Source organism: Advenella sp., assembly GCF_052108595.1.
In the GTDB taxonomy this organism is placed as follows: domain Bacteria; phylum Pseudomonadota; class Gammaproteobacteria; order Burkholderiales; family Burkholderiaceae_B; genus Advenella.
In genome coordinates this window covers 21,274-67,340 of sequence record NZ_JBQEAU010000005.1, presented here as the reverse complement: position 1 = coordinate 67,340, position 46,067 = coordinate 21,274, and the positions used below count along the sequence as shown (strand labels likewise).

The following is a 46,067-nucleotide window of genomic DNA, read 5'->3' as shown; positions in this document are numbered from 1 at the left end:
AAAATACATAACGTATATTTATACATATCCAAAGCCCAATTCAGCGATCTGAATACCCGCACGAACCAGTTCACACGTCTCGACCGATATGGCACCAGGATAACGCAAAACGATTAACATGCTTTAGGCTCACCCGTACGGCCATCCAGCTTACCGTTTCTTCCCTGCTCCCCGCCACCCCAAATATCACGGCCTCCTTTTCCTGTCGGGTGATATAGAGCATGATTACTTCGATGGTCGTTACGATCTACCAGCACGAGTCGACCAGTGTCTTCATGATGATGCCAGGTAAAACCGGGAGTTCGTTTCCCATTTTGATTATCTAGCCAACCGGCCATCTCGGGCTGTCTGCGCAGGATATCCCTTCTGAACGTCGGGTCCGAATTCATTCTTTCCATAAGTCTGTTGTCTGCCAGCCTGAACTGCACCGCATCACTGGCAAAACGGTCGCCATCCCCGAGTATGTAATTGAAAAAAATATGATATTTCCCATTATTCGGCCGGTTCGCAAGACCCAAAGGATCGCTCCAACCTACGGGATTGGGTGCATACAAGTACAAATTTTCGCCACCGACCAAACCGATGGGATCCTGCTGAATAAATCGACCCACTTGCGGATCGTAATACCGGAAAGTATTGTAATGCAGCTCCGACTCTTCATCCCAGTACTGTCCCTGAAATCGAAGGTTGTTGACAAAGGCTTGGTCCTCACTGTCCGTTACAATGGTCGCTGGCCCAAGCGCTTTGTATTGGGCTCGCCACACAACTTCCCCTGTATCATTCAACACGGACTGCGGCGTGCCAATTTGGTCACAGATGTAATAATACAGGCGATGATTTCGTGCTGTACCAGCAGCAGACTGAGTATGCTTAGTTGTCACATATTGCATCAACGGCTCAAACCCGTCGTCTTCATATAGATAATGTGTGACAGATCCCACATCGTCTCCGGATTCTTCGAATGCCATTGTCATGCCATCCCAACCGTAAAGAATGGGACCGGCCAAGGATGTTGAGTCCGATGCATATATGCATTTGCCGATCCGACGCCCGATGGGATCATAAAAATAGCGGACAGTCGTGAATTCAGGCCTATCGTTATTGCGACGGTCTACTTGTACCAGTCGATCAAATCCGTCCCAATGAAATTGCTGCGTTCCCTCAGGTGAAACCTTTCTGGTCACATTACCCCTTGAGTCGTATTCAAAGTGTATGCCAGCAATATTTTTCAGCAGGTTTCCCAGCACAGGAGATACTTGCTCTGGCAGAGTATTGTCCGACAAATGGCGGTTGTCATGCTGTCCATTCATTCGATCAACGGCAACATGCTCTTCATGTCGCGAAAGATTTCCCGCCGGGTCGAAAGTAAACAATTCGTCCAACTGGGGTGTTCGCACCGACATGAGTCTGTCCAGAGGATCATAGCGATAGTGAATCATGCCGACGGCGGATTCGTCGACTATTTTCAATCGTCCTGCTCCGTCATAGTGATATTCTCGGTTGAAAACAGATTGCGGCACGTATTGACCTATCGTTACCGCGTGTCGGCTTAATCGTCCTGTTTTATCATAACTTTTATTCTGAAAAACTTCGTTGCCCCCAGTGCGCTTGACCTCTCGATGCAGGTTATCGCGCTCAAAATCGACGACACTATTTTGGTTTACAAGAATCCCATGTAAATATCCAGATCCATAGCGCAGAAAATCGATCTCTGTTCCATCTGGTCGTTTACTCGAAACACGATTTGATAGCTCATCATAACTATGCTTCCAGCAATAACGGCGTTCAATATCGTCCAATATATATCTATGATCTTCGGTCAGCAGGTTACCCATGTGATCGTATGAATATGTCAGTTGACAATTCTGATTATTCGCTTGAATTAACCGTCCTGCAGCATCGTATTCAAAGCGCTCCGTTCCGGATGGGCTGGAACGCGAAATCATCTGGCGTAAAATATTGTATTGAAATGATATGATCTTATTTTCCACACGCATGTTGGTCAGCACACCCGTGTACTTATCGTAATGGTACTCTGTGGACCTACCATCGAACCCAATTTGCATAACCAGTCTACCAAGCGGGTCATAACTAAATTTTGTCATATCTCCATTTTCGTTCACCAACTCAGAGAGTCTGCCCTTCCTGTCGTAGTTATATTTAAAAATTTGCTGCAAAGGATCCACACGTAATATCAGATCTCCTGAAGCATCATATTCATAGGTTCGAGTTCGGCCCAATGCATCCTTATATTCAAGCAGTCGGTTCTCCGCATCGTATTGCAATTGAACAATCAATTTCCTGTCATGCTCTATTCCCGCTACCGTGCCATTTTCTGCATATGTATAGGAGAGGACCTCACCTTCTGCGTTAACGACCATGCAAACACGGTCGCGATCATCATAACTCCACGTGGTCGTCTTATTTGAGCAGTCAGAATAGGTTTTTATCTGGCCGCTCGCAGTATATGTAATACGCTTTGTATTCTGCTTTCCATCTACGACAAGAATAGGTAGTCTCTGATTGTTGTATACGTATTCTGTACGATGTCCAAGTGGGTCCACCTGCGCGGACAGATTACGCTGTTTATCATACTCCCGCTGCCAGAGCGCGCCCGACGGCTCGTGGATGCGAACAGGACGGTTGAACTCGTCATACTCCCATCGGACAGCTAAGCCGTCCTGACGAACCATTTCAACCATATTGTCACGAGAGTCATAGATAAAGCGTCTGCTCGTACTGTCGGGGAACGTAACCGACGTGATATTGTTGAATTCATCCCGCGTACGGACCAGCCTTGTTCCGTCGCTGTAATGTATTTCATTAATATAGTTTTCCGAATTGTAAACATAGCGGGTTGTCTGCCCCAACGCGTCCGTCACATAACTGCTATTGTTTTTCCGATCCCATGAAAACCTCGTTTCACGGGATCCGTCATCTGCATATTCCAACAGACAGCGAGCCGTAGGTTCATTACCGTCCCATTCAAGATTTATTCCCCTATCGGTTTTGTCCGTATAACGTGTAATCAAATGGTTCGAATAGGTATAGTGATACTTATTGCCATACTCATCAGTCGCCTGGACAAGATCCCCCTGTTCGTCATAGAGATAGCTGGCAAGCGTTTCATCCAGAGAACCTCCGCTTTCTGAGTCATTGCGCTGTTGCCCGATGCGGATAATACGCCCACTATCATCATGCTCGAAATTTACTGTGTGTATATCTGTTTCAAGTCGTAAAAGCAGCCCTGTCTGCGTATAGAATAAGTGCGTCGCGAGATCGTTTATATCGTATATTACTTGCAGTTTAAATCCATTTTCTGATTGCTTATAGAGTTCTCTGCGGCGGTCCTTGTGATTGACCATAATCGTGTCGACAGAGGGCCGGCTCCACGTAAACTGTTCCTTTCGGTCGTAAAATGACTCACCGACATCCAGATATGGACGGTCGATTTGACGTCCTTCTCCACACAAATAAATCAAATTTTTTCCATTGTCATCGATTCTGATCGTGTAATCATTAAGCCACCGGTGCCCCAAAGCCCCCCTTTCATCAAAGGCAGTACAGTTGGATCGATAGGTACGTTTCCAAATGATAGGAATGGCACCAGGCAGTTCAAAATCCAAATGCGAAAATGTCTCGTCACCCATCGCAAAGCAGACGGACTGAGCGGTAGCATCGGCACCACTTCCCATGGGCGCCATACTGGCAGCAGTGCTCAATACATTAATTGAAGTGTCAAGGTTTATACAGCGCTTGCAGTTTGCTGGCGGCTTTTCAGCATCCCCCCTGTTCCCGTTCCCATCCTTGTCGCCTTTTCCGCCCTTGCCGCCATCACCCCCGCTGCCGTCCTTGCCCTTGCCTTTTGTACCGACGCCGCCGCCACCGCCGGGACGTTTGATCTTAAAGCCCTTGTCCAGCTCAATGCCTGTGATGTTGACGTTGAGCAGACCCATTTTCTGATCCTGCCCGCCCAGCTGAATGTTGGCGCCATACAGGCCGATGTTGGCTGCCTGCATGGAGTCACCCATGCCGTATAGCTTGATATCGGCAATATTCTGGTTGTGATTATGTCCCGCGACCATCACATCCTTGATACCATCCACACTCAAATCCAGCGTGTAGCTCTTTTTTCTGGTGACGGTATTGTTGTCCAGCATCAGCGCCGTTTCCACATTGACCGGACTCTCCTTGATGATCTTGCCCGGTGTCTGCACAATTCCAGGGCCGGCAGAGCTGATGTCCAGCGAGCCACCCGCCTTGATATCAATTTCTTCCTGGGTGGATTCGGAATAGATCGTGGGCGACGCCATGGTGATGTCGCCAGCCCGCAACTGCGAACCCGACTTGATATTGCTGGTCTCCCCGGTTCCGACGGTTTCCGACACGGTGCCATTGACCGTCTCTTCATCATGGGTGGTGGTCGTGATATGCAATCCCTGCAACGTATGGCTGGCCTGCCCACCAATGGTGCTGGTCAGCGCTCCCGTAATGGTTTCGTCCACACCATCATTGAACGACTGCTGCAGATTGGCGCCTATCTGTTCGTCCAGTGAGCCCTGTACGGTCCGATTGTGATCCGCCTGGTAGTTTTTGACCGCGCCGGCGGCCATGGTGATATCTGAGGTGCTGTGCGCGGTGTGAGAGCGTAGCCCGCCGATAGCGGACACGACATTGCCTGCCACGTCGTGCGTCTGGTTGTTCTTGACATGCGTATCCATATCTTTTTCAGCCACCATGGCCAATAGTTCGCTGCCCTGCCGGTCTTCAAACATCAGCTTGTTCGCGTTGGCGGGCGTGCCGTTTTTGCTGCGGGTAAGAAAGCCGCTTTGCGTGGCATCGTCCGGCAAATTCACAGGTGGCATATTGCTGGCGTTGTAGACTCGCCCCACCGCGATTGGACGATCGACATTGCCGTTGATGAAGTCCACCACCACTTCTTCGCGCACCCGCGGGATTTGCACCCCACCGAAACCACCGCCGGCCCAGGGGTTGGACACTCGTATCCAGCACGAGCTGTTCTCGTCCATTGCGCCTTCACGGTCCCAGTGAAACTGTACCTTGATACGACCGTACTTGTCGGTCCAGATCTCTTCGCCTTGCGGACCCACTACGGTTGCCGTTTGCGGGCCATTCATTTTCGGGATGGGCGTACTACGCGCAGCGCGATACTGCACATTGGCAGGAATATGCCGGGAGGCCACAACATACCGTGCTTCGTCATCGGGCTGATCATGGCTGGCATAGGCCGGATTCTGTATGTCATAGTCAGTATGAACAACCAGATATGCCTTATTTTCCGCCTGATGAGGGTAGTTTTTCAGCGTGAAGGTATAACCAGGCGCCATCGTCCGCACATTTGAACGAGCCACAGCCTGCTCCTGCAAACATTGCAGGGACTGCAGATGCACTTTGACATAATGTTCAGAATCGGATGAGTCTACGTACCCACCCATGGGTTCATACATTTCCAGATCCAGGCTCTGGGTTGCCCGCAGACTCGTCCTGCGCTTGGCGCTCATGTCTGCCAGCGGCTTCTGAAAGTCGTAATCCATGGTGGCATAGCCCGTGGACGTCAACTCGCCCGACACCTGCCAGTCGGCAATACATTCCTGCATGGCGACGGAAAGCCGATCGTCCGGATAAAAGGGAATCACAGGCAAAACCGGCAACGGATCGTGCGACTGGGCCTCGTCTGTCAACACCAGGACATGACGTGATGCTTCATGGCGGAACCAGTAATAGATGCCCTCGTGCTCCATGAGCCTGCTGACAAAACTGAAATCGGTTTCCTGGAACTGGACGCAATAGCCCCACTTGCGATAACTGTTCATCAGCCGGACTTCAACATCGAAGTCGTATTTTCCAAGCACCTTTGTGATAATGTCGACTGCTGTTTCATTCTGGAAGATGCGGTTGTCGCTGTTCTGCGTCGCGTACCACAACCATGATCTGACCGTCGCCTGATAAATGTAATAACGCGGTGTCCCGGTCTCGCGATGCAGTAATTCGAAGCCAGTCACAACGCCGTTCAGAAAACGGGGTGATGCGCCCGTCTCTATTTCGAATGTCACAGATTGCCCCAGCATGGATTGCAGATCCAGCTTCGCGTGTTCTGAAACAAACCGCACCGTCCATTCGGACAGGCAGGATAGCCCTTCATGGCCCTGCAGGGACTTGAATTTAAGCGCGTCGCCCAGCGGCGTGATGGCATTGACTATACGGTTCATGACTCTGCTCTGTCTATCGTGGTTGGGTCAATAGTGCTACGGGAAAGCCCTGGCGCGCTGCGTTTCGCTCCATAACTCGGCCTCATACAGTTCCGGGTCTATTTCCAGGGCGCCTGCACGCCGCTTCAGGTTCAGGTCATCACTGAGCGCGCGGTGAAAGCGGGTGCGATTCAGCCTGGCATCATCAAAACTCGCCCGATACAGGTCTGCATACGAAAAATCGGTGTGATCCAGCTGAGCCAGATCAAAGCGGCATTGACGCGCACTGGCGTGATGCCATACAGACATGGACAGGTTGGCATTCACAAAGCTGGCATCGTCCGTGATGGCATCTACGAATACACTTTGCGCAAATTGCGCAGCATCGCAGCGTGCACCACTCAGATCCGCATCGGCAAAAACAATGAACTGGCCTTTGCTGCTGCGCAGATCCGCGCCTTTGACGCTCGCACTCTTGAAAGCGGCCTGCACCAGATTGGCCGAGGCCAGGCACACGCCGTCAAGGATTGCCTCGGTAAACACGCCACGCTCCAGGTCCTGTCCCTGCAGATTCTGACCGCTCAGATCCGACTGCAGCCAGATCACGTTGACCAGGCTTGCTTTGTGAAAAATAGCGGATTTCAAATCCAGCCCAAACAGTGTGGATTTGAACAATTGAGCCTGTGAGAAATCGACCCGCTCCATATCCGACTTCATGAACGTCATCTCTCTACCCTGAACGCCGGTGTAGCGCACGCCTGCCAGACGACAGCCGATGAATACTGTTTCGTCCATCATCGCATGATCAAAATCGGCGTCGCGTACATCACAATCATGCCATTTGGCCTGAAACAGCAGGGACTGGCGCCAATGTGTTCCGGCCATCACACAGGTGTTGAAAAATACGGTATTACCGTAGCATTCGTTCAGGCTGGCACGGTCAAAGCAGCAGTTGGAAAATACGCTTTCGTCCAGCCTGGCGCCATCGAGTTGGGCACCCGTGAAGTCAACACCTTCGAAAAGCGCACCCGACAGGTTCCAGTCGCGCAAATTCCGCTCTTTGAGCGATATTTTCAGAATCGGTACGCCGTTATCCACCAATTCCCGCAGCTGCGCATCAGTCAGGCTCATGCTGATTCCTTTTTCTGCGTGGGTTCCAGCTGAATCTGCTGCGTATAGTTGTCATGCTGCAGGCTGCCCGCGTCAATATTGCTCTGGGCAAAATCGGCCCGGAAAAAATTGACCTTGCTAAAATTAGTACGAACAAACGTCGATTTCCTGAACAGGCCTGTCATCAGGTTGGCTGCCGTAAAATCGCTGTGCCGAAACTCAGTCCGCATGAAAACGCCATCGGGGGTTTCCAAGCCACGACAGTCTGCCTGTTCAAAAACCGATTTGGAACAATCGGTATTGCGAATAACCGCCTGCACAAAGCGCGGCCGCTGAAAATGAACACCACGCATACTGCCATCGCTGATCCGGGCATGGCTGAAATCGCAATCGACCACCGGCTTTTCTGCAATCAGGGTGAAGGCGCTCATGACGGATCCGGCAAACGACATGCCAGACAGCTCACATAAGGCAAAGGCGCAGCGGATCAGCCAGGAGTCGGCAAAGGCGCTGGCGGTAAAAATGCACTCATAAAATGCACACTTGTTCAGCCTTGCCTCCTTTGCCGCCACATGATCCAGTGAGCATGAGAGCATCACGGTTGCATCCAGCGCCAATGCATTCAGGGTCGTATTCTCAAAACGCACGTTCCGAAATACGGATTCACTGAATGTCGCTTCGGAAAAATCACAGCGACTGAACGTGGACTCATCGATAATCGCCTGATGAAAATCACAACTGGAATACGAAACGGCATCAAAGCGCGTACGCGACATATTGGCAGTGTGAAACCGGCAGTGCTCAAACTGAGTTTTGCTATATGTGCCACTGAACAGCACGGCTTCGCTTAAATTGCACTGAATGAATTTGGCGTCAGTCATGTCGGCGCGCATCAGCACCGCCTGACTGAAATCACAATTGTCAAAGACCAGGCCCGTCAAATCGGCACCGGTCAGATCCATGCCACTCAGGTCTCGATCAGTCTGTGCCGCCTGGATGGCCTTTTCCCGCCGCTCTCTGGCTATGGTCTGATCCAGCACGTAGGTGCCAGATTGGTATTGCGCGGAAAACAGCAAGCCGCGATGGCGCTGCCGCTGGACAATAGGGCTATTGTCTTCACTGGCTTGCGCCTGGCTAATTTGCGCCAGCAGTTCATCCAGCGCGCGATTGGGCTGTTTATTGCCCGGATCCGGCACTCTGGTCCTGGCATTGATATCTTCGATGGTTTTAAGAAAATCCGGTTCACCGAGCAGGGCCGGTAACGTCTTGTCCTTGCCGCCCGATTGTTTGAAGCGTTTTGCCGCCGCTTTGGCCTGGACCAGTTCGGCCCGATGTTCGCGGACCGCCAGATTGCGCTGCCTTTGTTTTTCCAGCAACTGCTCCATGCCCGGCTGTGGCCGGGGGCCGACAAATTCCGGCAAATAGTGTTCGGCATCCAGTCCCATGCCGGCCAGATCGGAACGCGCGTGCAGCAGCAGGTAACGTTGCAGGCGATGCTGCTTTTCCCACATGGCGCCATTTAAGTCAGGCTTGAGATCGAACCCTGCCGTTTGCAGGTTTTCAGGCAGCAGTTGCGCGTCTTCATAGGCCAGCAACGCCGATTCATCATGATCCAGCCGCGTTTGCATGTAGCGAAGATAATGGTCATGCGTTTTAGGAGAGTACTTCCATTCAAGGGCGCCCAGGATATGTTTGATTTCCTCGCCGTCGTCATGCCAGCCCGGCAGCGTTGCGTGAAACAGCACAATATAGCTTTCCAGATGCGGCACCAGCCAGAGCGTGGTCGGCACCAGCTCGACATCGTGGGTCTCGGGCGCAGTGCCGGCATCCTTCTGCAGTTGCACCAGGCATCTGGCCTGCCACGCCGGCACCGTGCCCTGCCAGCACAGCTTATCTGGATGCATATTCCATACGCGATATTCGGTGTTGGGCGGCAGTTGTGCCTGCCCTTCAAAGATCTGGTCGGGCATGGCGGCATTGAACAGGCTAGGATCCATATCGGGAAAGAAGCCGGGCGCATCAGTTTTGTGCCATTGTTCTGAATACGTCCCCACTTTGCCAAAGCGAACCGGCCAGGTAATACTCTGTGCCCCCAACCCGGCCGGGTGAATGGTTTCCCGGAAATCACGAATCGGATAATCGGGCCACTCCACATTGGGCATCCGTCTGGCGCGCACCCCATGGATGGTTTCCTCTACCGTCCCCTTGCCCATCGGGTTATTCGCAAAGCCAGGCCCGCCATAGGCATTTTGCCAGCCGATGTGGAGTTGTTCAAAAGGCTGCGCCGGAGTAATGCGATTGTCCAAAAAGTAACGGTCTCCGTATACCTGCACTTGCTTGACACGATCATTGACCTGCACTTGAACGCGGCACTGCGTTTTGTCTTCCGAGTGCGCAGTATAGGCATTGCCCGACACCAGAAACTCTGCTTGTGGCTTGGGCATACCCAGGTCCAGAATGCCCTCGGCGTTCAGATGCTCGGCAACAAACGACCAAAGCCCCGCTTCATTTTGCAGCACCGGATATCCCTTGCTGTTATCCACCAGAATGGCGGCAGACAGGCCGATATGGGCCTGGCCGCGCCAGCGATACGGCCTGATCTGGATACTCAGGCAGAATGGCTTGGAAATTTTCATGCGCCAATGCCACTTGTCATATTCATATCTCAATCCTGAATACATATTTTCTGTCGGTCTTGCCAAGCGACATATTGGCGCCGATAAGACCGATGGAAACCAGATCGATAGAATTGCTGTTGCCAACAAGCTTTACCTGCGCTCCCACCAGCGATACCGTGCTCAGTTGCATGGCATCGTACATGCCGCCAGCAGCCAGCTTGACGGCAACACTGGTATCGGCACTCTTGCTGGCGCGCGAATTAATGCCATTGACCCCGATCGCCACCTTGATATTCTGTTCATGCAACGTCGACGGATTGACCGACTGCATCAGCGTGGACTCTCTGATCAGGCTGCCCGATTTCATCAGAATGTCGGACTGCGCATAGGCTTCCCATGTGGCAGCACAATTGAGCTTGAATGGACCGCCCGCATCCACTTTGAAACTGTCCGCTTTCATAATGGCATCACCGGCCCCCACGCTTTTACTGAACAGCCCGCTCACCGTCACAGCTTCGCCACTGTCAAAATTGCGGACCACCGCGCCGGTAATGTTATCGGTCCGATGCGCGTTCAATGTGCTTTGCACTCCCTGATTGAATGCATGCAGCGCCGGTTCGCCCGCAACGGTCAGCGTTTCGGCCCCCCCAACGGAAAGCGTGTTGGCGCCGGTGTATTCGCGTTTCTGTCGCTGCGCCACAGAGTCTGTGGCGTCGGCCGCTACCGAGAACCGATGCCCGCTCTCATGCTGGTAGGTGGCTGCCTGTGCCACCAATTTGTTGAACAGTCCGCCATAACTCCAGGTATGTGCACCGGCAATATTGGTAGCCGACATGCCGCCCACCCGATGATTGGCATTATTCTTTACGCGGCTCTGCATATCTTTCTGGGCCACCATTTTGAGCATTTCACTGCCCTGACTATCGTCGAACATGACCGTATTGGCCGCATCCGGACTACCGTCCTTGGTGCGCGTATGAAAACCACTTTGCGTTGCCTGCTCCGGTAGCGTCACCGGCGGCATGTTCTCTGCGTTATAGACCCGGCCGACCACAAGGGGCCGGTCAGGATGACCACCGACAAAATCGACAATCACCTCTTCGTTCACGCGAGGGATCTGCAGCCCGCCGAAACCGCCGCCGGCCCAGGGGCTGGAAACCCGGATCCAGCAGGAACTGCGTTCGTTTTTGCTCCCATATCTGTCCCAGTGGAACTGAACCTTGATACGGCCATATTTGTCAGTCCAGATCGACTCGCCTGCCGGTCCGACGACCCGGGCCGTTTGTGGCCCGCTGGTTCTCGGCTCGGGCGTGCGCGCCGGATGGCGATACTGGACGTTTGCCGGGATTGCTTCTATCGTCGTCAACAGCGTGGCATGCTGGTTCACCGGCGCCTGACCGGTGCTGGCTGCGCTGTGGTACGGCGCTTCAATGAACTCGTAATGGCTGCGGACAATCAGGTACTCGCGGTTCTGCGCCTTGTCTGGATGGTTTTTCAGTACAAAGGTATGGCCAGCGCACAAGGCCCTTGCGTTACTGGTGGCCGCGATAGTCTGTCGTTTCATTTCCAGGGCCTGCATGCGCACGCGGGCATAATGAGCGCCTTCTTCCGGCTCGGTATAACTACCCATCGGATCGTACTGCTCAAGATTCAGGCTGTGGCCTGCCTTGCCCTGGGCCAACTGACGCACATCCAGGCGCGCCTGCGGCTTGTTCAGGTCATAATCGGTCGCGGCATAAGCGGTGGGGGTCAGACAAACCCGCGGCTGCCATACTTCTACATACTCCTGCAGCGGGTTAACCAGATGATGTCGGCTGTAATATGGCAGCCGTGACAAACCTGGCACCGCACGATGAGCACCCATGTCGTCGGCCAGCACAAGGGTGTGCCTGCCCTGGTCATGTTCGAACCAGTAATAGATACCTTCGTGTTCCATCAGGCGGCTGACGAAATCAAAATCGGTTTCGTCATACTGCACGCAGTACGTCCACTTGCGATAATGCTCAACAAGCCGCAGATCCAACGCAAAACCATATTCACCCAGCACTTCGCTCAGGATATCCCTGATGCTTTTGTCCTGGAAAATTCGATAATCACTGGTCTGCGTGGCATACCATAGCCATGGGCTGAGCGTGGCCTCATAAACGTAATATTTCGGCGGATACGAATCCCTGCCTGTGCGCCGAAGGCGCGTCACAATCCCGTTGATAAAGCGTGAAGATGATTGTTGTTCTACCTCCACTGCAAGCGCCCCACCCAGCAGGCTTTTGATGTCCAGCGCAGGGGTCTCGCTGAGTATTTCAAGTGTGAACTCAAACAGACCCGATACCTGCTCCTGTCCTTTGAGTGAACGCAGCAGCAACTGACCGTCGGGAAAATCGCCGTGCAGCCGGAAGATCCTTTTCATTGTTCGCCCCTGCTGCTCATGGCGCCAGGATGCTGACAATGAAATTGCCTGGCACCAATGTGAAACCGATAATATTGAACATGTTCTGCAGTCCGAAAGAACACAGGCGGTTGGCCGGCGTACCAAACAGGAAGGTTGTGTATGAATTGAGGAAAAGGCGGCGCGACTGGCCGACAACGGTATGCGACAGGATGCCCGTCCCCACGCCGGGAAAGTCACCCAGTGTGAGCGGGATGGTGGTCATCATGTTGTGGGCAAATCCTCCCATGAACAGGATGGTGACCGCAATCGGTATGGCCATCATCGGAAATCCCATGTCCGGATAGGGAATCGGCAGCAGCGCCGGAGGCGTCAGACAGACGTCTGGAAATCCCAGATCCAGTCCCATCAGTTGCGTGGTTGCCAGCATATGCGTGTTCCTCTTTTCCTGTACTCAGTTTCTGGTAATCAGACCTGAAATCAACACCGCCATCACGAAGTTCTCTTCGCCCGATCCGTATTTTTTCAGTTTGAAGCCAGAGATCTCGATCTTTGCTGCGTTCATGTCTCCCTGCAACGGCGTAGCCACCAGGCCAACGGCGCTCATGCGCAACGACGTGGCCGCCATGCTGGAGGAGATGCCAAACAGACTGGCCGAAACGACGCCGGCGGATTGATACACATCTTCGGTGGTGTTTTTCAAGCCTTTGAGCTTGAATGAAAAATCATGCGTCTCACTATGCTGCGTCGAGGTATGACTCAGCGTTGCAAGATTGCTCAGGCTCTGCGGACCACCAGAGGCCAGATTGAGTTTCGATTTGGCATTGAACTGCGACAGCCCGCTTGTGGATTTCATATCCACCGATCCTGCCTTCATGGATAGGGGGCCACCCATCACTTGCTTGAAATAGCCGCCCGAGGTGATCGTGCTGCTTTCCGTGCCATTGACGATGCGCCTGACCGGGCCGGAAACCGTGTGGGAAAAATCGGTTTCAACCTTGCGGCTGCGACCACCGCTATAGGTGAAGTTCGCCAGACCGGCATTGACATTCTGGACAAAACCACGCCCCATCACAGTTACCGCCGTCGCCCCTACGCTGTGAGTGCGGGGACCGGTGACAATGTCATTTGACATACCGATGATATTTCGCTCGTGGTTGGCCGCATTTGTTTCCGTCGACGGGCCGCGAAAGATATTGTCGTCGATTCCACCCACGTTCATCGTAGTGGCGCCACCGTGCGTACCTGCCTGCGCGCCGGCCACGCTCAGGTTTTCATTGTTTTTGACATGCGTATCCATGTCGCGCTCGGCGCCGAACGACAGTTGTTCGGCGCCGGGACGATCTTCGAAAAGCATGGAGTTGGCGTTCTCAGGCGTGCCATCCTTGCTGCGGGTCTTGATCCCGCTTTGGGTGGCATCTGCCGGCAGATTCATGGCCGGCATGTTGCTGGCGTTGTAAACCCGTCCGACGACAATTGGCCGGTCAAGAAACCCGCCTACAAAATTGACAATGACTTCGTCGTTGACCCGCGGAATCTGCACGCCCCCGAAGCCGCCACCGGCCCAGGGGCTGGAGACGCGAATCCAGCACGAGCTCTCATCGTTGCGCTGCCCCTGTCGATCCCAGTGAAATTGCACCTTGATCCGACCGTATTTGTCTGTCCATATTTTTTCTCCTGCCGGCCCGACCACCAGTGCGGTATGCGGGCCGGTGGCGCGTGGGATTGGTGTCACGCGCGGCGCACGATACTGAACGTGCGTCGGAATGGCAGTAAAACGCAGGCGGATCAGGTGCTCCCATGACGTTGCACCGCCCGTTGACGTGCCGGGCGCTTCCTTCAGGTGATAATTCGTGCGCAGCACTAGCCACGACGTATTCTGAGACTGATCAGGATGGTTTTTCAGAGTGAAGGTATGGCCGGCGGCAAGGTCGGGATGATTGGCCTGCGCACCCACGGTTTCGTTTTCTGCCGTCAGACTCTCGAGCCGCACTCGTGCATAACGCTCGCCGTCTTCGGGCTCGATATACCCGCCCATGGGATCGTAGATTTCCATTTTTTGCTGCACGAGCCCGACAGCCTTGCGCTTGACGTCCAGCCCGGCCAGCGGCTTATTGAAATCAAAGTCCACCGTGCAGTAGGTAGCCGGATGCACCTCTTTTCGCGGCATCCAGCGATCAATATGTTGTGTATCGGGGCGGCTGTGCCGGTCAGGCGCATAATAGGGAATGCGCGCATCACTCGCGATGGCACCATGCGCCGAATCCGCATCCCCCACAACCAGCACATGTTTGCCCTGCTCGTGACGAAACCAGTAATAGATTCCCTCGTGCTGCATCAGTCGGTTGATGAAATTGAAATCGGTTTCATCAAATTGCACGCAATACACCCAATCTCGATAGCTTTCGGCAAGCCGGTACTCGACTTCGAACGGATATTTCTGGAAAATCTGCCTGATCACCGCCAATGCGCTCTGGTTCTGAAAAATCCGGCTATCAGACGTTTGCGTCAGATACCACAGCCATGGCCTGACCGTGAATCGATAGATGTAGTATTCGGACGTCTGGCTCTCGCGCCCCACGAACTGGGCTTCTGTGATCAGGCCGCTGAAGAAGCGTTGCCGTCCGGCATGCGCCACCGTTACCGTCAGCGGCGTCGCCAGCAGTTGCTCCAGATTCTCTGCTTGGCTTTTTGACACCAGATCCACGTGATACTCAAATAGTGTGGATACGGCTTCATGACCCTTTAACTCACGGAACAGAAAATGACCTTCGCTTTTGACCGTGATGGCTTGAATTATTTTTCCCATACGCCTGTTTTTCACCGCTGCCCTGGCCTGTCAGTAACAGGCTTGACACAACCGTGAGACCCGATAGCGACCGTTTCAATCGCTTATAAGAATAATGAACGCCATTGCTGCTTGGCTTCCGAGTTATCCGGCAGAGTGTAGGCAGGGATGATGTCAGGCGTGTGTCGTGTCATCGCTTCAGGTGCAACAGTACGTGTCCGTCCTCGGCCAACACCCGGTAAAGTCAGTGTTTACCGGGTGTTGCGCGTAGCTTACCGAAACGTAACCTAACGTTACTTGTGCGCATTGTCACTTGCAACGATCGATAGCGCGGCCCCGCGTGACGATTAGATCGTTGCCAGAAAAAAACCGGCCCCCTAAAGGGCCGGTCCGATGATCATGCCCGCGCTTGAACTGATCGCGGAGCAATATCAATAGTGATAGCGACAAGCAGCAATCAACAAAGCATCATCGGCAACGGCATAGATCAACCTGTGTTCCAATGTAATACGCCTTGACCAATAACCGGCAAGATGATGCCTTAGCGGCTCAGGCTTGCCGATGCCTTCAAACGGAGTGCGACAGGTATCTTTCAATAGTTCATTTATTTTTTTTACCATCCGTTTATCAGCGTCCTGCCAGTACAAATAGTCTTCCCACGCTTCTTCCGACCACGTCAGCTTCACTCAATCAACCCTCTTTCCTTGGCATTGCCACTTTTCAGATTCTCGATGGAATCCATTAATCGTCTGGCATTGGCGGGAGACTGGAGCAAATAAGCGGTTTCTTGCAGTGAGTTGTATTCTTCAAGCGACATCAAGACACAGGCCTCGCCATTCTGGCGCGTGATCAGAACAGGGGCCTTATCCTCTACCGCCTGAATCATTGTTGCCGACAGGTTCTGTCTGGCTTGACTATAGCTTACGGTTCTCATTGCCAACTCCGAGTTACAAGCGCTCATTGTACAATGAACTGTCTGCCCACTCAAGATCCGACAGCGTCAGGCCACACTTGTTTTCTATACCCCGATGCGTAAAAAAATGCACCTCAACAGCGGATTCATCATCCATCTGTTAAGGTGCATTCTAAGACTACCGGTTTGACACTGCCATGCCTGCGCTTAAAACGAGCGCGAAGCAATAAGCAGTACCTTATTTAATGCCGTACTGCTGCTTGGCTTTCTGACGCCACTGATGCAACAGAGGCTCGGTGTAGCCATTGGGCTGCTGCACACCTTTGAAGACCAGATCGCATGCAGCAAGGAACGCTGGAGATGTCTCAAAGTTGCCTGTCATGGGACGATACAGGGCATCGCCTTCGTTCTGTTTGTCAACGACGCCGGCCATGCGTTTCATGGTTTCCATAACCTGTTCTTCGGTTACGATGCCGTGGCGCAGCCAGTTGGCCATATGCTGGCTGGAAATGCGCAGCGTAGCGCGGTCTTCCATCAAGCCAACGTTATGGATATCGGGCACTTTCGAGCAACCAACACCCTGGTCGACCCAACGCACCACGTAACCCAGTATGCCCTGGGCATTGTTGTCCAGTTCCTGCTGTTTCTCAGCGTCGGACCAGTTGGTGTTGTCGGCAACCGGGATGGTCAGCAAGGCGTCAAGACGCTCGTCGGTATCATTTTTCAGACTGTTCTGCACTTGCACAACGTCAGTTTGGTGATAGTGAAGCGCATGCAGGGTAGCCGCCGTTGGCGAAGGAACCCATGCCGTATTGGCGCCGGCCTTCAGTTGCGCGCCCTTTTGTGCCAGCATATCGGCCATCAGGTCGGGCATGGCCCACATGCCTTTGCCAATCTGCGACTTGCCCTGCAGCCCGCAAGCCAGGCCGAACAGCACGTTGCGTTTTTCGTAGGCATCGATCCAGGATGATTTTTTCATGTCTCCTTTTCGAATCATGGGGCCCGCTTCCATGGACGTGTGCATTTCATCACCGGTACGATCCAGGAACCCGGTGTTAATGAACGCCACGCGATCGGCCGCAGCCGCGATACACGCTTTCAGATTGGCGCTGGTGCGACGCTCTTCGTCCATCACGCCCATTTTGATGGTATTGGGCGCCAATCCAAGTAGTTGCTCGGTTCGACCAAACAGCTTGCTGGCGAACGCCACTTCATCAGGCCCGTGCATCTTGGGTTTCACGATATAGATAGAACCCTTGCGCGAGTTGCCGCCGTCGCGCTTCAAGTCATGCATGGCTACCAGGCTGGTAAACACGGCATCCAGGATGCCTTCGGGCGTTTCATTGCCGTCCTTGTCCAGAATGGCGGGATTGGTCATCAGGTGGCCCACGTTGCGAATGAACATGAGCGAGCGACCGGCCAGCGTAGCCGGTTTGCCGTCCTTGCCGGTGTACTGGCGATCGGGATTGAGTTTACGGGTGAAGGTTTTGCCGCCTTTGGACACTTCTTCGGCCAGTGTGCCGTTCATCAGGCCCAGCCAGTTGCGATACACCAGCACTTTGTCTTCAGCGTCCACTGCAGCGATCGAGTCTTCGCAGTCCATGATAGTAGAAAGGGCGGCTTCAAGCAGGACGTCCTTGACGCCCGCCTTGTCCTGTTTGCCGATCGGATTGGATTTGTCGATCTGCACTTCAAAATGCAAGCCGTTCTGGCGGAAAATCAGCGCCTCGGGGGCTGCCGCATCGCCCCGGTGACCCAGATATAGGTCCACATCAGCCAGCGTGGTTTTGCTGCCATCGGCCAGGGTCACCGACAGCGCGCCGTTTTCTGCGGTATAGGCTGTTGCATCCTTGTGCGAGCCGTTTTCCAGCGGAATGGTCTGATCCAGGAAGTCACGGGCAAAGGCAATGACTTTTTCGCCGCGCTTGGGGTTATAGCCGCCATCGCGCGTTGCGCCATCCTCTTCGCTGAGCGCATCGGTGCCGTACAGGGCATCATACAGGCTACCCCAACGGGCATTGGCAGCGTTCAACGCATAACGGGCATTGGTGATGGGCACCACCAGCTGCGGGCCGGCCTGGTTGGTAATTTCATAATCAACATTGCTGGTATTGACCTGCACGGTCTCGGGCGCGTCTTTCAGGTAGCCGATTTCCTTAAGGAAGGCCTTGTAAACCTGCATATCGGCAATATTGCCCGGATGTTGGCGGTACCACTCATCCATTTTGGCCTGGATGCGATCGCGTTCGGCCAGCAACGCCTTGTTTTCCGGCGCCAGGTCGTTGATGAGCGCGTCCAGTCCCTTCCAGAATGCGTCGGCGTCAACGCCAGTGCCCGGCAGGGCTTCCTGATCAACGAAATTTTTCAGCACGGTGGCGATCTGAAGGCTGTGAACCTGGGTACGGTCGGTCATATTGGCTCCTGATTGATGATTTGTTGATGTCGGGTGGCGCGGTCCTGGTATTTGGGCCGCTCTTTACCCTGATTATTGCTATTATGACGACTCCGGCAGACAGCCTCAAGACAGTAACAGTTATTTGAGAATTTACTTTCGGTACACATTAATGCAGTTAATTTTTTATTTAAATTCAATATGATAAGTTCTCCGCTTCTGTTTGACCAATACCCCGATCGCGCCTTGCTGATCGAAGGGGTGGCCGGCAGCGGCAAAACGACGCTGATTGCCCGGGAAGCGGAGCAATGCGTGACACAGGGCCGCACGCTGCTGGTCACCTTCAGCCGTGCCGGCCGTGACGTCCTGCAGAACTATATGCGCGCGCACAACCTGGAACCGGGATCCAATACGAATCTGCACATCTTTACCATTGACGGCCTGGCACACTTTTTATTGCGGCGCCTGGGCGATGAACGCTATGTACTGGATCGCCATGCCATTGTGACCGACCTGCTGCCCGATCTGGTGAGCGATGTCTGCCAAGACCTGCAGGACAGGTCCGAACAGGACGACGCCGTGACGCTGCAGGCGCCCGCCCTGTCCACAGACGCCATGGAAAAACTGATGTCCGATCTGGATTACTACCGGGCATCCCTGGCCTGGCAGGCTGAATCGACAGAGGACGAACAGGCCGCTTTCGGCGATGGCCTGCACCATCCGCCCGAGTTGGTGCGCGCCGTTTTCCGCCGCTATGACGCCCTGCGCTCCCACTGGAAACCCGAAGCGAGTGATCCGGACGACACCCTGCTGGATCCGGCCTATAAGCCGGAGCGCAGCAAAGGCATGTATGGCTTTCGCCTGGTATCCGAGGCCTCCTATGACTTGCTTGAAGCGCTGGACAATGGCGCCGAACTGCCTGGCAGCGCCGCTGCCTACCGGTTTGTGCTGATCGACGAGTTTCATGACACCACGCCCCTGCAGTTGATGCTGCTGTCGCGCATTGGCCGGCACGCTCACAGGCTGATGGCGGTAGGCGACCGTTACCAGACCATCTTTGCCTGGCGCGGCGCCAATACGGAGCTGGTTTTCGACGCTTTTGTCCGGGATTTTTCCGCCAGGCGGGTAAACAGCCTGACCAGCTATCGCTTCGGCCCGGAACTGGCCACACTGGCAGGAGAGCTCACACAGCGGACCATTACCTCGGGCATCCTCTCCGATACGCCGGTGACATACTGCAGTGGCAACTGGGAGGACGCCGGCGCACTGGCCCCCCTGGGCAAACAAACTATCGTCTGCCGTCATGGCCCGGACCGGATTCGCGCCGCATTTTCCCTGTTGTGTCACGCCCCTGCCTCGATCAAACTGGCCTGGCCGCTGGCAAGCACACCGGCAATCGGCATTGCGACCATCCTGTATGCCTTGCGTTTTCCGCAAGCCACCGCCCAGTTGCGTACGCTGCCGCTGGCCTTGCGACAATTTGCTTCGCTGCCCGGCTGCCTGGCGCCCGACACGGTGCGTGAATTGGCGCAAACGGGGCTAACGCCCGGCAATCTGCGCATGTACATGGAAAACTGGCTCGCCGCACGCGAAGCGGTGTTCGGCCCCAGCCTGAAGCATGCGCTGCAGCTGTGGCTGACCACGCCGCAAGCGCCGGACGCCGGCGCCGCCGATGCGCTGCAGACGTTTGCACGGCAGGCCGATCTGTTCCGGAACCTGACCACGCCCCAGCGACTGCTGGACGAATCGCTGCTACAGGGCTGGGAGGGATTATTGATGTATTTGCAGCAACAGCCGATGCCAATACAGGCGTGGCCCGCAGTACTGGCCGCCGTGGCGGCCCGTTGCAGTACACGCGGCGGCGTGCCCCTGCTTACGGTCACCGAAGCCAAAGGTCATGAATATGATCATGTACTGGTCTATGACACAGCAGACACGACATTCCGCAGCCAGACCGACGCTCCCGATGTGGAACGCAACCGGTATTACGTCGCCTGCACCCGGGCACGCAAATCGCTGACACTGTTGCGGCCAGCCAGGGAGCCGGCATAGGCACAGCGCAGCCTGCATGCCGTGACGTATAAGGTGCCGTGACGTGCTGGCAGCATGTTTTGCGTCAGTTTGGATCTCTGTAGAGCGTCAAAAACTGCATGCCAGCGCCGGTGGCGGTAAGGCCGCCGTGACCGGTTGCTGCACTGCCGACATGCCCTGGAAACACCAGAGTGGCGCTTGGCCGATAAGCAGGATTACTGCTCGGCAAACGCCCGTTCAATCACAAACGCACCGGGGCGCGAGGTGTTGCCTTCGCTGAAACCACGACGCTCCAGCGCCGTTTTCAGGTCGCGCAGCATCTCGGGGCTGCCGCAAATCATGGCGCGGTCGGTCTCGGGGTTCAGCGCGGGTACGCCCAGGTCCGTGAACAGCTTGCCGGACTCCAGCAGCGCGGTGATCCGGCCTTCGTTGCGGAATGGCTCGCGCGTGACCGCCGGGTAGTACTTGAACTTTTCCGAGACCATTTCCCCCAGGAACTCGTGCTTGGGCAATTCATTCGTAATGTAGTCGTGATAGCACAGTTCGTTGGCAAAACGTACTCCGTGCACCAGGATGACCTCGTCAAAACGCTCGTAGGTTTCCGGATCGCGAATCAGGCTCATGAAGGGGGCCAGCCCGGTTCCGGTGGCCAGCATATACAGGCGTTTGCCGGGAAGCAGATAGTCCACCAGCAGTGTTCCCGTGGGCTTGCGACCCACAATGATGCTGTCGCCCACCTGGATATGCTGCAGGCGCGAAGTGAGCGGGCCGTCGGGCACCTTGATGCTGAGAAACTCCAGGTGCTCTTCATAATTGGCGCTGGCAATACTATACGCACGCAGCAACGGTTTGCCATTGACAGGCAGACCGATCATGGTGAAATGCCCGTTGGAAAAACGCAATGCCTGATCGCGGGTGGTGGTAAAACTGAACAGTCTGTCTGTCCAGTGGTGGATGCTGAGGACTTTGCCTTCCAGAAATGCGGCCATTGTAAAACGTACCTTCAGGGGGAATAAAAAACACAGAATGGACAATTATTGCAATTGTACTAGGCGCAATACTTGTCGCTGATCAAAGAAGCCTTTATTTTAGTGGTTAAATCACAGCTGCACTGCCGCCTTGGTATAATTCGGCACATCTTCCTGGTTGTTTCCCCATGCCTCCCTCTTCGCGCAAGCCCTCTGACAAACGGTTTATCAGCCTGTCCATGCTGCTGTTTCCCCTGGCCATGGTGCTGTATGAGCTGTCCGCCTATATCGGCAACGACATGGTTCAGCCCGCCATGCTCACCATCACCGCCGAATATGGCGTAGACGACGCCTGGGTGGCCTCGTCCATGTCGCTGTATATTCTGGGTGGCGCCTGTCTGACCTGGCTGATCGGGCCTTTGTCCGACCGCTACGGAAGGCGCCCCATTATGCTGGCGGGCGTGATGTATTTCATTGCGACCAATTTTCTGATTCTGCTGGCCCCCACCATCGAATGGTTCATGCTGCTGCGTTTCCTGCAGGGAATGGGGCTGTGCTTCATTGCGGCGGTCGGCTATGTGAGCATACAGGAAGCGTTTGAAGAGCTGACGGCCATTCGCGTGATGGCGCTGATGGCCAATATTTCCATGGTCGCTCCCCTGCTGGGCCCGCTGGCCGGCGCTGCCCTGATTAGCGTGGTGTCATGGCACTGGGGCTTTGTCATCATCGCCACGATAGCCTGTGTCTCGCTGGTGGGGCTGTTCCTGCACATGCCCGAAACAGTCAATCTGGCCCTGCCCAAAAAACCGCCGGCGCAGATCTGGCAGCAGTACCGGCTGGTGCTCAAGAACAACCTGTTCATGCAACTGACGCTTTATTTTCCGTTGATTGTGCTGCCCATGCTGGTCTGGATCGGCCTGTCGCCGGTATTTCTGATCAAGGACATGGGCATGACCAACATGGGCTACGGGCTGTCCCAGTTACCCATTTTTATCAGCCTGATTGTCGGCAATCTGGCGCTGGCCAAATATGCGCCGCGCTTTCCGGTAGGGCAATCGGTGTATTTTTCCATGCCCCTGATGATCGCCGGCGGCGTTCTGCTGATTCTGGCCGGCTTTATTCCGTCCTTTGCATACCTGGGGCTGGTCGCCGGGCTGGCGCTCTCGGCGTTTGCCCAAGGCATTAGCTTTGCGGTCTTGTATCGCTTTACCCTGATGGCGTCCGATCAGCCCAAAGGGGTCGTGGCCGCGGTCATGAGCCTGATCATGATGCTGATACAGGCAGTGGGCATTGAACTGTTCAAGCTGGTCTACGTGCATTGGGGCCTGGCGGCCCTGTGCATCATGAACGGCCTGCTGATGCTGACATTTGCTGCATTGACGCCGCCGCTGATGCGCAGAACCATGCGCGTGGTCACGCCCGGCCCGATCATTCCGGCGGCCTGATCGACTACCACGACAATCTCGGATACCACGGCAATCGCTCACTGCAGGCCGGGCGGCACGCGCCGAAAGCGGCGCGCACGTTATGTTCAAAAGGACGATGAACTTTCGCTCATAAATCAAATGACCCGAATTCCCGCTGGTGGGTGAAACGCCGTATCTAAATTGCCACTTACACGGCCATGTCAATGTGCGTTTATGGAAGAACGCTTGCCTTAGGTAAATAGTAGCCAACTGTAAATAAGCCTCTGACCCAAAACGCCTTAGTACACCAACGACTCGTGAGGCTTATCCCATGTTTGCCTGAGTCAGAATGACCACCGCATCGACAACTGGCCTTCCAACGCCTTGTAGCCACTGCCCAACCGTCCCGCCAGGGCAGTGCCCACGGAAAAGCTATCGCTGAGCCGCCAGGCCAGCCCTGCACGCAGACCCATACTATTGCGCGACGACACTGCATTCTTACTTTCAAAAGAAGTCGCCGGCCCTGCCGCGAAGCGTGCTGTTTGCACCACGTCCCGATTCAGCCACTCATGATCCCAGCTCACTCGCGCCTGCGCGGTTACTTCGCCCCCGTTCTGCAGGGGTAGTACCATGCTGGCACCTACCCCGATACTGGAGCGTAGTGCGTCGACACGTTGGCTATCAAGGAGCAAACGCGTAGCGTCCGCACCCGACTCATCCACACCAGGGCGTGACACCCTGGCGTAGTTGAGCGATGCGACGGGCCCTGCCGACACAGTCGGGCTAAGACGCCAGCGATATCCTCCGCCAATTTGCGCGGAGACACTATGGCCTGTCCAGTCAGCAAAATGGGCAGCGCGATAATCACCGACCACCACCGTGCGATCCATGGAGCCGCGTTCAATGCCGAACCGAAAGCCACCAGAAGCATACGGGCCCGCCAAGGCATCCGGCCGGTATTGCACTTGTGCACCCATACCGAAGCTATTGTTTTTCACCTTGCCCCATTGCGGGGACTTGAGCTTTACCGACTGGTCTGCAATATCAAGGTGCACAGCCAAGGAAATATCCGATTGTGAATTCAAACGCCGGCCTCCACCGATAACGAGGCCATAAGTGCTCGCATCGTAGCCCACGACTGTGTCGCGGGTGTCTAGCCTGCTCTCACCACCAAAGGCAATGGCAAACCCTCTCCACTCTGAATCACGCTTGTGCAGACCCTGAGAAAAACCATCCAGGGCGGTATTGAGCACATCTCGTTCGTGCTGCAATGATGAGGAAAGACTGACGCTATAACCAGCCGGCGACACGAGAGGCAGCATGCGGCTCACTTGACTGCCGTTTGCCGCAGAGAAATCAAGAGTGCGGAAAAACGACTGCGTACCGGCGGATGCAGATCCAGCCAGGCGCTGCAGCGCCCGACCTGCTGCCCGTTCATTGTCGTTCTGCCCATATTGACTGTATGCATCGTCAGCACGGCTGGCACTCAACATGTAGCGTTGACCGCTCAGCGCGCTTGCGTTGAAATCCAGGGTAGGCGACTCAGATGTCAACTTGATCGTCTCGAAATCACCGGACTGGGCGGCTGCATCAATGACACTGCCTGTTTGTATACTCCAATCGCTGTTGTACCAGTCAGCCATTGGGACGAACTCGAGCGTACCCGCAAGATCCGCTGTACCACTAACGGCCAACACATCATGCGCCCCGCTCGCATCGAACTGCGCCATCACGCGTCCGGAAGACGTCTGCTGGTAGTCTCCATCAATGGTCATGCGTCCGAAGGAGTTTCCGGGAGCAAGCGTGCCGTGGTTCACAAACAAGGATCCAGGGCTCATTTTAAAAATGGACGTGCCCGACAGCGTTGCCGCCTTCTGTACCGTCGCGCCATGCACCTCCTGCGTGCCATTCAGGCTTGTTTGACCGCCCTCGAAAGATAGAGCCAGATTGTTTTTCCCACGAATATTGCCCGTGTAGGCAAATCGAAAGTCAGGATCCGCAACACCGGTTGCCCGACCTCGGGCATCAGCGCGCTGACCAAAAGAAACCGTTGTCAGGCGCAACTTACCGGACGCGTCGCGCTCTGCATAGTGAGAAACAATATCGCCCTCTACCCGGGCGTTTTGCATCAAGTTAATGCTGCCCACGTGGGCGTTCGCAGATATGTAGATGGCCGCCTTACGCCCGGCCACACGGCCGGTAATATCTGCCCGGCGTACAAGCGCGCCACGCAGCTCTGGCAGCAAATCGGCTGGCTCGCCGTCAATCGTACGAATGTACGAACCACGATGCTCCTGCTCATTTCCGATTGCGTTGGAACCGAAGTCGAAACGCAACCCTACGCCTCTTGTACCTTGCGCTTGCACATCGCCCCGCTGCACCAGCACGTGATCCTTACCGTAGGTAAACATGACGCCCTGGCCATCAATGCCGTTCGCGTATACGCGCACCCCAGGATCGATGATAATGGTGTTACGCTCGCCATCAACCCGTATTCCCGCTCCGCCAGCACCCGCGGCCAATAAATCACCGACCTGACGAACCCGGTTATGGCTGCCATAAACGTGCAGGCCAAGCCCCAGCGTTGCTTGGTTGTACTGACCTCTCAGGTATTGTGTACCTGCTGCGTCACGCGCGAAAAAACCTTGGTGGTTAACGATGTCCAGCCCACTTCCATACACCGAACGCCCGAAAAAGTTTCGGCGATCTATCGTGTAGCCCAGGTCTTGCAAAACGGCGAGCTCGGCCTCCATGAATACTTTGTAATTTCGGTAATTCTGGTGGCTCATAAGACTGTTCTTGAGTTCGATGTGGCTCATATTGTTGTCATCCACATCCGAACCCGTTTCGTCCAACATCCTGATAGGCACTCCCGGCAGCCCGCCGTCGAGCGCCTCTAAGATGTTCGGGCCGACAAGCAGACCCTGATCACGACGCACGTCGAATCCGGCTGGATCATAAACGTTGTTGCAGCCGTCACACAGCACAGCCTGATTCGGCCGGGCACGATTGCCATTATCATCGATCATCAAAGGCGCCCAGCCGGCTAGCACCTTGCCAAAGTGCGGAGTAAATTCGCCGTCCACGTCGTCAGCCTCGCTGGTAAAACCCAGCCCATGTGCGGTCTCATGAATGGTCGTGGAGAACAGATCATCGTTTTCGGATAGTGGAATCTGTGTAAGCGTAGTATTTTGATAGTCTGCGTCACCAAGCCCGAATATGCCATGCGCCCCGGTCTCAAGATCGCTCTCGTCTACGGGGAGCCCTTGAAAGATGTGTTGCAAAAGCGTCTTCGGCCCCAAGCCGTCGTTCGCCAGGGGTGAGGCCCCGAAGGCATTTTCCTCCTCTTCGTCCGTGCCGATATTTATTATGGCAGGCTGCGCGGCGTCACCGACGGGCTGTATGACTTCCGCCCAGTATTCCAGACCGGTGACAATCAGCTCCTTCAGTGGCGCACGCCATGCCCATACCGACTCATGCGATTCCTCCTCATCCTCCACGAAGGGCCCGTCGCCCACATCAAAGAACCGCGCCTCAAATACCGGTCTTCCTGCCGAATTCTCAATAGTTCGGTATTCAATAGCCCAAGATGGAGAGGCCACAAATAGCAGTATTAATGCAACAGGAGCAAATATCTTCATGTTTTTTATAATCTCCGACCAAGAAAGGAAATTGAGCCCGGACGACGGATATCTGACGCCCACCGTACCACGTACACATAAGTAACATCCCAACGCATTTGCAACAAATGGTATCATTCAGGTTTCATTTTCACAGCAGTAGCCCGCGTCTCGCTAGCCGATTCAATCAGCCCAAAACGGCGGCGGCTCAGATTCCGGCGCGTATAGAAGAGCCCGTTTTTCCGGTCCGGCACAATGGGTCGGACAGGCATCATTACGATTGTCATCAATGGCGGCGCGCCCCCCAGATAACGTGTCAGGGCAACCCAGCGTTTCAGGCTATCGTTCAGGGCACGGGTAATGTCGGTTCCGTTGAGCGATTCCAACGGAACTACATGCATCCATGTATGCTGTTGTCAGTCAGGATTATGAAGAGGCACAATTTTGTCGAGTGCGGGTCACTTGGGTTCCATCAGCCTGAGTGGATTTTGTCACTACAGACTCACACTTCATCGGACGAGCAGGACGCATCTGCCTATCTGATGCTCGCCGATCGCTGGAGGGCAAGTTTCCTGGGTTCATAGAGCGAGCACTGTGCTGGTTTGATGTTCTATGATGCCTATTCATGAATTCACGATGGTCCCTATCGGATTTATCCTTTTCTATTTGCCGCCGAATGTTGCTCCCTCGTATGCATTCGATCATCCCCGCGGTATCTGGTACATATCCTGCTTTTTCGCAGCCTATTCTATCGGCGGTCAATTCGCGTACACGTATTTCCTCGGATGAAACGCACCCTGCGAGGAAAATGGGCGCAACAAAAAGCGACAGGAATATTTTCATATGATCTCCGTTATGTAATAATTGTATTGGCTAAAACATGATCTGACAGATGCCCGCTTTCCACACGGCGTCAGTCGGATTAGATTTGGTTCACATCCTTCGGTTCCCAAACCGCTAAACGCTCAAGCAAAGTCTGCATCGGCGTTCTGCCGCAGCACATTTTGTCTTGATGAGTCCGCTCATTGTTATAAAAATCCAGCCAAACGTCCAGATCTTTCTGCCAGGACGCCAGATTACTGTATAGCGTCTTTCTACACACGATCTAATAAAACTCCAGAAAAATGGTTTTGTACAAGCATGCACAAAGGCCCTTTGTCTGTGGAGATATGGCTTTGGTTTTAGTATGATGAATGCCATTGCCTTCATAGACAGCTGATGATCATGGTCATCGACTCATTCGCAGAACTGCGGGCGCCACGCAGTCGGAATATGCAATACCAGTAGGCCGTACTAATACCAGCGGGCCGTACTGTTTATAGAACGGTAATACCTTGTCATTGCGCATGTCAGCAGAAGACGTGGGAATTTTGGTCGTGTAAAGCTTGATGTGAACGACCTTGGAATTGATATCTATACAAATGTGCTGATAACCGCTAGACCGAAGCGATATCATCGGGAAGGACACGGAAACCGGCAATAGCTTAAGCAGGACGCCAACCGGCCACCAGAATTAATCGGTCACATACGCGAGACGGCCGCAATACGCCAGACATCTGACACTACAGACCGTCCAGTTTCTCGCTCAGCATTTCGCGACTGATCTCGCCCACCTGGGTGCGCCGCAATGCATTGCCATTAAAGAACAGCGTTGTTGGCAAACCTCGCGTCTGAAACTGCGCCGACATGGTGGAGTTGGGATCCAGTCGAATCCATTGGCTCAGATCCAGTCCCTCCTGCCGCAAATAATTCTCAATCGTGGCAGCCGACTCTCCCTGATTCACGAACAAAAACCGCACATCGGGGTTCTGCCGAGCCGCCTGCTCAAGCATGGGCATTTCGCGACGGCAAGGGCCACACCAGGTCGCCCAAAGGTTGATGACCACTTTCTTGTCGCTCAGATCCTTCAGTTGGTGCATTTGGCCGTTCATGTCCGGCAGCGCCATGGCCGGCAAGGGCTGGGCAAGCGGGCCGGGCACCAGCAGCGCCAGCGAGGCCATCAAAGCCGCCACCAGGCCAAGCAGCGCGCCGCCAAGCGCACGCAGGCGCCAGCCCTGCAACAGCAGCAGCGATACCGCCGCAGCAGCGATCGCCCAACCAATGTCAAAGCCACCCTGCCAGAAATAAAAGATGCGCCAGGGCTCGCTCAGAAAACTGTCCCAATGGCGAATGACAAAACCCAGCCGGGCACTGGCCAACACCATCAGCATCGCCAGCCAGGGCCAGCGATCAAATTGCGGGCTGACTCGCCGGGTGAGCACCGCACAGCCGGCCAGCAGCGCAATTACACCCGCCATAACCGCAAGCACCATGGGTGCAAAGAAAAAAGGACCTATTGCCATTGCAGAAAAACCATTGTAGAAAACCCTAAAAATACCGCTCACATCATAGCATCAGGGCTAACTGCAATATCCCCGCCAACGCTTTGCATATAATATCGACACTGACACCAATACAAACCAATACGATGCCGGCCTGTGCCGGCACTCTTTTATTAGCGAATGACTACTGCGCCCACCCACCCTGCCTGTATCAGCACCGACCGTCCGGTGCTGGTGTCGGTGCACAATCTGAAAAAACACTTCGATCTGGGCAGGCAGCAATGTGTATACGCCGTCAATGGCGTGTCCTTCGATATCCACGAAGGCGAAACGCTGGGGCTGGTGGGCGAATCCGGTTGCGGCAAATCCACGACAGGCCGCAGCGTGCTGGGTCTTTACGATCCGACAGAGGGTCACGTTACCTTTCGCGGCCAGAACATTCATGAAGTCAAGGGCCATGCGCGCCGCAAGCTGCTGCGCGACATGCAGATGATATTCCAGGACCCCTATGCCAGCCTGAACCCCCGTGCGAGCGTGTTTGACCTGATTGCCGAACCGCTGGATATCCACGGGCTGTACCGGAACCCCAGGGAAAAGGCGCAGCGGGTCAGCATGCTACTTGAAGAAGTCGGATTGAACGCCTCGTTTGCCCGACGTTATCCGCATGAGTTTTCCGGCGGCCAGCGCCAGCGTATCGGCATCGCCCGTGCTCTGGCGCTGGAACCGGCATTTATTGTTGCCGACGAGCCCATTTCCGCACTGGATGTCTCCATCCAGGCGCAGATCGTGCAGTTGCTGCAGCGCCTGCAACGGGAACGCAAACTGACCTTTCTGTTTATTGCCCATGACCTTTCCATGGTCCAATACATCTCGGACCGGGTGGGCGTCATGTATATGGGCTACATGGCCGAGCTGGCCGGCAGCCACGAACTCTATCACAACCCGCTACACCCCTATACCCAGGCCTTGCTGTCGGCAATTCCGGTTCCCGATCCACAAATACAGCGCCAGCGAACCGGCCAGGTTCTTCATGGCGAATTGCCCAGTCCGCTGGCGCCCACCACCGGCTGCGCTTTCAAGTCACGCTGCCCCAAGGCCATGGCGGTCTGCCAGAGCGAGGTTCCTGTGTGGCGCGAGCACGCTGCGGGACACTTTGCCGCCTGCCATGCGCTGGATACCGAAGGATCGCGTCCATGAAAAAATATATTCTGCAGCGGTTTGCGCTGATGCTGGGCACCATTTTCATTATCGCCACGCTCACCTTCGTGCTGATGCATTTGATTCCCGGCACCCCCTTCGATCAGGAACGACAGACCAGCGCGGCGGTGCAGGACAACCTGCGAGCCTTCTACAAGCTGGACCAGTCGCTGCCGGTGCAATACCTGCATTACCTGAAAGCCATTATCACATTCGACTATGGCCCTTCCATTTCCAATCCGGATACCTCAGTCAATACACTATTGGGCCGTGGGTTTCCGGTGTCGTTTGAGCTGGGTCTGATTGCACTTGTGGTTGCGACCCTGTCCGGCATAGGCGCTGGTACGGTAGCGGCATTGCGGCATAACCGGCTGATCGACCGTGCGGTCATGGCCGTGGCGGTGGTTGGCATTTCCATTCCCAACTTTGTGCTGGCGACATTGCTCATACAGGAGCTCTCGGTGGGCCTGGGCTGGTTTCCTGCGGCCACCTGGCGTACCCCGTGGCACAAGGTGCTGCCGGTGATTGCCCTGGCCGTCACGCCCATGGCCATCCTGGCTCGCATCACCCGCTCCAGCATGCTCGATGTACTAACCCAGGATTATATGACGATGGCACGCGCAAAGGGCCTTTCACCGTGGCGCATCGTGGTCAGGCATGGCCTGCGCAACGCCCTGCTGCCGGTGGTGACACTGCTCGGGACGCTGGCAGCGTCCATTCTGACGGGCACATTCGTGATTGAAAAAATCTTTGCCATTCCCGGCATGGGTCGGTATTTCGTCGATTCCATCAGCACCCGCGACTATCCGGTCATCATGGGAACAACCGTGTTCTACAGCGCCATTCTAGTCTTCATGCTGTTTCTGGTCGACATTGCCTACGGTCTGCTTGACCCGCGCATTGCGCTTCACCGCAAGGGGCAGTCATGAACAATCACGCGACATCGCAAGAGGCGCCGGTCATTACCGACGACATGTTCGAGGCGGCCCCGCCCGACCCACAAGCGGTGGCGCATGTCTTGCGCCCTTCGGTCTCCTACTGGCGCAATGCGTGGTGGCGCCTGCGCAGCAATCCTGCCGCCCTTGTCGGGCTGGTATTTCTGATCTTGCTGATTATCATGGCGGCACTCGCCCCCATGCTATCGGACTGGTCAGTTATCGCGCAGGACCTAAAAAGCCAGAACATGTCACCGTCATCGCTGCACTGGTTCGGCACCGATGATCTGGGCCGCGATATTTTCGTCCGAACCTGGTACGGAGCACGTATTTCATTGTTCGTCGGCTTCATGGCAGCGCTGATCGATTTTGTGATCGGGGTAACCTACGGCGGCTATAGCGGCTACAAAGGCGGCAAGACAGATATCTTCATGATGCGCGTACTGGAAGTGCTCTATGGACTGCCCTATCTGCTGGTGGTGATTTTGCTGATGGTGGTCATGGGACCCAGCCTGCTCACCATCATTATCGCGCTTACCATTACCGGCTGGATCAGCATGGCGCGACTGGTGCGCGGCCAGGTATTACAGTTGAAAAACCAGGAGTATGTGACCGCCGCCCGCTCTTTCGGCGCTGGCACGGCGCATATCATTCGTCGCCATCTGCTGCCCAATGCCATGGGGCCGATTCTGGTGCAGATGACGTTAACCGTCCCCACCGCCATTTTCGCCGAAGCCTTTCTCAGTTTCCTGGGGCTGGGCGTGCAAGCGCCCTATGCCAGTTGGGGTGTCATGGCCAACGATGCGCTGGGCGTCATTCTCTCGGGTGACTGGTGGCAACTGTTTTTCCCCGCCCTTTTCATATCCCTGACCATGTTCGCTTTCAACGTGGTGGGCGACGGGCTGCAGGATGCGCTGGATCCGCGACTGGGGCAAAACAAATGAGCATGGAACACACTGCAATCGGCAGAACGGATGCATCCGTGCCGCCAGCCACCGGCCAGGCGCAACCGCTGCTGACGGTGCGCGATCTCTCGGTACGCTTTCGCACCTACGGCGGACATGTTCATGCGCTGCGCCAGGTTTGCCTGCATGTTGCACGCGGCGAAACCCTGGCCATTGTTGGTGAATCGGGCAGCGGCAAATCGGTCACCAGCCAGGCCATCATGGGGCTGTTGCCGGCCACGACGGCACAGATTACCGGCGGCGCCATCACCTTTGACGGGCGCGAACTGACCACACTGAAACCGGCACAATGGCGTGAGATCCAGGGCAGACGGATTGCCCTTATTTTCCAGGACCCAATGACGGCGCTCAATCCCACCCTCACTATCGGTGAGCAGCTAACCGAAGGGGTACGACGACATTTGAAATTTACGGCAGCTCAGGCCAGGGAGCGCGCCATCCAGATGCTTGAACTGGTGGGCATATCCAGCCCACAGCAGCGGCTCAAACAGTTCCCGCATGCGTTTTCCGGCGGCATGCGCCAGCGTATCGTGATTGCCATTGCATTGATGTGCGATCCCGACCTGTTGATTGCAGACGAACCCACCACGGCGCTGGATGTCACCATCCAGGCACAGATTCTGGCCCTGTTCAAGGATATCCAGGCGCGCACCGGCATTGCCATCATCCTGATCACGCATGACCTGGGCGTCGTCGCCGGCATTGCCGACAGGATCACGGTCATGTATGCCGGCCAATGCGTCGAAACCGCAGAAGTTCATGCGCTATTTGCCCAGCCTGCCCATCCGTATACCCGCGCGCTGCTGGCATCGGTACCGCGCCTGGACATGCCGGCTGCCAGCCTGAAGGCCATTGCCGGCCAGCCGCCAGATCTGTTTGCCCCGCCCGCAGGCTGCGCGTTCGCCGCACGCTGCCGGCATGCCATGCACGTCTGCCGCCAGATCGCACCGCCTGCGACGGCCCTGCCTGCGCAGGGTTCGGTATGCTGCTGGCTGCACGACGCCCGCGCGCCGCAGACCGCCCTGGCGACCGGAAAACGATGATACGGTTGTTTCGACAAACCCGTTTGCGCCCACGACGCATGCATTTTCAGGTATGTTTGCATACATTAGATCCCGTCAAGGGAGCACTTGTTTGGAAATTGCCATGAAAAATCTGCTGTCTGCGGCGCTGCTTACCGCCGCGCTGGGCGTCGCCCTGCCAACCCTGTCCCACGCTGAAAAAGTGTTGCGCCTCAATAATGTGGAAGAGCCCTCCTCGCTGAATCCAGCCCTTGGCCTGAATCTGATTTCCTGGGAACCGCTGAACAATTTGATGGAAGGCCTGGTGCGCCTGGACGCCAAACATAATGCAGCCCCCGCCACGGCAGAAAAATGGGATGTCTCTGCAGACGGGAAAACCTACACATTTCATCTGCGCAAGAATGCCAAATGGTCTGACGGCTCGCCGGTCACAGCCGGTGACTTTGTCTACGGCTGGACACAATTGCTGACGCCGGCGACCGCCTCGCCAGCCGCCTTTTTGCTGTACGATATTGTGGGTGCACAAGACTTCAATGCAGGCAAAGCCCAATCTGACGCGCTCGGCGTTCGGGCACTGGATCCGCACACCCTGCAGGTCACGCTCAATGCCCCCAGCCTGTCGTTTTTGAACATTCTGACCAACCCGGGTTTTGCCCCCGTCAATCAGAAGGTGGCACAGGCCAATCCCAAATGGCACACCGAAGCGGCCAGTTATGTGAGCAACGGACCCTTCATGCTCAGGGAATGGGAGCATGCCAGCAGCATGCGGTTTGAAAAGAACCCGAACTACTGGGACAAGGATGCCGTCAAGCTGGATGCCGTCGATTGGGTCATGATCAACGACCTGAATACCAGCTACCAGATGTTTCGTACCGGTGAGCTGGACGCCACGCCCTCGCCACTGCCGGCAGCCCTTTACGAAAAAGTAAAAGACAGCGACGAGTACATGACTGTGCCGCAGGCCGGCGTGTATTTCTATCGCTTCAATACCAAGATGCCGCCGTTTCAGAATGCCGACATTCGGCGCGCTTTCGCCCTGGCCGTCAACCGGCAGGATATGGTCGATTATGTCGTCAAACAGGGCCGCAAGGCAGCCGACGCCTTCGTCAGCCCTGGGTTCATCGGCCCCGATGGCAAAGACTTCTACCAAACCAGCAACGGCTTTGTCCAAACCGATGCGGCCCAGGCCAAGGCATTACTGAAAAAGGGCATGAAAACCGAAAAATATACGACATTGCCAGCGGTCACGCTCAGCCACATCAATAATCCTGATGACCGCAAAATTGCGCAGGCGCTGCAAGCCATGTTCAAGGAAAACCTGGGCGTAGACGTGCGTCTGCAGGCCATTGAAAGCAAGGTGTTTTATACCCAGCAGCGCGGCGGCAAGTTGCAGTTTTCACGCAGCTCATTTACCAACGACTATGCCGATCCTTACAATGCATTGGAAAGTTTTGTGAGCAGCTCAAGCATGAACCGCACCGGCTGGTCCAACGCCGAGTACGATACGCTGATCAAGACCGCCCGAAATGAAACCGACGCTGCCAGAAGATGGGAATTGTTGCAAAAATCCCAACAAGTGTTGTTCGCAGACATGCCTATTTTCCCATTGTTCTTCTACAATCAAGGCTTCATGCAGAAAACCGGTGTCACAGGCATTCTGCGGCACCCGGTTGGTTATATTGACCTGAAAACAGCGGATATCCAATAAAAGCAAACGGGGGATTTCATGTATGACGTTGTTACGGCGGATCTTGAAAATCCAGAACACGCCAATGCCGTTCTGGCTGTGCTTAACGCCTATGCATCCGACCCGATGGGCGGCGGCGAACCGCTATCGGCCCACACTCAGAAGAACTTGATAGCGTCACTCAAAAAACGCAGCAATATCTACACAATACTTGCCTTTGACAGCCAGGAGCCGATCGGCATTGCGCTATGCTTTGAAGGGTTTTCCACCTTCGCCTGCAAGCCGCTGCTCAATATCCACGATTTTGCCGTGGTGCCGAAGTACCGCGGCCAGGGGGTCGGCACGCAATTGCTGGCACGCGTTAAACAGCTGGCACGCAATCTGGGCTGCTGCAAAATAACGCTTGAAGTGCTCGATGGCAATGCGCCGGCCAAAGCGCTGTACGTCAGCCAGGGCTTTGCACTCTATACGCTGGGTCCGCAGACCGGTCATGCCGTGTTGATGCAATGCCCAATCGGAAACCCCTGAGCAGAGCTATCCGCCATCATCGGTTATAAGCAAAAAAAAGCATGGCTCAGGCAATAGGCAAGGAGCAGCGCGCCACTGCTATGTCCGGGCCGAACCGGCGCCATACTTTTTCATACGCCCTTCACCTGGCCCGGGTGACCCGTGAAGTACCGGGCCTGCCGGCAAATCAGGCTGCTCTATATTGGGCTGCCGCCGGATCGATCTGGCGCTTTACCGGGCCGGCCACTTCCGCATAGGCCTCAAGCAGGCGGGTGAACCATTGACCCACGGCCGAATCGTCCTCCCAGTACTGAAACCCGAATACCCAACTGAAGATCAGATGCGCCGCAACGACAAAATCGGTGGCCCCTGGCTGGGTGCCGTCAAGATACGGCATGTTTTTCAATTGTGATTCCAGCGCCCCCAGGGCCTTGTGCGCCTCGCTCGCATCGGCCGTCGCGTGCAATTGCTCCAGCGTACAACCAAAGCGCTTTTCCCGGCTTTCCCGAAAATACCCTTTGGCCGATTCCGGTTGTGCTTCGTAAATCGCCATCAGGGAAGGTTTGAAAATGACCGGCGTAATATGGCGCAGAATCAGTTCCGAAATAAACCGGACCCGGGCCCGTCCGGCATCGCTATCGAGTCCCAGCGGCGCCTGCGGATACGTACGATCAAGATATTCCAGGATATCCAGGCTTTCCTTGACCACGGTATCCCCATCGGTAAGAACGGGGACCAACCGCGAATCTGCAAATGCTATTTTTTCCTTCTCCATAAAGCCGACAGGAAGCCCCTCGAAAGGCAGCCGCTTGTGCGCAAGCGCAAGCCTCACTCGCCAACAGTAAGGTGAAAATACCAGGTCGGGCTCGCTGGCACAGAGTTCGTAAAGCCGGATCATTCGTGTCTCCTTTGACATACGGCGGTAAATCGGGTTTTTAATCACAATAATGACCCGAGCAGGTAAAAATCGGGCGCTATCGAGAGATATTGAGCGGCAATCTCGGGCAGCGTGTGGCTACTTGAAAACAACGACCCGATGCTTAAACTTTCAATCCATTTCCAAACAGGCTTGCCAGCTATCTTTCGATACATTTGCTTGCCATCAGTACAAACAAAGCGATTATGATAGCTCCATAGTTATTCCATAAGGAGAGTTTACTATGACCTCGCAAATGATAAAAAAAGTCTGTCTTGTGGCACTTATGGGTGCCGTTCTGGCAGGCTGCTCTACCCGTCACCCAACTCGGGATCTAGGAACCGTTGGCGGTGCAGCACTGGGCGGTGGTGCCGGTTATGCACTGACTGACGGCAACCCGCTGGCTGCATTGGGCGGTGCCGCACTGGGTGGTCTGGTCGGTAACCAGGTGTTCAAGGACAGCGATGACCGTTACGATCGTGGCCGCCGCCACTATCGCGATGACCGTCGCCGTGATCGCCATTATCATCGCCACGACCGCCGCCGCTGGGACGATTAATATCTGACTGCCTGCCTATCAACAGCGCAGCCGGATTCCGCAACGAAGCCGCTACACGCCATACCGGCGATGTAGCGGCTTTTTATTTGCCGCCTGATCTGTGCATGGCCGCCTGATCTATTTCCGATGTCGATATCAGGCCTGCTGCGTTCAGACTCTCAGAACGTAACCCGCACTTTTGACCGTATCGGCCAGTTGCTGCGCGGTGACACTGTCATTGGCAACGATATCTGCCGACGCCCCCGCCAGACTGACCTGCGCCGATACTACCCCGGGCACCGACTCCAGTGCGTGAGTCACATGCGCAACACATTTGTCGCAAGTCATGCCCTCTACCCTGGCCTTAATCACGTTTGTACTCATTACGCTCTCCTGCTGTTAACAATCTTCAAGCCGGACTCAGCCATATCATAGCCCAGTTCACCGAGCCGGCTGTGTGTGCGCGTCCGGCAACGCAGCAACCCGGTCTTCGCCGCTGCCGTCCAGGTCGCCAGCGCGAATCACCACGCCATTGCTGTCGAGCACACCGCGCAGCCCCACTGCGTGCGCGGCAAATCCCATACGTTCAAAATGCGCCGAATAATCATAACAGTCATGATGATGTCCGTGAAACACACGGGTGGCGCCCAGCCGTAGCGCCAGACGGTCCAGCACGGTAAAACCGTAGCGATTGCAGGACGGCGCTTCATGCAGCACCAGAATATCGGCCTGTTCCTGCATCAGGGCGTCGTAATCACTGGGAAAGATGGAGCTGCGATGACGCAGACGGTCACCCTGGCCATTTTTTCCCGCCTTGAGCAGGCTGTGCGCTTCGTAATCCTGGGGACAATAGAACCGCCAGTAAGGCCTGGCCGGGTTCCAGATGGTGCCCCGAAACACGCCGCCCAGACCGGCAATGCGCACGCCATGGATATCCACGACCCTGCCATGCAGATTACGGCCAGCCAATTCGGAATTGAAAAGATTGTGATAGATGGCCGCACTATCGGTATCATGATTGCCAGGAATCCACCAAACGTCAGTCATCTGACGGATGTCGCCAAGAATCTCATGCAGCGGCTGGCTGGCCTGGATATCGCCAAGAAAAATGACAGCGTCGGGTTTGCCTGCCATGACAATCTCCCGACAGTGCTCAAAACCGCCATGCGTATCGCCAAAAAAGAAAATGCGCGCTTTCGCATTCATGACCGCACCTGGGAATCTGACTTCCAATGAGATTCCTGCCCGTGCCTCAACGCATGTTGAGGCTGGCAGGATTGATTCATTTTACGCGCAAACCTCTTGCGCAAGATGCAGATTGGACCGCGGCCGCCGCCTTAAGTTCTCATCATTGCCCAAGGCAGCGGTGGCCATGTCAGCATAAAAGCGACTTTACTGCTTTTTCCCCGGTTCGAAGTTCAGGACTTTGACGGTATTTTCCTTGACCTTTTCCTTGCTGAAGGTTAACGGAATATACTCGCCCTTCGCCCAGATGGGTGCCAGGTCGCGGTAACCAGGCAGGCGCGGATCGCCCGATTGTCCCGGGGTGTTGATGACCGTGGAGCTATCCCACTGTCCGACATCGAGCACCATGCGAAAAGAGGCGCCCGACCTCAAGTTATAGCTTGTTTCACTGTAGCTGGTCGCCATGGGTGTATAGCCGGAACCACCAATCGGACCAGCATCGACATTGAATGTCTTTTTCTCTTCATCCGACAGCAGCGCATTCATGGGATGCACGAACACCGCCTGGTGCAGCGTGCCCCATTTCCACGCTTGCGGATCGTCACCCAGCTTTTCCCTGACTTCGGCAACAGCCTCTCCAAGTGAGTCGAGCATAATTTGGTTACGCTCGGCTTCGGTAAACCAGCCATCGGGTTTTTCGATGACGTCCAACACCCGTTCCGGGTCGGCCAGTCCGATCATTTTTGCAATTTCCGGATCAAACGCACGATCCACTACGGCCTTGCGTAAATAGCGACTGAACCACACTTCGAAGACAGCCGCTTCCGGGCTGTCTGCCGTCACTTGGCCATCCCATTTTTTAAGCATGTCCACCACGGGCTTGAGCTTCTCGTCCTCGGTGCTCACTTGTTGCAGCACGGTAACGGTTCTGATTGCAGGCAACGAGGTTTTGTCGTTCTGCCAGGCTTCGGAATCGGCAATCGAAGATTTGTCGCTGGCGCCAATAATCCGCTTCAGGCGTTTGGCACGAAAATCGCTGCTCCATTCATAGCCAACCCCTTTTTTGAACGCCGGATGATCAGGCGGAATATTATTCTCGTTGGCCGTCAAGATATAGCCGGCTTTCGGGTTGTACAGGCTGGGCAATTCGTCCATGTCCCGATAACCGCTCCATTCATAGCGACCGTCGCCGGGCACTGGTGTGAGTCCATCCCAGTCTCGCTTGACGGTGAGCCCGCCCGGCATCCATGCGATATTGCCGTCAGCATCGGCAAAGACCTGGTTTTCGCCCGGCGCGCCCCAACGATTCATGGCTGCCTTGAACTCATCCCAGTTGGTCGCTCGCATGTAATCCATGGAACCGAAATAAGGGGCCATGCCCAGATCCAGCCAGGCGGCACGCAAAGCCCAAGCGGTGTGGTTGCCTTCATCCTGGTACAGGATCGGGCCATGGCGGGTAAAGCGCAGCGTCACTTTCTGGGCCGGCCCGCCCTTGACTTCAATTTCTTCCTCTACGGTCTGCATGGGTTCCCAGCGTCCCTGGTATTTATACTCGTTCTTGTTCTCGGGATTGATTTCATACTGGTACATATCTTCCTGATCCATGTAAAAACGGGTCAGTCCAAAACCGATCTGCTCGTTATGACCAATCGAAATGCCTGGCAGAAACGGTTCGCCAGCGCCAATGACCGACAGTCCCGGCGCATTCAGGTGACTGATATAGCGCAAACTCGGCGCACCATGGGAGCGGTGCGGGTCATTAGCCAGGATCGGCCTGCCGGTCGTTGTCCGTTCGCCGCCAATAACCCAGTTATTCGACCCAAGCCCCCTTTCGGTATCACTGTCGTTCCTGACAATCTCATACAGCGCCGATACCGGCAGCGGGCCCTTTGTATTTGTTGCAGATGTTTTTTCGGTTTTCTGCTCCGGCTGCCCGCCTGCGGTCTTGCCCTGGTCGACGCCTGGCGGCAGTTTGTTCAGTTTCGGCGTGGCCGTGGCCAGATCATAAGCATCCTTGATTTTTTTCACCGGAATCGAGCATGGATCAAGCCCCTCGACCAGTTTCGGATCAATGGTCGGGCTCAATTCGCGCCGCAACCAGTCTGCCTTTACCGGATCATCCTTGATCTTGCAGAACACCTGCGCGCGATCCAGCTCGTTCTTGGCGTTCAGCGTCAGGCCATGATGACGAATCCGCACCACATCCTCGGCCTGCCACATGGACGGCTGATAGCCCAGTTTTTTGAACTCTTCGGGCAACAGTGCCGGATCGGCCTTCGTCATTTTTACGTATTCGTTGATGCCGGCAGTAAATGCCTGCGCCACGCGTTTCGAATCCGAACCGTAAGCCAGCCACTCACGATACATATCGCCGCGAAACAGAACGGCGCGCGCCATGCGATCGCCCTCGACATAATCGGGACCGAAATCCTTGGCCATTTCACCCAGGCCGCGCTTGCGCCATAAATCGATCTGAAACAGCCGATCCCGCGCCGCATTGAATCCCTGCAGGAAAAAGGCATCGTAAAGCGTCTGCGCGTAGATATGCGGGATGCCCCATTTGTCGATCGAGATTGATCCTGGCTTTTCCAGGCCGCTTACCGCAAAGGTATCGGCAGCGGCTGCGTCTGCCGTACGGGCGCTGGCTGGGATGAACGACGTGCCGGTAAAAACGGCAGCGACTGCAACGGCCATGAATGCGCGTTTCATATCTTCTCCTTGTATTTCAGTTGTGTTAATTAATTATTTTAAACATGAACTAAATTGCGGACTGAAATGTACCGTCTTCTTTGCTCAGAGAATGGCACGAGTACCCGCCGCAATCAAACAAAACAGTGTAAGAAATTATGGCATCGGTTAAACTGTAACCCTGTCACTCCCTGTGTCCCTATTCATGAACACCACTGCCCCCGGCACCGAAAACCATCGCGTCAAAACCGCGCTCAGGGTTATCGAGATCATCGAGATTTTTTCCCGCGAACAAAAGCCTTTGGCGCTCTCGGAACTGGCCCGCGAACTCAATGCCCCGGCCTCCAGTTGCCTGGCGCTAATACGCACGCTGTTGAGCCTGGGTTATCTGTACGAAACGTCGCGTCGTCAGGGATATTACCCAACGGGACGTCTGCTGGCCATGGCGCAGCGCATTACCAAAGCCGATCCGGTGCTCGAGCGGCTGTATCCCAGTTTGCGGGAATTGTGCGCCATCACAGGCGAGACGGTGGTGCTGGGTAAACTCACTTCGTTGAACACAGTGGTGTACCTGGATGTGCTTCCTTCTGAAAACCCCATTCATTATGTCGCCGTGGCCGGAGAGCAAAAGGAAATCCACGCCAATTCGCTGGGCAAGGCGCTATTTTCGGCGCTGGATGAACCGGCGCAACTCACGTTGCTGGACAAGATGAGTTTTGCCAGGCGCAATGACCGCACCATTACCACGCGCCAGCAGTTTCTGGCGGACATCAAGGCAGGGCAGGAAAAAGGGCTGTTCACCAATCTGGGCGAGTCCATGGTCGATGTCGGCGCCATCGCCTGGCCGGTGACTGTTTCGGGCGGCCATTTTGCGATCTCCATTGCAGGACCGTTGTACCGGATCGAGGCCAATCTGCAGAATCATGCCCAGAAACTACGAGTGATGTGTACCTTCATTGAACAGCATTAAGCATCCGGGCCAATATACGATACCCGTTACCTGAAGCGCTAGCGGCCGCAACCGGCGCAAGCCGGCCACGGCCCGAATCGGCGCTGCAAGCTTGCGCGCCTTCAGTAGGATTTGGGCAGGCCCAGCACTTTTTCGGCAATGAAGCACATGATCAGTTGCGGACTGACCGGTGCAATACGCGGGATAAAGCTTTCACGCAAATAGCGTTCAACGTGATATTCCTTGGCATAGCCCATTCCGCCCAGGGTCTGGATCGCTGTCTGGCACGATGTAAACGCCGCTTCAGCTGCCAGGTATTTGGCCGTATTGGCGTATGCGCCCGCCGGCTCATTGGCGTCATAGGCGGCGGCCGCACGGGACACCATCAAATCGGCGGCTTCCAGCTGCATCCAGCATTGCGCCAGCGGATGCTGGATACCTTGATTCTGACCGATAGGCCGATTAAATACGGTACGCTCTTTCGCGTATTGAACTGCCTTGTCCAGTGCCACCTGACCCAGGCCGACCGCCTCTGCGGCAATCAGGATGCGCTCGGGATTGAGGCCATGAAGAATGTATTCGAAACCCTTGCCCTCTTCGCCCACGCGATCGCATTCGGGGATTTCCAGGCCATCAAAAAACAGCATATTGGAATCGACGGCCTTGCGCCCCAGCTTTTCGATTTCGCGCACTTCAACCTGGCTGCGATCAAGATCGGTGTAGAACAGGCTCAGGCCTTCGGTGGCCTTCGATACCTGGTCTTTCGGCGTGGTGCGGGCAAGCAGGAGCATTTTGCTGGCCACCTGGGCGGTGGAAATCCAGATTTTGCGGCCGTATATCCGATAGTGGTCGCCATGCTTTTGCGCACGCGTGGTCAACTGGGTGGTGTCCAGCCCGGCATCGGGCTCGGTGACGGCAAAGCAGGCTTTGTCCTTGCCTTCGATCAGAGGCGGCAACGCGCGTTGCTTGAGTTCCTCCGAACCAAAACGGACCACCGGGTTCAGCCCGAAGATATTCATATGAACGGCCGAGGCGCCGGTAAAGCCTGCACCCGAGCGCGAAATGGCTTTCATCATCAGCGCGGCTTCGGTAATACCCAATCCTGCGCCACCATATTCCTGCGGCATGGCCACGCCCAGCCAGCCGGCCTTGGCCAGGCGCTGATAAAACGCCTCTGGATACTCGCCCGTTCTATCGCAGGTGAGCCAGTATTCGTCGTCAAAACCGTTGCATAGCTGTTCAATGGCAGCCACAAGCATTTGCTGATCCTGAGAAAGCGAGAAATCCATCATTACTCCGTCGTTTAGGTATGTTGTGTCACTTCAAAGGCGCAATGCCCCCATGGCAGGCGCGGCGGTTTACCGCCGGTCATGGGCCATGCCTGCAATCGGCAGCGCGAGCGCCCTCGCATCGGTCATCGCCCCCACTGGATGACCGCGCATTGGCTTAGTGCCTGTTCGCGCTACGCTTTGCCGCCTTCAATATGGCCTGTTTTTTCTCGTTGTCCATGGGCAGCCCGTCAAGCAATTCTTCAGTATGTTCACCCAGCGCGGGCGCATGGCGATAGACGCTCAGCGGCGTGGCCGAATATCGCCCCAGCGGCGCGATCGTGTGGACCACCCCTTCGCTGGGATGATCAGTTCGCACCAGATGACCCGTTGCCTTCAGGTGCGGATCTGCGGGAAGATCTTCGATGGCGTACAGCGGGGCGCACGGGATATCGTTCGCATCAAACAGCGCAAGCCAGTCTGCCGTGCTGCGGGTCCGCAGGACCCCGTCCACAAACCGGTATACTTCATCAATGTTTTCGGCTCGACGTGAATGGGTGGAAAAGATCGAATCGATGATCAGATCGGCACGATCGATGGCCGCCAGGAACTGCTGCCAGTGCCGATCGTTGTAGATCAGGGCGCTAACATATCCATCCTGTGTCTGATAGGGCTTGCGATGTTCGGCCAGCAACCGGGAATAGCCCATGGTGCCTGCCGGCGCGTCCTCATCGAATGTGCGCTGGCCCAGGTGATCGCCCAATATCATTTGCGCCATCCCCTCAAACATCGGCACCTCAATGGATTGGCCCGTACCGGTTGCCCGGCTATGGATGACGCCTGCCAGACAGGCAATGGCCGCCTGCAGCCCGATGGTGCGATCGGCCAGCGTCAGCGGTGCATACCGCGGTTCGTGCCCGCTGTTGCGTTCGTAAAGCCGGGCCACACCGGTCATTCCCTGTATCAAATCATCGTAAGCCGGCTTGCCGGCGTACGGGCCTTCGTTGCCAAAGCCATAGGCGCCCACGTAGACGATTTTCGGATTCACGGCGCTGACCGCTTCGTACGACAGGCCCATGCGTTCCATGGACTGCGGCCTTACGTTGTAGAGCAGCACATCGACCTCGCGCACCAGATGCAGGCAGGCTTCCCTGCCTTGCTCGGTTTTCAGGTCAAGCACCACCGATCGCTTGTTGCGATTCAGATGCAGATAGATCGCACCCATGCCTGGATTGCGCATGGGTCCGACCTGCCGTATCGTATCGCCCACCGGCGATTCCACCTTGATCACGTCCGCGCCCAGATCTGCCATCATCTGCGTGGCAAACGGCCCCAGAATAATGGAAGTCAGATCCAGGACCCGTACTCCGGCCAGCGGCCCGCTTCGATTGCTGTCTGTCATTATTATTGAACCTGGATCCCGGCGTCCTTGATGAGCTTGCCCCATAACGCGTACTGCTCGCGGACAAATGTCGCAAATTCCTGCTGGGTGCCGCTGAAGGCATCAAATCCCAGGCGCGCCAGCTCCTGCTTGACCTTCGCATCGCTCACGATTTCATTGATGGTTTTGTTCAACGCCGCCACCGCCTCATCGGACATCTCGGCCGGGCCCAGAAAACCATTCCATGAATTGATGTCGAAATTATCGATACCGGCCGCCTCCATGGAAGGCAACTCGGGCAACAGCGTGCTGGGCTTGGCGGTAGATACTGCGAGCGCCTTGATCTTCTTGGATTGCACAAATGGCATGCCCGAAGTCAGATCGGTAAACATATAGTCCACCTGCCCGCCGATCAGATCGGTCAGCGCCTGTGGCGTGCCCTTGTAGGGCACATGCAGGGTCTCGATACCGGCAGCATGCGACAGCGTAGCGCCGGCAACAATACCGGTACTGTTGCCTGAGGCGTAGGTCAGTTTGCCTGGGCTGGCCTTGGCTTGCTTAACCAGTTCCTCCACCGAATTGAAGGTTTGCTTCATGTTGGCGACCAAAATGAACGGCAGGTTACCGCCGCGCGCAATCGGCGTGAAATCCTTGAGCACATCATAAGGCACGCTTTTTTGCAGCCACGGCGCAGCCGACAGCGGTGTATTGGTTGAAATCAGAATGGTATAGCCATCGGGCTTGGAGCGGGCAACCTGCTGCGCCGCAATCGTACCGTTGCCACCGGGCTTGTTTTCCACAATCACCTGCTGACCAAGACGGCTGGTCATTTCACGGGCAAAGATGCGCCCGACAGAGTCGGTCCCCGAACCGGCCGGGAACGGGACGACCATGGTAATGGGTTTTTCCGGCCATGCAGCTGCGGCGGTGCCCGCGGCGATAAGGGCGGCGGCACCCAGCAAACAACGTAGGGGTTTGATATTCATAATGTCTCCAGTAAAGGACAAGGCTTCTTTGAGCGGCGGTACCATGAAAAGGCACGCTTGGGTTTATGCTAAAAATCGGGTTATCCGGCGATCAATCCCGTACCACCCTGGCCGGATTTTCTTCATAGGGAGGAGAATAAATGACCAGAAGGCGCGCCGGCTCGGCACTGGTCACAGTAAAGATATGCTTTTTGTCTGCAGGAAAAAAACAGCAGTCTCCGGCCTGCAGAGAACCCTTTTCCCCGTCCATTTCCACGTCTGCCGTGCCAGACAGCAAATACACCACCTGCTCAATGCCAGGATGGGCATGCGGCAAGGCGCCCCGATTCTGCTCAATTGTACCCACCAACACCTCCAGGTGACGCGCGCCGACCGTCTCGGGGCCGATCAGGCGCCGGTTGACGGTGCCATGGTGGTTGGCGGGGCTGTAGCCAGGGACATCCGCTTCCCGGACGATCCAGGAACAGGCGCCAGTTTTTTTGCTGGTGGTGCTTGCGGTTTGCGCTGTACTGTCTGTCATTACTTGGTTTCCTTTGGGTCGGGTAAATAGCCGAATTTAGCCAAATTCAATTTAGCCCATTCATTTTAAGCCGTTTAATTTAACCCATTTAATTTCTGTATGTGAATTAATTTTCTCATACATGAACATAAAAAGCTGCTAGGGATTTTACCAAGGGGGCTGGTTTGCCCGGACCCTCTCGATTTGTTACAATGGTGGGGTTTTATTAATTCATCGTTTCAATTGTGTACACCTTTTGCCCCTTCTGGTAAAAGTGTTTTACCTGTCAATCGGGCGCCCCGCCGCCCATCAATTTTTGTTTGTATCGACGGCGCTACGTCGTTTTCCGCACACTCTTTGGCATACACAGTTATTTTTATAACCCTGTAAGACTTAAGGAGGCTACGGCCATGTTCTTAAAACACAAAATTCTCTGCTCGACGCTACTGGCTGCGTTTGGCCTGGGCTTGTCCGCCACGGCACAAGCTGCAGACGCCCAATGCGAAGTAGATCGCACCGTCAACTTCGGCGGCATGAACTGGGAATCGAACCTGGTACTGGTCGACGTTCAGCGCACCATTC

Annotated in this window: 31 protein-coding genes and 1 pseudogene; 11 read left to right on the top strand and 21 right to left on the bottom strand. The window is 55.3% G+C overall.

What is annotated here, in order from left to right; translation table 11 throughout:
* Positions 1 to 113: 113 nt before the first annotated feature.
* The 9 genes from tssI to ACTIKR_RS01810 all read right to left on the bottom strand — a co-directional run bounded on the left by tssI (position 114) and on the right by ACTIKR_RS01810 (position 18,437).
* Entirely contained in the window at positions 114 to 6,230 is a 6,117-nt protein-coding gene (gene tssI / locus ACTIKR_RS01850; protein ID WP_442327012.1) for a type VI secretion system tip protein TssI/VgrG, read from the bottom strand.
* A gap of 36 nt (positions 6,231 to 6,266) precedes the next feature.
* Positions 6,267 to 7,340, bottom strand: a complete 1,074-nt coding sequence (locus ACTIKR_RS01845) for a pentapeptide repeat-containing protein (RefSeq protein WP_193088191.1) — start codon at positions 7,338 to 7,340, stop codon at positions 6,267 to 6,269.
* A complete protein-coding gene (locus ACTIKR_RS01840) occupies positions 7,337 to 9,955 on the bottom strand; it encodes a DUF2169 family type VI secretion system accessory protein (RefSeq protein WP_193088190.1) in 2,619 nt (872 codons plus the stop codon). Before ACTIKR_RS01840 ends, ACTIKR_RS01845 begins: the two co-directional genes overlap by 4 nt.
* Positions 9,956 to 9,977: 22 nt before the next feature.
* Positions 9,978 to 12,344, bottom strand: coding sequence for a type VI secretion system Vgr family protein (locus ACTIKR_RS01835; RefSeq protein WP_193088189.1), 2,367 nt, complete (start codon positions 12,342 to 12,344; stop codon positions 9,978 to 9,980).
* Between the two features lie 16 nt (positions 12,345 to 12,360).
* Positions 12,361 to 12,753: a DUF4150 domain-containing protein gene (locus tag ACTIKR_RS01830; RefSeq protein WP_014749107.1), complete on the bottom strand. Its 393-nt coding sequence runs from the start codon at positions 12,751 to 12,753 to the stop codon at positions 12,361 to 12,363.
* Positions 12,754 to 12,777: 24 nt separating this feature from the next.
* A complete protein-coding gene (locus ACTIKR_RS01825) occupies positions 12,778 to 15,132 on the bottom strand; it encodes a type VI secretion system Vgr family protein (RefSeq protein WP_193088188.1) in 2,355 nt (784 codons plus the stop codon).
* A 410-nt stretch (positions 15,133 to 15,542) separates the two neighbouring features.
* On the bottom strand, positions 15,543 to 15,797 hold the full coding sequence (locus ACTIKR_RS01820) for a Txe/YoeB family addiction module toxin (RefSeq protein WP_128393682.1): 255 nt from the start codon (positions 15,795 to 15,797) through the stop codon (positions 15,543 to 15,545).
* Complete coding sequence (gene yefM / locus ACTIKR_RS01815) at positions 15,794 to 16,045, bottom strand: YoeB-YefM toxin-antitoxin system antitoxin YefM (RefSeq protein WP_128393681.1); 252 nt, start codon at positions 16,043 to 16,045, stop codon at positions 15,794 to 15,796. Before yefM ends, ACTIKR_RS01820 begins: the two co-directional genes overlap by 4 nt.
* 217 nt (positions 16,046 to 16,262) lie before the next feature.
* A complete protein-coding gene (locus ACTIKR_RS01810) occupies positions 16,263 to 18,437 on the bottom strand; it encodes a malate synthase G (protein ID WP_193088187.1) in 2,175 nt (724 codons plus the stop codon).
* A gap of 180 nt (positions 18,438 to 18,617) precedes the next feature.
* Here ACTIKR_RS01810 and ACTIKR_RS01805 point away from each other — a divergent pair, with 180 nt between their 5' ends.
* Positions 18,618 to 20,468, top strand: coding sequence for a UvrD-helicase domain-containing protein (locus tag ACTIKR_RS01805; protein WP_193088186.1), 1,851 nt, complete (start codon positions 18,618 to 18,620; stop codon positions 20,466 to 20,468).
* Positions 20,469 to 20,662: 194 nt separating this feature from the next.
* Here the strand turns inward: ACTIKR_RS01805 and ACTIKR_RS01800 are convergent, their stop codons facing one another.
* The gene (locus tag ACTIKR_RS01800; protein WP_193088185.1) at positions 20,663 to 21,436 is read right to left on the bottom strand and encodes a ferredoxin--NADP reductase; all 774 of its coding nucleotides are present in this window, start codon (positions 21,434 to 21,436) and stop codon (positions 20,663 to 20,665) included.
* Between the two features lie 167 nt (positions 21,437 to 21,603).
* On the opposite strand from ACTIKR_RS01800, the gene ACTIKR_RS01795 reads away from it, so the two are divergent.
* On the top strand, positions 21,604 to 22,860 hold the full coding sequence (locus tag ACTIKR_RS01795) for an MFS transporter (protein WP_193088184.1): 1,257 nt from the start codon (positions 21,604 to 21,606) through the stop codon (positions 22,858 to 22,860).
* Between the two features lie 305 nt (positions 22,861 to 23,165).
* Here ACTIKR_RS01795 and ACTIKR_RS01790 read toward each other — a convergent pair whose 3' ends face one another.
* From ACTIKR_RS01790 to ACTIKR_RS01780, 3 genes are all read right to left on the bottom strand, one after another.
* A complete protein-coding gene (locus ACTIKR_RS01790) occupies positions 23,166 to 26,462 on the bottom strand; it encodes an autotransporter outer membrane beta-barrel domain-containing protein (protein WP_442327011.1) in 3,297 nt (1,098 codons plus the stop codon).
* A gap of 113 nt (positions 26,463 to 26,575) precedes the next feature.
* A complete protein-coding gene (locus ACTIKR_RS01785; RefSeq protein WP_193088183.1) occupies positions 26,576 to 26,842 on the bottom strand; it encodes a hypothetical protein in 267 nt (88 codons plus the stop codon).
* Between the two features lie 1,161 nt (positions 26,843 to 28,003).
* Positions 28,004 to 28,783 carry a TlpA disulfide reductase family protein gene (locus ACTIKR_RS01780; RefSeq protein WP_193088182.1) on the bottom strand — a complete coding sequence of 260 codons (780 nt, stop codon included), beginning with the start codon at positions 28,781 to 28,783 and terminating at the stop codon, positions 28,004 to 28,006.
* Between the two features lie 159 nt (positions 28,784 to 28,942).
* Here ACTIKR_RS01780 and ACTIKR_RS01775 point away from each other — a divergent pair, with 159 nt between their 5' ends.
* From ACTIKR_RS01775 to ACTIKR_RS01750, 6 genes are all read left to right on the top strand, one after another.
* Entirely contained in the window at positions 28,943 to 29,959 is a 1,017-nt protein-coding gene (locus ACTIKR_RS01775) for an ABC transporter ATP-binding protein (protein WP_193088181.1), read from the top strand.
* Positions 29,956 to 30,888: an ABC transporter permease gene (locus ACTIKR_RS01770; protein ID WP_193088180.1), complete on the top strand. Its 933-nt coding sequence runs from the start codon at positions 29,956 to 29,958 to the stop codon at positions 30,886 to 30,888. Before ACTIKR_RS01775 ends, ACTIKR_RS01770 begins: the two co-directional genes overlap by 4 nt.
* The gene (locus ACTIKR_RS01765; RefSeq protein ID WP_193088179.1) at positions 30,885 to 31,838 is read left to right on the top strand and encodes an ABC transporter permease; all 954 of its coding nucleotides are present in this window, start codon (positions 30,885 to 30,887) and stop codon (positions 31,836 to 31,838) included. Before ACTIKR_RS01770 ends, ACTIKR_RS01765 begins: the two co-directional genes overlap by 4 nt.
* Before the next feature lie 2 nt (positions 31,839 to 31,840).
* Positions 31,841 to 32,902 carry an ABC transporter ATP-binding protein gene (locus ACTIKR_RS01760; protein ID WP_193088283.1) on the top strand — a complete coding sequence of 354 codons (1,062 nt, stop codon included), beginning with the start codon at positions 31,841 to 31,843 and terminating at the stop codon, positions 32,900 to 32,902.
* Between the two features lie 103 nt (positions 32,903 to 33,005).
* A complete protein-coding gene (locus ACTIKR_RS01755) occupies positions 33,006 to 34,589 on the top strand; it encodes a peptide ABC transporter substrate-binding protein (protein WP_193088178.1) in 1,584 nt (527 codons plus the stop codon).
* An 18-nt stretch (positions 34,590 to 34,607) separates the two neighbouring features.
* Positions 34,608 to 35,096, top strand: a complete 489-nt coding sequence (locus ACTIKR_RS01750; RefSeq protein ID WP_193088177.1) for a GNAT family N-acetyltransferase — start codon at positions 34,608 to 34,610, stop codon at positions 35,094 to 35,096.
* Between the two features lie 166 nt (positions 35,097 to 35,262).
* Here the strand turns inward: ACTIKR_RS01750 and ACTIKR_RS01745 are convergent, their stop codons facing one another.
* Positions 35,263 to 35,973, bottom strand: a complete 711-nt coding sequence (locus tag ACTIKR_RS01745; protein WP_193088176.1) for a glutathione S-transferase family protein — start codon at positions 35,971 to 35,973, stop codon at positions 35,263 to 35,265.
* Between the two features lie 262 nt (positions 35,974 to 36,235).
* On the opposite strand from ACTIKR_RS01745, the gene ACTIKR_RS01740 reads away from it, so the two are divergent.
* On the top strand, positions 36,236 to 36,550 hold the full coding sequence (locus tag ACTIKR_RS01740) for a glycine zipper 2TM domain-containing protein (protein ID WP_226816717.1): 315 nt from the start codon (positions 36,236 to 36,238) through the stop codon (positions 36,548 to 36,550).
* Positions 36,551 to 36,700: 150 nt separating this feature from the next.
* On the opposite strand, the gene ACTIKR_RS01735 is transcribed toward ACTIKR_RS01740, so the two are convergent.
* From ACTIKR_RS01735 to ACTIKR_RS01725, 3 genes are all read right to left on the bottom strand, one after another.
* Positions 36,701 to 36,913 (bottom strand): cation transporter, encoded by a 213-nt coding sequence (locus tag ACTIKR_RS01735; protein ID WP_193088175.1) that lies wholly within the window; start codon positions 36,911 to 36,913, stop codon positions 36,701 to 36,703.
* A gap of 57 nt (positions 36,914 to 36,970) precedes the next feature.
* Positions 36,971 to 37,735 (bottom strand): metallophosphoesterase family protein, encoded by a 765-nt coding sequence (locus ACTIKR_RS01730; RefSeq protein WP_442327010.1) that lies wholly within the window; start codon positions 37,733 to 37,735, stop codon positions 36,971 to 36,973.
* A 186-nt stretch (positions 37,736 to 37,921) separates the two neighbouring features.
* Positions 37,922 to 40,423, bottom strand: coding sequence for a penicillin acylase family protein (locus ACTIKR_RS01725; RefSeq protein ID WP_442327009.1), 2,502 nt, complete (start codon positions 40,421 to 40,423; stop codon positions 37,922 to 37,924).
* A gap of 184 nt (positions 40,424 to 40,607) precedes the next feature.
* Between ACTIKR_RS01725 and ACTIKR_RS01720 the strand changes: the two genes are divergently transcribed.
* On the top strand, positions 40,608 to 41,372 hold the full coding sequence (locus ACTIKR_RS01720; RefSeq protein WP_193088172.1) for an IclR family transcriptional regulator: 765 nt from the start codon (positions 40,608 to 40,610) through the stop codon (positions 41,370 to 41,372).
* A gap of 101 nt (positions 41,373 to 41,473) precedes the next feature.
* On the opposite strand, the gene ACTIKR_RS01715 is transcribed toward ACTIKR_RS01720, so the two are convergent.
* From ACTIKR_RS01715 to ACTIKR_RS01700, 4 genes are all read right to left on the bottom strand, one after another.
* A complete protein-coding gene (locus tag ACTIKR_RS01715; RefSeq protein ID WP_193088171.1) occupies positions 41,474 to 42,640 on the bottom strand; it encodes an acyl-CoA dehydrogenase family protein in 1,167 nt (388 codons plus the stop codon).
* Between the two features lie 157 nt (positions 42,641 to 42,797).
* Positions 42,798 to 44,021 carry a CaiB/BaiF CoA transferase family protein gene (locus ACTIKR_RS01710; RefSeq protein WP_193088170.1) on the bottom strand — a complete coding sequence of 408 codons (1,224 nt, stop codon included), beginning with the start codon at positions 44,019 to 44,021 and terminating at the stop codon, positions 42,798 to 42,800.
* 2 nt (positions 44,022 to 44,023) lie between these two features.
* Positions 44,024 to 44,986, bottom strand: a complete 963-nt coding sequence (locus ACTIKR_RS01705; RefSeq protein ID WP_193088169.1) for a Bug family tripartite tricarboxylate transporter substrate binding protein — start codon at positions 44,984 to 44,986, stop codon at positions 44,024 to 44,026.
* Between the two features lie 91 nt (positions 44,987 to 45,077).
* Positions 45,078 to 45,506 carry a cupin domain-containing protein gene (locus tag ACTIKR_RS01700; RefSeq protein WP_193088168.1) on the bottom strand — a complete coding sequence of 143 codons (429 nt, stop codon included), beginning with the start codon at positions 45,504 to 45,506 and terminating at the stop codon, positions 45,078 to 45,080.
* Positions 45,507 to 45,895: 389 nt separating this feature from the next.
* On the opposite strand from ACTIKR_RS01700, the pseudogene ACTIKR_RS01695 reads away from it, so the two are divergent.
* A pseudogene (locus tag ACTIKR_RS01695) lies at positions 45,896 to 46,067 on the top strand (glycine/betaine ABC transporter substrate-binding protein); the annotation flags it as partial.

Coding starts and splice junctions, on each gene's coding strand:
- ACTIKR_RS01845 (WP_193088191.1), bottom strand. CDS start 7,340: ATGAGCCTGACTGATGCGCAGCTGCGGGAATTGGTGGATAACGGCGTA.
- yefM (WP_128393681.1), bottom strand. CDS start 16,045: ATGAGAACCGTAAGCTATAGTCAAGCCAGACAGAACCTGTCGGCAACA.
- ACTIKR_RS01725 (WP_442327009.1), bottom strand. CDS start 40,423: ATGAAACGCGCATTCATGGCCGTTGCAGTCGCTGCCGTTTTTACCGGC.
- ACTIKR_RS01825 (WP_193088188.1), bottom strand. CDS start 15,132: ATGGGAAAAATAATTCAAGCCATCACGGTCAAAAGCGAAGGTCATTTT.
- ACTIKR_RS01810 (WP_193088187.1), bottom strand. CDS start 18,437: ATGACCGACCGTACCCAGGTTCACAGCCTTCAGATCGCCACCGTGCTG.
- ACTIKR_RS01700 (WP_193088168.1), bottom strand. CDS start 45,506: ATGACAGACAGTACAGCGCAAACCGCAAGCACCACCAGCAAAAAAACT.
- ACTIKR_RS01720 (WP_193088172.1), top strand. CDS start 40,608: ATGAACACCACTGCCCCCGGCACCGAAAACCATCGCGTCAAAACCGCG.
- ACTIKR_RS01805 (WP_193088186.1), top strand. CDS start 18,618: ATGATAAGTTCTCCGCTTCTGTTTGACCAATACCCCGATCGCGCCTTG.
- ACTIKR_RS01775 (WP_193088181.1), top strand. CDS start 28,943: ATGACTACTGCGCCCACCCACCCTGCCTGTATCAGCACCGACCGTCCG.
- ACTIKR_RS01750 (WP_193088177.1), top strand. CDS start 34,608: ATGTATGACGTTGTTACGGCGGATCTTGAAAATCCAGAACACGCCAAT.
- ACTIKR_RS01780 (WP_193088182.1), bottom strand. CDS start 28,783: ATGGCAATAGGTCCTTTTTTCTTTGCACCCATGGTGCTTGCGGTTATG.
- ACTIKR_RS01795 (WP_193088184.1), top strand. CDS start 21,604: ATGCCTCCCTCTTCGCGCAAGCCCTCTGACAAACGGTTTATCAGCCTG.
- ACTIKR_RS01755 (WP_193088178.1), top strand. CDS start 33,006: ATGAAAAATCTGCTGTCTGCGGCGCTGCTTACCGCCGCGCTGGGCGTC.
- ACTIKR_RS01800 (WP_193088185.1), bottom strand. CDS start 21,436: ATGGCCGCATTTCTGGAAGGCAAAGTCCTCAGCATCCACCACTGGACA.
- ACTIKR_RS01715 (WP_193088171.1), bottom strand. CDS start 42,640: ATGGATTTCTCGCTTTCTCAGGATCAGCAAATGCTTGTGGCTGCCATT.
- ACTIKR_RS01765 (WP_193088179.1), top strand. CDS start 30,885: ATGAACAATCACGCGACATCGCAAGAGGCGCCGGTCATTACCGACGAC.
- ACTIKR_RS01730 (WP_442327010.1), bottom strand. CDS start 37,735: ATGAATGCGAAAGCGCGCATTTTCTTTTTTGGCGATACGCATGGCGGT.
- ACTIKR_RS01830 (WP_014749107.1), bottom strand. CDS start 12,753: ATGCTGGCAACCACGCAACTGATGGGACTGGATCTGGGATTTCCAGAC.
- ACTIKR_RS01740 (WP_226816717.1), top strand. CDS start 36,236: ATGACCTCGCAAATGATAAAAAAAGTCTGTCTTGTGGCACTTATGGGT.
- ACTIKR_RS01745 (WP_193088176.1), bottom strand. CDS start 35,973: ATGATCCGGCTTTACGAACTCTGTGCCAGCGAGCCCGACCTGGTATTT.
- ACTIKR_RS01785 (WP_193088183.1), bottom strand. CDS start 26,842: ATGCATGTAGTTCCGTTGGAATCGCTCAACGGAACCGACATTACCCGT.
- tssI (WP_442327012.1), bottom strand. CDS start 6,230: ATGAACCGTATAGTCAATGCCATCACGCCGCTGGGCGACGCGCTTAAA.
- ACTIKR_RS01735 (WP_193088175.1), bottom strand. CDS start 36,913: ATGAGTACAAACGTGATTAAGGCCAGGGTAGAGGGCATGACTTGCGAC.
- ACTIKR_RS01710 (WP_193088170.1), bottom strand. CDS start 44,021: ATGACAGACAGCAATCGAAGCGGGCCGCTGGCCGGAGTACGGGTCCTG.
- ACTIKR_RS01840 (WP_193088190.1), bottom strand. CDS start 9,955: ATGAAAATTTCCAAGCCATTCTGCCTGAGTATCCAGATCAGGCCGTAT.
- ACTIKR_RS01760 (WP_193088283.1), top strand. CDS start 31,841: ATGGAACACACTGCAATCGGCAGAACGGATGCATCCGTGCCGCCAGCC.
- ACTIKR_RS01790 (WP_442327011.1), bottom strand. CDS start 26,462: ATGAAGATATTTGCTCCTGTTGCATTAATACTGCTATTTGTGGCCTCT.
- ACTIKR_RS01835 (WP_193088189.1), bottom strand. CDS start 12,344: ATGAAAAGGATCTTCCGGCTGCACGGCGATTTTCCCGACGGTCAGTTG.
- ACTIKR_RS01705 (WP_193088169.1), bottom strand. CDS start 44,986: ATGAATATCAAACCCCTACGTTGTTTGCTGGGTGCCGCCGCCCTTATC.
- ACTIKR_RS01770 (WP_193088180.1), top strand. CDS start 29,956: ATGAAAAAATATATTCTGCAGCGGTTTGCGCTGATGCTGGGCACCATT.